We start from the raw sequence: 57671 nt of genomic DNA on the forward strand, positions 1-57671 counted from the left end.
CGCAGTTCCCCGCGCCCCTAAAAGCGCCCCTCCGGGGCGCCCCGGGGATGCCGCGCAGCGGCATTCAAGGGGCGCGGGGAACTGCGCGGCCAGCCCCCACCGGGCCGCAGACGAATACCGGGCCAAGAAGGGGCGCGGGGAACTGCGCGACCAGCCCCCACCGGGCCGCAGGCGAATACCGGGCCGGAAAGGGGCGGGCCGGGTACGGGTCACCCCGGCCCGCCCCGCAGGATCGCTCCGATGTGGGCCGCCGCCGTCGACAAGTGGTGGCGCGTTTCGCGGAGTTGCGGCTCCGTCACCCCGTGGTCGCGCGCCGCGTCGCGGATGTCGTCGCGGAAGCGGTCCAGGAGGCGGTCCAGGTCCCGGGCCGGGTTGCCGGTGGGCGGTTCGTCGGCCCAGGCGGGCTCCTGCGCCGGGGGGCGGGTGAAGCGGCCGAGTTCCTTCGTGATCTCGGCGAGTCCCTCCCGTACGCCCGAAGGCCAGTCACCCCGCGCGAAGCGGTCCTGCACCTGCTCCGCCACCCGCTGCATCTGCTCGCGCGCCTTGTCCTGCGCCTCCTTGGCCTGGCGGCGCGCCTGCTGGGCGTCCTCGCGGGCCCGGCGCGACTCGTCCTTCGCCCGGCGCGCCTGCTCCTTCCACTCCTGCTTGGCCCGCTTGAACTCCTCCTTGGCCTGCTGCCAGGACTCGCCCTCCCCGGCACCCCCGGCCCGCGCCTCCCGCGCCTGGCGGCGTACGTCGTCCCGCAGGTCGCCCGCCGCACCCCGCACGTCCGCGCGGATCTCCGCGGCCAGCTCGGAGACCGACTCGCGGATCTCCAGCTCCAGGTCGGCCAACTCCCCGCTGCGGCCCGCGAGTTCGGCGCGGCCCGCGTCGGTGATCGAGTACACCTTGCGGCCGCCCTCGGTGGTGTGGGTGACCAGTCCCTCCGCCTCCAGCTTGGCGAGCCGCGGGTACACCGTGCCGGCGCTCGGCGCGTACAGCCCCTGGAAGCGCTCCTCCAGGAGGCGGATCACCTCGTACCCGTGGCGCGGGGCCTCGTCGAGCAGCTTGAGGAGGTAGAGGCGCAGGCGCCCGTGGGCGAAGACGGGGGGCATGTCAGAGCACCTTCTTCGTGGCGTTCTCCGTGGCGGCGGCCGCCGGGTCCGGCGTGTCGTGCGGCTCGGGGCGGCGCAGCAGCGCGAGCGAGCCCGAGACCGTGGTCGCCCGCAGCGTGCCCGTGCCCGCCCCCAGCGTCCCGGTGATCCTCTTCGCGCCCCACTGGCCGCTGACCCGCAGGTCGTCGAAGGCGTTGGAGACCGCGCCGCTGGTGGTGTTCGCCTCGACCCTGGCGTCCGCCGCCGGGTGGTCCAGGCGGATCGCGATCTCGCCGGACACCGTCGTCAGCTGTACGTCCGTGGGCTTGCCGGCCGGGTCCAGGTCGAGCACCATGTCGCCGCTGACCGACTCCGCCCGTACGGACGTGGCCGCGCCCTCGATCACCGTCAGATCGCCGGAGACCGACTGGAAGCGGAGGTCGCCGGTGACGGCCTGGGCCTCGACGTTTCCGGAGACGGTCTCCGCGCGGACCGAGCCGGACAGGCCCACGAGCGTGGTGTCGCCGGTGACGCCGCGTACGTCCGTACGCCCCCGGATCCCGGAGACCACGGCGCCCGCGCCGACCACGCCCACCTCGACGCCGCACCCGGACGGGACCGTGAGTGAGACGACCGCGCTGCGCCGCCAGCCCTTGCGGTCGAACCACTTCAGGAAGCCCTTCCAGGGCAGGTCCTCGTAGGCGACGGTGAGCATCGGGCCGTCCTGGGTGACGATCAGCGGCGGTCCGTCGAGGGCGGACACCTCCAGGCGCGCGGAACCTTCCTCGGTCCCCACGACGTTCACCGTTCCGTTGACGATCCGCACGTTGAGCGCGGTCACCGGGGCGTCGAAGGTGAGTGTGCGCGGCTCGGAAACGGTCCACGTCGACTCGGCCATGGCTCTGCCCTCCCTGGGCGGGTCATACGCAACATATCGCGTCTACTGATAGACACGATATATCGCGGATGGGGGAAGTCAAGGAGCCGACGGGGGCGTCACCGCAGCTTCAGCCGTGGCTGGGTGGGGGGGTTTCGGGGTGTCCGCGGGGCGCGGGGCAGCGGGAGTGGGGCTGCCGTGGCGGCGGCCGGGCGCCGGCGTGTCGTGCTGCTCGCGCAGGGGCGCTGGGCCGGCGTACGACCTCCAGTCGTCGGCGTACGACCCGCGGTCGCGCCGAACGCCTGCCCGCAACGAGGGGGCGTCGAGGCCGGGCCCCGGCAGCCCATGCGGCCCAGGCCGGGCCATGCCGCCGGGGCGGGCCGTGCGGCCCATGCCGCCCGGGCAGCCCAAGCGGCCCAGGCGGCTCAGGCGGGTCGAAAGGCCGGGCCGGGAACCGGCCCCGCCTCAGGCCCTACTCGTCCTCGTCCTCGTCGTCCAGGCGCGCCAGCCACGTGGCCAGGCGCTCGACCGGGACCTCGAAGTCGGGGTTCAGGTCGACGAAGGTGCGCAGCTGGTCGGCGAGCCACTCGAAGGTGACCTCCTCCTCGCCGCGCCGCTTCGCCAGCTCCTCGATGCCGCGGTCGGTGAAGTACACAACGTGCTCCTGATGTGCTGCGGGATGTTCCCCTCCAGGGTATCCGGCGGCTTGAGGGGGTCCCGCGCAACCGTCCGGCCCATTACCCTCGTCATCTCAAGTAGGGGGAAGTTGCGACTGGTTGGGGGGCGGCCATGGCGCACGTGAGGGAGATCGAGCTGCCCGGGGGAGCCGTGGTGCTCGCCCGGGTGTCCACCGCCGGGGGGTACGCGGCGGACGACGACGACGTCGGGGTGATCGAGAACGCCGTCGCCAAGGTGGAGCGGCTCGGCGAGCTGATCGCCGGGGTCGGGCGGTCCGTGCTCGACGCGGCCGCCGCCGTGCGGCCCGACGAGGCGAGCGTCAGCTTCGGCGTCGAGCTGTCCGCCAAGGCCGGGGCGGCCGTCGCGATCCTCGCCGACGGGGAGGCCAAGACGTCCATCCAGGTCACGCTGGTCTGGCGGTCGGCGGACCAGCCCGCGCCGCCGGTGCCCCCGCCGTCGGCGAACCCACCGCTCGTGCCCCCGGCCCTCGGCGGCTCGCCCGATGCCTGAGTACGCCCACGACCCCTTCATCGAAGACCTGGCGCGTTCGGCCACCGTCCATCTGCTCCCGGCCGGTGGCGGCCCGATGTGGGGCAGCGGGTTCTTCGTGGCCCCCGGCTGGGTGCTGACCTGCGCGCACGTCCTGCGGCCGCATCTGGGCCGGGACCGGGAGCAGGTCTTCCACGTCGGCAGCGACCGGCTCGGCGGCGACCCGCTGCCCGCCCGGGTCGCGGCGTGGCTGGTCGACGACGAGCTGCGCGGCGACGACGTCCCGGTCGAGCAGGACCTGGCGCTCGTCCGGCTCCTCGACGACGACGTGGAGCACGAGTGCGTCTGGCTCAGCGACTGCGCCGAGCCGCCGGCCGCGAGCGGCGCCGTGGTCTACGGCTTCCGGCCCGAGGGCAGCCCGGTGCGCTGGAGCAGCGCCATCGACATCCGTACGTACGACGGGAGTTACGGGCTCCGGTTCCACACCACCGAGTTCCCCAAGGGCGTCTCCGGCGGGCCGGTGCTCGATCCGCAGACCGGCGCCGTGGTCGCCGTGATGAAGTCGCGCCGGGTCGAGCGCGACGGCGGCCGGGCCATCGCGCTCCCGGCGCTGCGCCGTTTCGGCGAGCTCTACCGGACCGTGCTCGCCGAGCACGACCGGTGGCACGGCGGCGAGCCCCGGCTCAGCGGCTACAACACCTGGGTCGACCGGCAGCAGAAGTTACCCGCCGCCGGGCTGCACCACACGCCCGAGCAGTGGAGCCCGTACGACCGGCGGGCCGCCCTGAACCTGCTCGCCTCGGTGCCCGGGCCCGGCGGGGTGCCGCCGGTCGCCAAGCTGGCGCGCAAGGCGCGCGGCGGGGTCCCGCCGCCGGGCAGCCTGCCCGACCCGCGCACCTGGCGCGACGGCCACGGCCTGCTCTACGAGGCGCACCGGCCGATGCCCGCCATCGCCTTCCTGCACTACCTCAAACTCGTCGTGGAGTACGAGCGCGGGCGCGGCGGCGACCCGGCGCAGCTGGACGCCTGGGTGAGCGAGCGGCTGCGCGGGGTCCCGCCGGTGGTGCACACCGTGGTCACCGAGGCACGGCTGCCCGAGGGGCTGCGGCCGGTGCCCGGGCCGGGCGCGCCCGAGGAGAACCTGCCCGTACTGCCGTATCCCACGGCCGAGCGCGGCGCCGTCGTCACCGTCGAGCTGGAGCCGCTCTCCGACGCGCCCGACCGGTTCCACTGGCGCATCCGGGTGCACGACGGCGACCGGGAGGGCTCCCGACCCGTCGCCGAGGAGTGCCGCGGCGACGGGGTGGCCCCCGGCGAGCTGATCCGGCGGCTGCGCCGGCCGCTGGTCACCGCGTTCCAGAGCGTCGACACCGACGACTGCCCCGCGCCCCTCGAAGTCGCCCTGCCCGCCGACCACTTCGACACCGCCGTACACCGCTGGCAGCTCACCGAGATCGGGCGCCTGTACCGGCCGCCCTACCTCGGGGTGCAGCGGCGGGTGGTGCTGCGCGACCTCGACCGGCGCGGTGAGCCCGACCCCGAGTGGCGGGAGCGCTGGGACGGCCTGATGGCCGCCGAGGAGCTGGCCGCGGTGCCGGCGCCGCTGCCGGGCAAGGCGCCCCGGCTGCGCCACTTCACCGAGCTGGAGCCGGGCGCGGTGCCCGTGCTGTGCCGGCCCGCCGGGCGCGGGGTGGGCGGCGCGGCCATGCGGATGGCCCTGGAGGCCGGTCACCCGGTGGCGCTCTGGCACACCGACGGCCACCCCGAACAGGGCTGCCAGGACCTGTGCGCCGCGCTGCGCGCCGGGGCGGCCGATCTGCTCGGGCAGGCGAAGGACCCCACTGAACTCCCGGACCGGCTGCGCCGTATCAGGGAGGAGATCAGCGATTCCAAGGATGCCCAGCACTGGGCGGAGGGTGTGGCGATGCTCTACGACGACCCGGGACGGCCGCTGCCGGACTTCGACCGGCTGGACGCGCCGTGACCCGGCCTCGCGCGGGCACGCCGTGCGCCGCCGTGCGCCCGGACAAGCGCCGGTGTGACCGCGCGTGCGTCCGGCCGCCCAGGTCGTGTCCGGAAAAGGCATTTCGGATGCCCGTCAGTGGGTACGTTCCGACTGGACCTCGACTCGCAATGAGACTTCGACTCGCAAAGACACGTGGCCCCATGACACGTGGCCAAGAAGTGGTGCCCCGCCGACCGTCGACGAGGAGCGAGCGATGGACGACTGGCTGATCTACCGAGGCTTGGGGGCACCGGATCCCGAGCGGATCCGCGCGCTGCCCCCGCCGCCCCGCTGGCGCACCTTCGGCGGCGAGCCGCGCCCGTACACGGTTCCGGACATCGACATCGCGTCCAAGCGCAGGCTCGGCGACCGGGTCTCCGAGCTCTCCGCGCACGACGCCGAGACCCTTCAGCTGATCAACGCCGCGCTGTATCTGCGCCGCCCGCTGCTGATCACCGGCGAGCCCGGTTCGGGCAAGTCGACGCTGGCGCACTCCATCGCGTACGAACTCGGGCTCGGCCGGGTCCTGCAGTGGCCCATCATCAGCCGCACCGAGCTCAAGGACGGGCTCTACACGTACGACGCCATCGGGCGCCTGCACGACGCGCAGCTCGCGGACGGCCAGGCCGACGACATCGGCCGCTACATCCGGCTCGGCCCCCTCGGCACCGCGCTGCTGCCCGCCGCGCGGCCGCGCGTGCTGCTCATCGACGAGCTCGACAAGAGCGACATCGACCTGCCCAACGACCTGCTGAACGTGCTGGAGGAGGGCGAGTTCCCGCTCCCCGAGCTGGAGCGGATCGCCGACCGGCCGGGCCGTGACGTGGTCGAGGTGCTCACCGACGACGGCCTCCGGGTCGCGGTGCCGAACGGCAAGATCAGCTGCCAGGCCTTCCCGATCACCGTCCTGACCAGCAACGGGGAGCGTGACTTCCCCGCGCCGCTGCTGCGCCGGTGCATCCATCTGCACCTGGAGCCGCCGCGCGAGGAGCGTCTCGCGGCCTTCGTCCAGGCCCACTTCGGACCCGGCGCCGACGAGCGCAACGTCGATCTCCTCAGCCGGTTCACCCGCGACGACGGCGACGGCGAACTGCGCCCCACCGACCAGCTCCTGAACGCCATCTTCCTCACCCAGCAGGTGAGCGAGGAGGGGCCGGAGCGGCGCGAGGAGATAGCCGAGCTGCTGCTGCGGCCGCTGGACACCAGGCAGCGGTGACCCCGATGACCGCTGCCCGGGGCCCGCGCCCCGCCGAGAGCGCCGTGAGCTCCACGCTCACGGCCCTGGTGGCGCGCCTTCGGGAGGCGGAGATCCAGCCGACCGCCCAGGAGCTGGCGGACGCGCTGTGGCTGGCGGGCTTCGCGGGGCCGCTCGCCCGGCCCCGGCCCCAGGTGGCGGACGCGGTGCCGCCGGTCGCCGGCGGCCCCGGCGTCAAGCCGCCCGACCCCGTCGACGGCGCGGGCCCCGCTCCGGCGGAGCGCGTCCCCGCACAGGACGTCCCCGGCGGGTCCGTGGGCCGTCCGAACGGGGGCCAGGCCGAGCTGTTCACCCCGGGGTCCGGCCCCGGCCCGGACGGCGACGCCGCGGGCACCCAAGGCGGGCCGGACGGGGTGCGGGTGGCCGCGCCCGCCGCCGCCACGCTGCCCGAACCCCTCGGCCTGCAACGGGCGTTGCGTCCCCTCCAGCACTACCGCCCGCCCGCCCGCACCACCGCGAGCCGTCTCGACGAGCAGGCCACCGTGGACCGGGCGGCGGACACCGGCCTGATCCTTCCGGTGCTGCGGCCCGACCGCCGCCGCCAGGCCAGGCTCGCCCTGCTGATGGACGTCTCCTCCTCGACCGTGGTGTGGGAGCAGACCCTCGACGAGCTGCGCCAGGTCTGCGAGCGGGCCGGGGCCTTCCGCGAGGTGCAGCTGCACTATCTGCACGAGGGCGCGGACGGCGGGCCGCGCGTCGGCACCGGCGTCGCCCCGGGCGGACACCTCGCCCACCCGTCCCAGTTCTGGGACCCGGCCGGACGGCAGCTCACCCTGCTGCTCAGCGACTGCGCGGGCCCCATGTGGCGCAGCGGGCAGCTGCACCGGCTGCTGTACGGCTGGGCGCGGACCGCCCCGCTCGCCGTGGTCCAGCCGCTGCCGCAGCGGATGTGGCGCTCCACCCATCTGCCCACCCGGCAAGGGGTGCTGCGGCGCCGTGAGGGCCCGGCCGGGCGGCTGGAGTTCCGGCCGCGCAGGCCGGAGCGGGGGCGCGACGCCCGCGGGCTGCCGGTGCCGGTGCTCGCCCTGCGCCAGTCCTCGTTCGGCGCCTGGGCGCGGCTGGTGAGCGGCTCCAGCGAGCGGACCATGGAGGCGGCGGTCGGCCGGGTCCGTGCCGACCATGCCCCGGCCGCCGGAACCACTCGCGCCGAGCGGACGCTCACGCCCGCCGAGCGGGTCGCCGCGTTCCGCGCCACCGCCTCGCCCGACGCGGCCCAGCTCGCCGCCTGTCTGTCGGCGGCGCCGCTGGTGCTGCCGGTGATGCAGCTGGTCCAGCGGGCGATGCTGGTCGACAGCGGGCCCGAGGTGCTGGCCGAGGTGCTGCTCAGCGGGCTGTTACGGGCCGACGAGGAGAGCGGCCCGGGCGGCGGGCTGCCCGGTTACGTCTTCCTGGACGGGGTGCGCGAGGAGCTGCTCGAACACCTCGGCGCCGGGAGCGCGATCCTGGTGCTCAAGCACTGCTCGGAGTACGTGGAGCGGCGCTACGGGCGGAGCGTGCGCAACTTCCCCGCCCTCGCCGCCGCCGTCCTGGCCGGTTCGGTCGACCCCGGCGGCAGCACGCCCGCCGGACCGTCCGACGACTCCCGGCTGCGGGTCTTCGCCCGGGTCTCGGCGCAGGTGCTGCGGCGCTTCGGGCGCCCCGACCAGTTCGTCCGGCCGGGCGGCGCCGACGGCGCGGGTCCGGGCGAGCTCTCCGAGCGCGCCCGCGACTGCCTGGACCGGTTCCGCGCGTACGGCACGGTCCGCGACCTCGACATGGGCGTCCAGCTGCTGAGCGCCGCCGTACGGGGCGAACGTCGTGCCGCCGAACGGGCGTATCTGTACGGCGAGTTGGCGCAGGCGCTGCTGCTGCGCTGGGAGCTGCGGCGCCTGGGCGAGGACCTGGGCGAGGCCCTGTCCGCCGTGGAGAACGCGCTGCCGCACGAGCGCCGGGCCCATCTGACCCTCGCCCGGATCCTGGAGGCGATGGCGGACGAGGCGGAGTCGGGCCGGGCGGGCGCGGACGAGGCGTGGTGGCTGACGGCGGTGGCCCGGGGCCGGACGGAACCGGGCATCGAGGGGGCGGGCACGACGGCGGTCGCCGTCGCGGAGCGCTCGGCCCACGAGGTCGCCCTGGAGTTCCTCAACCGCGCCCACAACAGCCTCGCGCTGATCGGCGGGATCTCCCCGGCCTCCGCCACCCAGCGCGCCGACTGGCGGGCCGCCTCGCTGGCCCGGGTCCGGGTGCTGCGGCGGCTCGCGGAGCTGGAGCCGGCGTGGGCGAGCGGCTGCCTGGACAGCGCGGTCCAGGTGGCCGACGCGCTCCTGGAGGAGGACCGCACCGCCGACGTCCTGCTGCTGCGCGGGGCCCTGCTGCTCGCCCTCGCCCGCCACACCGCCGCGACGCCGGGCGAGGAGGCCCTGCTCACCGCCCGCGCGTACGCCGAGCGCGCCGCCAAGGACCTCTACGCCGGGTTCGAGACGCCCGCGCCGGGCGCGCTGAGCGACGCCGAGGTCAGCCGGGCCTGGCTCGACGTCGCCGACGCCGTGGAGCTCTCCCAGGCCGAGTCCGACGACGCCACCCGGCTGACCGTCCTGCAGGCCCTCGACCAGGCGCGGCGCTACGCGGGCCCCGACCGCGAGGCCCAGGCCGTGTGCCTGCTGCGGATGGCCAAGGTGCTGCGCGAGCGGTACGCGTCGACCCGCAGCCGCACCCACCTCGACTCGGCGGTGGTCGCCTGGTCGGAGGCGCTGGAGCTGATGGGCCCGGACGATCCGCGCCGCGCCGCCGCCTTCACCGAGCTCGGCGAGGCGCTCACCGCGCGGGCCCGGGCCAAGGAGTCCGTCGACGACGCGCGGGGCGCGGTGCGCGCGCTGCGCCGGGCGATGGACGAGACCTCCGAGTCCGACCCCGAACTCGCCCGCCGCCGCTATCTGCTGGGCGCCGCCCACGTCCAGCGCTTCCACGCCGAGGAGGTCCTCTCCGACCTGCACGAGGCCCACTGGATCCTCGGGGCGGCCGCCCGCGCCACCGACCGGAGCGCGGTCCTGGCCCGGATCTGGCTGCTGCGCGCCGAGGTGCTGCGGCTCCTGTCGCAGCGCACCGGCTCGCCGTCCCGGCTGGGCGAGGCCGCCGACCACGCGCTGCGGGCCGCGGAGGAGGGCAGGGCGGCGGGGGATCCGCTGACGGAGGCCGGGGCGCGCCGGCTCAGGGCGTTGCTGCTGGAGCGGACGGCGGGTCCGGCCCGAGCACGGGAGGAGCACGTCGAAGTCCTGCGCATCCTGGCGGTCGCGGCGGCACAGGGGCGGCCCGACCCCGAGGTGGAGGCCCTGAGCCGGGCCGAGATCGACCGGCTCGACGGCGAGCTGGGAGCGTCGTGACGGCGACCGCGACCGACGGGGGAAGGGCGCTGCCGGACCCCGCGGCGCTGCCGGTGCTGCGCCCCCTGGCGGCCCGCTCCCCGCACGAGTGCGCCCACCCCGTGCTGGCCGCGGTCCTCGCCGACCTGCGACAGCGGCCCGGGCCCCACGGGCGGGCCGGGGCGTACTTCAGCGACGCGCCCGCCGCGGCGCCGACGGACGTGACGGGGGCGTACTTCGCGGACACCCCATCGGCCCACCCCGGCGACGCGCGCCCCGGTGATGCCCACGCCGGCGACGCGCGCCCCAGCGAGGGCCGTCCTGGCGACGGCCGTCCTGGGGACGCCCGTCCTGGGGACGCCCGTCCTGGGGACGCCCGCCCTGGCGACGCGCGCCCCGGCGACGCCCGCCCCCGAGACGCCCGCCACGGAGACGCGCCGTGACCACCGCCGAGGAGCCCCGCTGGCCGCACCGCGAACTCGATCCCGACGCCGTGCGGCCCGTACCGCTGCGGCAGTTCGTCCTGAAGGTGCACAGCCGGTGCAACCTCGCGTGCGACTACTGCTACATCTACCGCGGCCAGGACGCGAGCTGGCGCGAGCGCCCGGCCCGCGTCCCCGAGGCGACCGTGCGCCGCACCGCCCGCCGCATCGCCGAGCACGCCGCCGCCCACCGGCTCACCTCGCTCCGCATCGACCTGCACGGCGGCGAGCCGCTGCTGGGCGGGCCCGGTCCCGTCGTGGCGTACGCGGCCGAGGTGCGCCGGGCCGTGCGCGAGGCGGTCCGGAACGTGGTGCCAGGCGGCTGCGAGGTCACCGCGACCGTGCAGACCAACGGCACCCTGCTCACCCCGCGCACCCTCGACCGGCTCGCCGCCGCCCGCGTCCGGGTCGGGCTGAGCCTGGACGGGGGAGCGGCCCGGCTCAACACCCGCCGCACCGACCGCCGGGGCCGCTCCTCGTGGCCCGCCGTCGCCGCGGCCGCGCGCCTGCTCGCCCGGCGCCCCGCGGCGTACGCGGGCATCCTGTGCACGGTCGACCTCGCCGCCGACCCCGAGGACGTCTACCGCTCGCTGCTCGCGCTCGGCCCGCCCGGCATCGACCTCCTCCTGCCCCACGGCAACTGGGCCACCCCGCCCCCGGGGGTCGCCCCGTCCCCGGTGCCGGCCCGGCGCGCGCGCCCCACCCCGTACGGCGACTGGCTGGTACGGGTCTTCGACCTGTGGTGGGACGACGACCGGATGCGGACCGGGGTACGGCTCTTCCAGGAGATCGTGGCGCTGCTCCTGGGCGTGCCGAGCTCGGTGGAGTCCGTGGGGCTCTCCCCGATGGTGGCCGTCGTGGTGGACACGGACGGCGCGATCGAGCAGACGGGCGCGCTGCGCTCGGCGTACGAGGGCGCCTCCGCGACCGGGCTCGACGTCTTCCGCCACTCCTTCGACCGGGCGCTGCGCCATCCCGGCCTCGCCGCCCGCCAGTTGGGCGTGGCCGGCCTGTCGGGGGAATGTCTTCAGTGCCCGGTGCGCGCAGTGTGCGGGGGCGGCAACTACGCCCACCGGTACGCCCCGTACAGCGGATTCCTCCACCCCAGTGTCTACTGTGCCGACCTGGAGCGGCTGATCCGCCACATCGCGGCCCGGCTGGCCGCCGCCGACGGGCTGCCGCGGGGCCGCCCGTGACGCCCAACGTCTGTTCAGTGCCACGTGAGGGCCAACTCATGTGCCCTCACCGCGTTTTGCCCGCAGAGAACCTGCCGGTTGCCCCGGACGGCCTGCTTGTCCGGCTGGGGGTCCGGGGGGTTGTCCCCCGGGTAGAGGCAGCGTGACGCACAATTGAAAGTGCGCGCACATCCAGCAGCTTCCGGCCCGAGCCGAGGGAGTCCGCCGCATGTCCGAACACGAGGGCGCCGTGGAGCCCACGCTGCCCGAGTCCGCCGAGGAGTCACCCCGCGTCACCGTGCTCTTCGCCGGGCAGAGCCAGGCCTGGGCCGACTGGATCGGACAGCAGCTGGAGCGGGCGGGCCACCCCGCCGTCCTCATAAGGTGGGACCCGCTGCACCTCAAGCCCGCCGACTCGGCCCTCGCCGACCTGCTGGAGCCGCCCGGCCACATCCTGGTGGTCCTGGACGACTGGTATCTGCGCTTCGACTCGGAGAAGTACCAGGGCTGGGCCCGGCTGCTGCGCGACACGCTGCCGCAGCACCGCGACCGCGTCGCCGCCGTCAGCGTCACCGCGAAACCGCTGCCGCCCGCCGCGGCCACCCTGCGCCCCATCGGGCTGCGCGGGGTCGGCCCCGAGGAGGCGCGCCGCCGGGTCCTGGAGTGCGCGGGTTCCACCGGGCGCCCCGGCGCGGTCGTCCTGGAGCGGCCCATCCGCTTCCCCGACGACCGGCCCGGGGTGTGGAACGCGCCGCGCCGCAACCGCCAGTTCACCGGCCGCGAGGACGCCTTCGAGCGCGTCCACGACATCCTGGCCGCCTCCGGCGAGGAGGGCGGCAGGGTGGTGGTGCACGGTCTGAGCGGCGTCGGCAAGACGCAGGCCGCGATGGAGTACGTGCACCGGTTCGCGGGTGAGTACGACATCGTCTGGTGGGTCGGCGCCGCCGCCAAGGCCAGCGCCCGCGAGGGGTTCGCGGCGCTCGCCCCGGCCCTGGGCCTGCCCCAGGGCAGCCGGCTCGGCGAGGTCATCACGGCGGTGCGCGGCGCGCTGGAGAGGACCGGGCGGCGCTGGCTGGTCGTCTTCGACGGCGCGGAGAGCCCGGAGGCGGTCGGCGAGCTGATCCCGGAGGGCCCCGGGCACGTCCTGATCACCGCCAACTCGCCCGAGTGGCCCGGCCTCGGCGCCCAGCTGGTGCAGCTGCCACCGTTCGACCGCGAGGAGAGCGTCGCCTTCGCCCGGCGCCGCGCCGAGCGGCTCAGCGAGCCCGAGGCGGACCGGCTCGCCGAGGCCGTCCAGGACCTGCCGCTGCTGCTCGACCAGACCGCCACCTGGATCGCCAACAACCCGGCCGCCTCCGTCGCCGACTATGTGCGCGGCATCAGCCAGGGCGACCCGCACACCGTCTCCACCATGCCGTCCCGCGAGTACCCGGCCAGCTTCCAGGCAGCCTGGTCCAAGACGCTCAACAGCCTGCACGAGACCTCGGCCGAGGCATGGGAGCTGCTGAAGCTCCTCGCCCACTTCTCGCCGGACTCCGTGCCGCTGCGGCTGCTGCAGAACGCCCGGGTCAGCGATCTGCCGCCGCACCTCGCCGCCCTGGTCACCGACGCCAGCAGCTGGAACTCGGCGTTGCGCACGCTCTCCCGGGTGACCTCGACACCGCTGGAGTACGACGACCCCGGCCGGCTCGGCACCCGTACCGTCGGCTCCCTGCGCATCCACCGGCTGCTGCACCGCTTCGTCCGCGGCAGCCTGCCCGAGCAGGAGCACGAGCGGGCCACCGCCACCGCCTGCCGGGTGCTGGTCGCCGCCGACCCGCGCGACCCGGCGGGCCCCCACAACTGGCCCCGTTACGCCGAGCTCATCCCGCACCTGGAGCCGTCGGGCGCGCTCACCTCCACCGACCCGGACGTGCGCCGCCTGGTCCTCAACTGCATCGAGTACCTGCGGGTGCGCGGCGAGTTCCGCGAGGGGCGCCGGCTCAGCGGGCTCGCCGTGGAGTCCTGGCGGCCGCTGTCCGGCCCCACCGACGGCCTCGTCCTGGTCGCCACCCATCAACTGGCGCACATGCTGCGCCAGTTGGGGGAGTACGGCCGCGCCGAGGAGCTGGGCCGCGACACCCTGCGGCGGCTGATGGCCGAGGGCCGCGGCGGCATCGAGGTCGTCCGCGCCAAGAACGGCCTGGGCGGCACCCTGATGGTGCTCGGCAAGTACGCGGAGGCGCGCGCCCTGTTCGAGGAGGCGGCGGGCGAGACCGCGGCCCTGCTGGGTGACTGGAAGGTGCCCCGGCTCCTGGGGATCCGCCACAACCTGGCGGTCACCCTCGCCCTCCAGGGCCACTACGCCAAGTCGCTCTCGCGCCACGAGGAGGTCCTGGAGGAGTGCATCTCGGTCCTCGGCGGCAAGGACCACCTCACCCTCCAGGCCGGGTTCTACAAGGCCCAGCTGCTGCGGCTGATGGGCCGGTACGGGGAGGCGCTGACCATCCAGGAGTACAACCACCGCCTGCACCGCCAGGTCCTGGGCGACGACCACCCCCAGACGCTCGCCGCCCAGCACAACCTCGCCCTGTGCCTGCGCCGCGACGGCGAGCCCGAGCGGGCCAGGGGGCTGCTGTGCGAGGCCCGCGAAGCGATGCTGCGGCGCGCCGACGCGACCGCGTTCACCTGCGACTACGCCATGCTGCTGCGGGAGTTGGGCCGCCGCGAGGAGGCGTACGAACTGGCGTCGGCGGCGGCCGCCCGGTACGAGGAGCTGCTGGGCGCGGAACATCCGTACACGATCGGCGCGCACGACAACGTGGCCCTGGTGCTGCGCGAGACGGGCGAGCACCGCGCCGCCCGCGAGCTCTGTGAGCGCAACCTCAGGGCCTTCACCCGGGTGCTCGGCCACGCCCACCCCTGGACGCTGGGGAGCGCCATGAACGTGGCCTCGGCCCGAGCCGCCGACGGCGATCTGCCGGGCGCGGCGGAGCTGGGCAGATCGGCGCTGGTGCGGGCGGTCACCTCGGTCGGCCAGACGCACGTCCTCTCGGTCAACCTCCAGGCGGGCCTCGCCCAGGACCTGCGGGCGCTGGGCCGCCGGGCCCAGGCCGCCGAGCTGCTCCGGGACGCCGTGACGACCCTGACGGTGGCCCTCGGCGAGAACCACCGCCAGACCGCCTACATGAGGAGCGGGGCGCGGCCGTACTGGGACTTCGAGCCGATGCCGGTGTGAGGCCGCTGTGAGCAAGGCCACGTACGGCCGGGTATGACGCTCCTCTGACCTTCCTCTGACGTGGAGCAGCACATTCCTGTACGTGGCCGTGCCGCTCCTGTAGTTCGTGGCCGAACTCCGCGCTGTCCCGTGATCGCCCCGCCTTGAAGCGGAGCGCGATCGTCAAGATCCTTGAGAGGGCCCGGGGCATCGCTCAAGGGCCGCTCCCTTGCGGTGGGCGACGATCGGACGTGCCGAGAACCTCTCTCCTGTCACGGCGAGAGGCCAACTCCCCATGCCTTCAGGAGGGTTTGCCATGACTCAGGGCGACACGATCGGCGCCGGGCCGCCGGCCGCGGCGGCTGATCCGTCCGGCCGGGCCGGGGCCGCGCGACGGGGGAGGTCCACCGGCTTACGCACGGTCGCCACCAAGGACGGATGGCTGCGCCCCGAGGCCACCCGGCTGCCCTCGCTGACCGGACTGCGCTTCCCCGCGGCCCTCCTGGTCTTCCTCAACCACACCGGCCTGCCGTTCCCGTTCCTGCGCCTGGTCAAGGACGACGACGCGGCGATGGACTGGTTCGACGTCACCCGCAACGCGGGCGCCCTCGGCGTCACGTTCTTCTTCGTCCTCAGCGGATTCGTGCTCACCTGGGCCGTCCGGGAGACGGACACCACGCGCGCCTTCTGGCGCCGCAGGATCGTGAAGATCTACCCGAACTACGCGATCACCTGGGGCCTGGCGATGGTCCTCTTCGCCTCCGCCTACACGCCGACCCGGACCGCGGTACTCAACCTGCTCATGGTGCACGTCTGGGTCCCGAAGTTCGACGTGTTCTCCAGCGTGAACCAGCCCAGCTGGTCGCTGGGCTGCGAATTGCTCTTCTATCTCTCTTTCCCGGTGTTGCACAAGGTGTTCCGCCGCATCAGGGCCGGTCACCTCAAGTACTGGATATCCGGTGTGACGGCGGCCATCATCGCGACGCCGTTCTTCACCTACCTGCTGCTGCCGGACGACCCCAACTTCCCCGGCGGCCTCGCGCTCGGCGCCCGCGCCTCCACGAACCAGTACTGGTTCGCGTACAACTTCCCGCCGGTGCGGCTGCTCGACTTCGCGCTCGGCATGCTGGTCGCACAGGCGGTGCTCAACGGCCGCTGGTGGAACATCGGCATGATCTGGTCGAGCCTGCTGCTGGCCGGCAGCTATGTGTGGTGCTCCCACGTGCCGTTCCTCTATTCGCAGCGGTCCATGACCATCATCCCGATCATCTTCCTGATCGCGGCCGCCGCCACCGCCGACGCGAAGAACCAGTTCACGCTCTTCCGCAATCGCGCGATGATCTGGCTCGGTGAAGTCTCGTTCGCCTTCTATCTCGTCCACTTCGTCGTGCTCGCCTATGGGCGCAAATGGCTCGGCCACACCATGTACTCGGTGCCGCAGACCGTCGGCATCGTCCTTGTGGAATTCACGGTCGCCCTGCTCGTCTCCTGGGCGCTGTACGCACTGATCGAGCGCCCCATCACACATAACTGGTCAAAGCCCCGGCACCCCAAGGCCGCCGCGATCTGACCCGCTCCGAACCACTTGCTTTCAAGTGGACTTCAAGATCCGACTGTGAGGATTCCCCCCATGAAGACCATTGCCCTCATCACAGGTGCCAACAAAGGAATCGGCTTCGAGATCGCGCGCCAGCTCGGCGAGCTGGGCATCACCGCGATCGTGGGCGCACGCGACGAGGAACTCGGCAAGGCCGCCGCCGAGAAGCTCGGCCAGCCCTTCGTGCAGATCGACGTGACCGATTCGGAGAGCATCAAGAAGGCCGCCACCTACATCGACCTCGCCTACGGCAAGCTCGACATCCTGGTGAACAACGCCGGCATCACGGTCTCGCACGAGGAGGGCCGGCCCAGCACCACCTCGGTGGATGCCATGCGCTCGATCTACGAGACCAATGTGTTCGGCGTGGTCGCGGTGACCAACGCGTTCCTGCCGCTGCTGCGCAAGTCGCCGGCGGGCCGGATCGTCAACCAGTCCAGCGAGATGGGCTCGCTCACCAACGTGCTCGACCAGGGCCACCCGATCTGGCACGTGAACAACCTGCCGTACAACTCCTCCAAGACCGCGCTCAACATGATCACCGTGTCCTACGCCAAGGAGCTGTGGGACACCCCGATCAAGGTCAACGCGGTCGACCCGGGCTGGTGCCGCACCGACATCACCGGGGGCGAGGGTTACAAGTCGGCCGAGCAGGGCGCGGCGATCGCCGTGAAGCTCGCCACCCTGGACGCGGACGGCCCCACCGCCACGTTCGTGCAGGACCAGGGCACACTGCCCTGGTAAGCACCACCGTTCTCGCTCAACACCCGTACTGCTGAAGGAAGATGACGATGTCCGCTCCCCGGATGAACAACCCCGCGCAGGTGCTGCCCGAGGCCATGACGGCGATCCTGGGTCTGATCAAGTCGATCCGCAAGGGCGGTGTCGAGGACGCCACCCTCGAACTGGTCCACCTGCGCGCCAGCCAGATCAACGGCTGCGGCCCGTGCCTGGACGCGTCGGCCAAGGCCGCGCAGAAGGCGGGCGTCTCCGAGGAGCGCATCTTCTCGGTGGGCGCCTGGCGCGAGACACCGTTCTACAGCGACGCCGAGCGCGCGGCGCTCGCGCTCGCCGAGCACGTCACCCGGCTCGCGGACCGCGAGGACGCCGTGCCGGACGCCGTGTGGAACGAGGCGGCCAAGCACTACGACGAGCAGCAGCTGGCCGCGCTGGTCCTCCAGATCGGCGTGGTCAACCTGTTCAACCGCCTCAACGCCGCCACGCGCCAGCAGGCGGGCCAGGCCTGGTAGCCGCGCCGCACGCCGCCGGGGGCCGGGTCCGGGTCCGGGTCCCCGGCGGTGTGCGACAGTTGGCCGGCCGGGGGGACCGGCGAACGAGCCCACCGGCGGCGGACGTTGTCACATTTGCCGGGGTCGGTTCGTCATGGGATTGACGGAACGCGAACCAAAAGGATGTGACCGATGGACGAGCGCGAGTGGCTGGCGCAGCGATTCGAGGAGAACCGGAGCCATCTGAGAGCGGTGGCCTACCGGATGCTCGGCTCGCTGAGCGAGGCCGACGACGCCGTTCAGGAGGCCTGGCTCAGGCTCAGCCGGACCGACACGGACGACATCGAGAACCTGGTCGGCTGGCTGACGACGATCGTGGGCCGGGTCTGTCTGGACATGCTGCGCTCCCGCCGGGCCCGCCGCGAGGACCCGCTGGAGGCCCAGGTCACCGAGCCCGCCCTGGACCCGGAGGACGCCGCCGACCCCGAGCACCAGGCGATGCTCGCCGACTCGGTGGGCCTCGCCCTGCTGGTGGTCCTGGAGACGCTCGACCCCGCCGAGCGGCTCGCGTTCGTCCTGCACGACATGTTCGCGGTGCCCTTCGAGGAGATCGCGCCCATCGTGGACCGCAGCCCCGCGGCCGCCCGGCAGCTGGCCAGCCGGGCCCGCCGCCGCGTCCAGGGCGTGAACACCCCGCCCGCCCCCGACCTCACCCGCCAGCGCGAGGTGGTCGAGGCGTTCCTCACCGCGGCCCGCGGCGGCGACTTCGACGCCCTGGTCGCCGTGCTCGACCCCGACGTCGTGGCCCGCTCGTACGCGGCCGACCGCCCCGGGGCCTCCACGGTGCTGCGCGGCGCCACGGCCGTGGCCCGGCAGGCGCTCACCTTCGCCCAGTTCGCCAAGTCCGCCGAGCCCGCCCTGGTGGACGGCTCGCCGGGTGTGATCGCGGACCGCGGCAAGCCGGGCTTCCGCGTGATGAGCTTCGGCTTCTCCGAGGAGGAGTCCTCCGGCGCGGGCTCCGCCGGCGCGGTGATCACCGAGATCGAGGTCATCACCGACCCGGCGCGCCTGGACGCGCTCGATCTGGTGCTGCTCAACGCCTGACCGAGGGCTTCGCGGAGGGCTTCATGGAGGCCTGACAGAGGCCCGTACGAGGGTGCAAACGGCCCGGGACCGCTTCGGCGGACCCGGGCCGTCGGGCTTTCCGGGCGCATCACCGCAGGTCAGATGCGGTTCTAAAACTATTTTTCGTCCAGCGGTCACATTCGTCGCGCGGGATCCGTCATATCAGTGACGGACGAGGCCGGGCCGGTGCGCCGAGGGGGGCGGCACCGGCGGAGCGTCCGTCGCCCTCGTTCGGGGGCGCCCGTTCGACAAGCCCCCGATGGAGAGCAGCCTTTGACACGTTCGTCCCGCGTCCGGAACAGAACTCTCGGGCGGCGTTCCGTACCCGACCGCGGTTGTGTCCGGCAGCCACCCGGCATCGCCGGGGGCGCTCTCACCTACTCGATTTCCCATGATTTAGGAGTCTCGTAATGGCTGCCGCCGACTCACTCCCGAGGTCGGGACCCGCGACGGGCGTGAAGCCCGGCCTGATCCTGGCATTCCTGTGCCTGGGCCAGTTCATGGTCTTCCTCGACGTGTCGATCGTGAACCTCGCCCTCCCGTCCATCCAGGACGGGCTCGACATGTCCGATGTCAGTCTCAACTACATCGTGACCGCCTACTCCACCGTGCTCGGCGGCTTCCTGCTGCTCAGCGGCCGGCTCTCGGACACCTTCGGGCGCAGGCGGCTCCTGATGACCGGCTTCGTGGTGTTCGCCCTGGCCTCGCTCACGTCGGGCCTCGCGCAGAACGCCGCCATGCTGATCACCTCGCGCGGCTTCCAGGGCCTCGGCTCCTCGATGATCGCCCCCGCCGCGCTCTCGATCCTCACCAACACCTTCCCCGAGGGCGCCGAGCGCAACAAGGCGCTGGGCGTGTGGGGTTCGCTGGCCGGTATCGCCTCGATCGTCGGCGTCATGCTCGGTGGTGTGCTGGCGGACGGCCCGGGCTGGGAGTGGATCTTCTGGATCAACGTGCCGATCGGTCTGGGCGTCGTGCTCCTGGCCCCGCGGATCCTCCCCGAGAGCAAGTCGGACGCCCCGCGCCAGCGCTTCGACTTCGCCGGCGCCGCGACCCTCACCGCCGGTCTGCTGCTCCTCATCTTCACCCTCGGTGAGGCCATCAACGTCGGCTGGGGCACCGCCCGTACCGTCGGCAGCCTGATCGGTGTCGCCGTCCTGCTCATCGCCTTCCTCGTCATCGAGACCAAGGTCGAGGCGCCGATGATGCCGCTGCGCATCTTCCGCCTCAAGACCATGCGCGTCGCCAACATCTCCGCCATCCTGGTCTTCGGTACGTTCGGTGCGCTGTTCTTCTTCGCCAGCCTCTTCATGCAGCAGGCGTTCGGGTACTCCCCGATGAGGGCCGGCTTCGCCTATGTGCCGCTCGCCGTCGCGGTGGCGTTCGGCGCCGGTGCCGCCTCCGGCATGATCACCAAGATGGCCGCCCGCCCGGTGCTCGCCGTGGGTCTGACGCTGACCACCTCCGGCCTGCTGATCCTGTGGCGCACCGGCGCCGGCAGCTCGTACGCGACCCACCTGCTGCCCGCGTTCGTCCTGCTCGGCCTCGGCTGCGGCATGGTCTTCGTGACGCTCCAGATCGCCGCGTTCGTCGGTATCCCGGACGAGGAGGCCGGCATCGGCGCCGGTCTCATCAACACCAGCCAGGAGGCCGGTGGCGCCCTCGGTCTCGCCGTGATCGCGACCATCGCGTACAACGGCCTGGAGGACAAGCTCGCCAAGACCGGTGGCAACCCCGCCAAGATCCACGACATCCAGGCGACGGCCAACCACCACGCGTTCCTCTCGGCCGCGATCCTCTGCTTCAGCGCTCTGCTGGTCGCGCTGTTCTTCATGCCGAAGGGCGCGCAGTCGATGAGCTCGGCGCACGCGCACGGCACCCAGGAGCCGGAGGTCGCGGGCACCCCCGAGACCGCCGGCGTCGAGAAGTGACCCCGCTGAACCGCTGCTGAACCCTGCTGAACCGCACATGACCTCTGTGAACCGCCCGCCCGCCGCATAGGGCCGGGCAGGCCGTGGCGCTCCTCCGACCCCTGGCGGAGGAGCGCCACCGGCCGGTTGACGGGGGCCGGGCCGTCCGTGGCCGCGGCCCCCGAGGACGCCTGGAAGGACGTATCCGCAATGTCGCTGCCCCGAGGGCGGACGAGCGCTCCGGAGGTCTCCGCCTCGGTGGAGGCGTTCCTCACCGAGCCGCTCGTCGCCACGCTGACCACCCTGCGGCCGGACGGCTCGCCCCATGTGGCGCCCGTGCGGTTCACCTGGGACGCGGCGTCGGGGCTCGCCCGGGTCATGACGGTCGTCACCTCGCGCAAGGCGCGCAACGTCCTGGCGAGCCCGGGAGGCCGAGCCGTCCTGTGCCAGGTGGAGGGCTTCGCCTGGGTCACCCTGGAGGGCACCGCCACCGTGTCGGACGACCCGGCTCGGGTGGCCGCGGGGGTACAGCGCTATGGCAGGCGCTATGGGATGGCGCCGCCGAATCCGCCGGGCCGGGTGGTCCTTGAGATCGTGGTCGACCGGGTGATGAACCTCAATACGTAATCGCGCACGGCATTCGGGTCCGATTCTCGGGCGCGATGGGGGCGTGGCACCGCGGGAGTTCCGGCTCCGGGGTGCCACGCCCCTTTTTCTTTGCCCCTCGTTCTGCCTCAACTCCCCTTTATGAATGGGGACTTGAGTGGTACTCAGGTGGTGACTGCAACGCTCGGTCATATCGGCTGATCCATGTCATCCATCTGCACGAGGAGTGCGCATATGACCCAGGGCGCAATTGTTGTCGGGGCCGGTCCGGTCGGACTCATGCTCGCCGGTGAACTCCGCCTCGCCGGTGTGGAGGTCGCCCTCTATGACAAACTCCCGGCTCCCAGTGGAGAATCGCGCGGCCTCGGATTCACCGGACGTACGGCTGAAATTCTCGACCAGCGCGGCCTGCTGACGAGGCTCGGCGAGTTCCGCTGGGGCAAGCAGGGCCACTTCGGCGGCGTCCGTATCAACTTCGACGAACTGGACGAGAGCCACTACGGCATCATGGGCCTGGCCCAGTCCCGTACCGAGGAAACCCTCGGAGCCTGGGTCGAGGAGCTCGGCGTCACCGTGCGCCGCGGACACGAGGTCACCGGCTACCGCGAGACCGAGGACGGCGTCGTCGTCGAGTACCAGGGCCCCGACGGCCCCGGTGAGGAGGCGGCCCAGTACCTCGTCGGCACCGACGGCGGCCGCTCCACCATCCGCCGCCTCGCCGGGATCGACTTCCCGGGCGAGCCCGCCACCCGCGGCATGTACCTGGCCGACGTGGTCGGTGCCGGACTGCGGATGCGCCCCATCGGCGAGCGCGTCGAGGGCGGCGGCATGGTCCTCTCGGTCACCCTGGAGCCGGGCATCGACCGCATCGTCATCCACGAGCCGGGCGTGCGCCCGCACCACGGCGAGGGTGAGCTGACGTTCTCCGAGGTCGCGGACGCCTGGGAGCGCATGACCGGCGAGGACATCCACGGGGCGAGCACCCGTTGGATGTGCGCCCTCACCAACGCCACCGGCCAGGCCACCCACTACCGCAAGGGCCGCGTCTTCCTCGCCGGTGACTCGGCGCACGACCACGCCCCGCTCGGCGCGCAGGGCGTCAGCGTCGGACTCCAGGACGCCGTCAACCTCGGCTGGAAGCTGGCCGCGGCCATCAAGGGGCAGGCCCCCGACGGGCTGCTCGACACCTACCACGCCGAACGGCACCCGATCGGCGAGCAGTTGCTGCGCAACACCCTCGCCCAGTCGCTGATCTACCTCAGCGGCGAGGAGATGGAGCCGCTGCGCGCCGTGCTGCGCGAGCTGGTGCAGATCCCGGACGCCGCCCGCCACCTCGCGGGGCTGGTCAGCGGTCTGGACGTACGGTACGACGTCGACACCGACGCGAGCGGCCATCCGCTGCTCGGGCTGCGCCTGGCCCCGGGCCGTGAGCTCAAGCTGGCCGACGGCGGGCGGACGCGGGTCGCCGAGCTGCTGCACTCCGCGCGCGGCGTGCTCATCACCACCGGCGACGCGCGCGAGGCCGCCGAACTCGCCGAGGGCTGGTCGGACCGCGTCGACGTGGTCACCGGCAGCTGGGTCCCCTCGGACACCGCCTCCGGCGAGGAACCCGAGGCCGTCCTCGTACGCCCCGACGGACACGTCGTGTGGGCCGCGCCCGACGGCGGCAAGCTCCGCGACGCGCTTGAGCGGTGGTTCGGCGCGGCTCAAGTCGCCGCCTAGAAGCTGGATCCGCGTACAGCCGCCACCCTGCCCAGGGCCTGTCCGGCGCCCGCCCGCCGGACAGGCCCTGACCGTGCCGTGCTCCGGCCACACCCCGGCCGTACCCCCACACCCCGCCCCATCCGAAAGGGAATCCACCATGACCGTCCTCGTCACCGGCAGCAGCGGCAAAGTCGGCTCGCACCTCGTACGGCTCCTGCACGCCCGGGGCGTCGCCGTGCGCGCCGGCTCGCGCAGCCCCGAGAAGCTGACGCTGCCCGAGGGCGTCGCGTCCGTGAAGCTGGCGCTCGACGAGCCCGCCGACTTCCCGGCCGCGCTCGCCGGGGTGACCTCGGTCTTCCTGTACTGCGAGGCCTCCGCCGCCGGCGAGTTCGTCGAGCGGGCCGAGGAGGCCGGCGTCGAGCACGTCGTCGTCATGTCCGCCGACGCGGTGCTGCGCCCCGACGCCGCCGTCAACCCCATCGCCGCGCCCCACCTCGCCGTCGAGCAGGCGCTCGCCGCCTCCTCGATCACCTCGACCCCGCTGAACTGCGGCGCGCTGGCCAGCAACGCCATGCCGTGGGCCTGGCAGCTCAAGGCGCGCGGCACGGTCGGCCTGCCGTACCCGAACAGCTACGCCGACCCGGTCAATGAGAAGGACGTCGCCGAGGCCGCGCTCGCGGTGCTCACCGACCCGTCCCTGCGCGGCCGTTCGTACCACCTCACCGGCCCCGAGGCGCTCACTTTCGCCCAGCACGTCGCGGCCATCGAGGCGGCCGCGGGCCGGGCCATCCCGGTCACCGAGGTCCCCCCGGCCGTGTGGCGGGCGAACAAGCCCGACTTCATGCCGGGCGACATCGCGGACGCGCTGCTCGACCTCTGGGCCGCCAGCTCCGCCCCGGTCCCGCTCACCGACGACGTGGAGAAGCTGACCGGCCACCCGGCCCGGCCCTTCTCCGTGTGGGCCGAGGAGCACGCGGGCCCGTTCCGCGGCTGACGGCTCGACGGCCCCCAGCACCCGGGTCTGCCACCCCCCACAGGAACAGGCAAGTCCCCCCATGTAGGCACACGTAGGACAGGTAGGACAGAGTATGTCGCTGGACCGCAGAAAGATGATCGGCCTGGGCGCCGGGTCCGCCGCCCTCGCGATGACCGGCGGTGTCGCCCTGCCCACGCCCGCCGCGGCCGCCCCGCCGCGCCGCGTCCCGAGCGACGCCGCCCTGGCCAGGTCCCTCTCCGGCGGTTTCCGCAGTCGCTACGCGCACGCCAACGGCGTACGGCTGCACTACGTCACCGGCGGCACGGGCTCACCGGTGGTGCTGCTCGCGGGCTGGCCGCAGACCTGGTGGGCCTGGCGCCACGTCATGCCGGAGCTGGCCCGCCGCCATCGCGTCATCGCGGTCGACATCCGGGGCATGGGCGGCTCCGACAAGCCGCAGGGCGGCTACGACAAGAAGACCATGGCCCGCGACGTGCACGAGCTGGTCCGCTCGCTCGGCCACAGCCGGGTCGACGTCGTCGGCCACGACATGGGCGCGATGGTGGCGTACAGCTTCGCCGCCAACCACCCGGCGGCCACCCGTAGGCTCGCCCTCGTCGACACCCTGCACGTCGACGAGACCCAGTACGACATTCCGCTGCTGCCCCGCCCCGGCCAGGGCTTCAACCTCTGGTGGTGGGCGTTCAACCAGGTGCAGGGCCTGCCCGCGCAGCTGGCGGCCGGCCGGATGCGGCACATCATCGACTGGCTCTTCGCCAACTCCCTCCCCGACCAGAGCCTCGTCCCCGACTTCGACCGCGAGGTGTACGCCCACGCGTACGACTCGCCCGACGGCGTCCGGGCGGGCACCGCCTGGTACCAGGCCGCCCACCAGGACATCGCGGACCTGAAGACCTACGCCACGGTGACCGCGCCCGTGCTCGGCGTCGGCTCCCGGCTCACATACGACCAGTTCCGGCAGGTGCTGCCGACGCTGGGGACCGACGTCCGCGTGGTGCACGCGGACCGGTCGATCCACTACATCCCCGAGGAGCAGCCCGAACTGCTCACCGGTGAACTGCTGAAGTTCCTCGCCTGACCGGCCCGATCCGGGGCGGGCCCGTCAACGGCACCTATCCCATGGCCTGTTCAACATCTGTACGAGGAGTGTGACATGACTCAGGGCGCAATCATCGTCGGGGCCGGACCGGTCGGGTTGATGCTCGCCGGTGAGCTCAGGCTCGGCGGCGTGGACGTGGCCGTCTACGACCGGCTGCCCGCGCCGAGCGGCGAGTCCCGCGGCGTCGGCTTCACCCGCCGCGCCGCCGAGGTCTTCGACCAGCGCGGACTGCTCGCCCGGTTCGGCGACGTCGAATGGGCCCAGGGCCACTTCGGCGGCGTCCGCATCGACTTCTCCCAGCTGGACGACAACCACTTCAGCGTGCGGGGCGTGCCCCAGTTCCGTACCGAGGAGATCCTGGAGGGCTGGCTCGCCGAGCTCGGCGTGAAGGTCCACCGCAACCACGAGGTGACCGGCTTCCGGGAGATCGGGGACGGCGTCGTCGTCTCCTTCGAGGGCCCCGACGGACCGGGCGAGCAGGAGGCCGGGTACCTCATCGGCTGCGACGGCGCCCGCTCGGTCATCCGCAAGACGGCCGGGATCGACTTCCCCGGCTGGGACGCCACCCGGGGCATGTACATGGCCGACCTGGTCGGCGCCGGGGTGCGCCAACGGCCCATCGGGGAGCAGGTGCCCGGCGGCATGGTGATGGCCTTCAACCTGGAGAACGGCGTCGACCGCATCGTCATCCACGACGAGAAGCTGCGCCCCCACGAGGACAAGAGCCAGCTCACCTTCGAGGTCGTCGCCGACGCCTGGCAGCGGATGACGGGGGAGTCCCTGCACCACGCCGAGGTCCGCTGGATCAGCGCCTTCACCGACACCACCCGCCAGGCCTCCCGGTACCGCAAGGGCCGCGTCTTCCTCGTCGGCGACGCCACCCACATCCATATGCCGGCCGGTGCGCAGGGCATGAGCGTCGGCGTCCAGGACGCGGTGAACCTGGGCTGGAAGCTGGCCGCCGCCATCAACGGCTGGGCGCCGGACGGCCTGCTCGACACCTTCCACTCCGAGCGGCACCCGGTCGGCGAGAAGCTGATGCGCAACACCCGCGCCCAGACCCGCCTCTACCTCACCGGCGACGAGATGGAGCCGCTGCGCGCGGTGATGCGCGAACTCGTCCAGTCCCCGGACGTCGCCCGCCATCTGGCCGGGCAGGTCAGCGGCCTGGACGTGCGGTACGACATGGGCGCCACCGGCCACCCCCTCCTCGGCCTGCGCCTCTCGCCGGACCGCGAGCTGAAGCTCGCCGAGGGCGGGCGTACCAGGGTCGCCGAGCTGCTGCACTCCGCGCGTGGCGTGCTCATCACCACCGGTGACTCGCGCGAGGCGGCCGAGCTCGCCGAGGGCTGGTCGGACCGTGTCGACGTGGTCACCGGCAGCTGGGTCCCGGCCGACAACCCGGCCGACGACGACCCCGAGGCCGTACTGCTGCGCCCCGACGGACACGTGGCCTGGACCTCGCCCGACGGCGGCAAGCTCCGCGACGCGCTGGAGCGGTGGTTCGGCACGGAGGGCTAGACCCGAAGGCCGTACCGGACGGGCCCTGGGCCCGAAGGCCGTACCGGACAGGCCCTGGGCCCGAAGGCCGTACCGGACAGGCCCTGGGCCCGAAGGCCGTACCGGACAGGCCCTGGGCCCGAGGGCCGTACCGGACAGACGAGGGCGCCCCCTGTCAGCCCGGCGGGCGCCTTCCGTCGGGCCGTCCGGTGCGATCAGCGATCAGTCGATCCCCCTGATGATGTTGTGCTCGAAGTCGTCCTCCTCCGCCCCGGCGAGCCGGAGCGGAGGAGCGACGGCCGCGAGGTCACCCGGCCGGAACTCGTGGTCTTCCCGGTCTTCCCTGTTCTCGTACATCTGCTCCCCCTTCGCATGGATACGAGCACGGGCCGTTCGAGCATGGCCGTACGGTCGCGGCAGGGCGAGCCGCCGGGTTGCACACGGCTCGGATCAGGCCGCGTACAGATCGAAGGTGGAGGTGCGGCGGGGGCCCGCGACGACGTCGAGCTGGGGGTCGACGGCGAGGATCGCCTGGTGCAGCCGCTGGAGCTGCGGCGACGGCTCCACCCCGAGGTCCTCGATGAGCCGGCCGCGCAGCTTGCGGTACACATCGAGCGCGGTGGCCTGCCGTCCGGAGCGGTAGAGCGCCACCATGGCCTGCGAGTGCAGCCCCTCGTGCTGGGGATGACGGGCTATCAGATCAGTGAGTTCGGCGGTGAGTTCGGCATGCCTGCCGAGGCGCAGGTCGGCGTCGATCCGGCGTTCCCTGACCACCAGACGGCTCTCCTCCAGCCGCATCACCTCGATGTCGAGGATCGGCCCGACCCGCACGTCGACCAGCGCGGGCCCCTCCCAGAGGTCGAGCGCGCGCCGTAAGCAGTCCGCCGCCCGCTCGTTGTGGCCCTCGTCGAACGCCAACTGGCCCTCCGCCGCCAGCTGTTCGTACGCGTGCACATCGACCGCCTCGGACGGGACCTGGAGCAGATAGCCGCCGTACCGGGTGGCCAGAACATCCTTGGCCGAAACATGTGCGTCGGGACCCATGGCACCGGCCAGCCGCCGCCGCAGCTGGAGGATGTACGTCTGCAGGGTGGTCAGCGCGCTCTGCGGCAGATCCGTCCCCCAGATCTCCTCCATGAGCGTGGGTACGGGGATGACGCGCCCCGGGTACAGGGCGAGCAGCGCGAGGATCTGACGGGGCTTGCCCGCCGTGGGGACGACGGAGACTCTGTTCACTTCGGCACTCAAAGGGCCCAGGACCTGAATTTTCACGGCTTCCTCTCGGGGTAAAAGGCGGGGGTGCGCCGGGACATCGTTGTCCGCCCCCGGGGGCCGGGCCGCCGGGGGAGTGTGCGTACGGGATCAGCTCGCGCGGGCGGCGAACTGCTCGGTGAAGAGCTGCTGCTCGGTGGGGGGCCGCCCGGCGGGCGAGCCCTCCGGCACCGGCGCGCCGGGCCGGGCCGCGAGGATGGCCATCTGGAGCCGACCGAGCGCGGCCGAGGGTTCGAGACCGGCCTTCGCGACGAGGGTCGCGCGCAGCCGCTGGTAGGCGCCGAGCGCCTCGCTGCGCCGCCCGGAGCGGTGCAGCGCCAGCATGAACTGGCCGTGCAGCGCCTCGTGCATGGGGTAGCGGCTGACCAGAACGGTCAGCTCGGAGAGGAGTTCGCGGTGGCGGCCGAGGCGCAGATCGGCCTCGATGCGCCGGTCGAGCGCGGCGAGCCGGGCCTCTTCGAGCCGCTCGGCCTCGGTGCGCAGCCGGCTGCCCTGGTGGACGCCGGTGAGGGCGGGCCCGGTCCACAGCGCGAGCGCCTCGCGGAGCAGCCGGGCGGCCCCGGTGTGGTCGCCGGCGTCCATGGCCCGGTGACCGGCGGTGGCGCGCCGCTCGAACTCGCGGAAGTCGACGGTGCTCTCGGTGGGATCCGTCTCCAGCCGGTAGCCGCCGGGCAGGGTGACGAGGACCTCCTTGGCGGTGCGGCACTCGCCGTCCCGGCGGGCCAGCGCCTCGCCGATGAGCTCGCGGAGCTGCATCACATACGTCTGCACGGTGGTGCGGGCACTGCGCGGCGGGGTGTCGTCCCAGAGTTCTTCTGCCAGCGTCGCCAGCGGCACCACCTGATCGGAGTGCAGCGCGAGGAGGGCCAGCACCTGCCGCGGTTTCGGGGCAGTGGGCGCGATGGATAACCCGTTCTTCCGCACCGACAGTGCACCCAGCACTTCGATGTCCATGTTTCTCCCCAGAGTCGGGAAATACGGGGGGTAAGGGTATTCGGGTCGGAAGTGTCCGCTCGGCTGGCAGGCCCTCGGCGGCAACCCGCTTGGATCATGCGCTCGAACCCACCCGCCGCGGCAAGCCCGTCTGTGGCTGCTCTGACGTACCTGTCAAAGTCCTGACCGCGTTGTCAAAATCCTGTAGCAGTAGCGAATTCCGCTCGGATTGAAGCCGCTCGACTCTGGGTAAAGAACGGCCGGATGTGCCGGATTTACCGGGCCGTGCGCTCCGGCCCCGCCCGGGTCCCGCTTCCGCTTGGACCCCGCTCCCGTGACGCTCCGGGATCCGGATCTTACGCCGCCTTTAGGTAAGCGCCCAGTGCACAGGCACCCCCACGTAGCAGATGTGGCGTGGGTCACACCCGGCTCCCGTCACATTCACGGACCACGTTTCGTCATAGGTGTGACGGAGGAAGCCGACCGGTGTGGATGTTCTGGCAGGGCCGGCCGGCGTCCGCCGTCGCAGTTTCCGCGTTTTTCTGTGCGAAGTGTTCGGCGTTTACGTGAGATCTTTTGAGGAGAGCAAATCATGACTGCTCGGGCGAAGCACCCTGCTTTTGTCGTTCCCGGTGCCATTGACGCCTTGGTGGCCCTCGGAAAGGCCAGCAAGGAAGTTCCCGGCGTCGATGTGAAGCTGCTGGAGCTGCTTCACCTGCGTGCGAGCCAGATCAATGGCGACGGTGCCAACGCGGACCGTCACCCGCGCCTGGCGAAGGCTGCCGGTGAGACCTCGGACGAGCGCCTGTTCGCCGTGGCCGCCTGGCGCAACACGCCGTACTTCACGGACGCCGAGCGCGCCGCCCTGGCGCTCGCCGAGGCCGTGACCCGCCTCGCGGACCGCGAGGACGCGGTCTCGGACGAGGTGTGGAACGACGCGGCCAAGCACTTCAACGAGCAGCAGCTCGCGGCGATCGTCCTCTCGGTCGCCACCGCGAACCTGTGGAACCGTCTGCACGTGGCGATCGGCCAGGTTGCCGACCCCAACAGCTGATCACCCCCGTACAGCTGCTGGTGCCGGCCGGACACCCCCGACGGCCGGCAGGTCGGGCGGACGGCTCGACGGCGGGCGGCCCGGTCACCGCAAGGACGTTGCGGTGACCGGGCCGCTTTTGTGTGGGGGGTGGGCTGCCCGGGGTTGTGTGTGGCGGGCTGCCCGGGGCCGGACCCCGGGCAGCCCACCCCTCTATCTCTATCGGGTCTTCCTCGCGGCCTCGACGAACGCCTCGAAGAGGGGGCGGGTGTCGGTGCCCAGCTCGCCGTGGGCCTGGAGTCCGGCGAGGAACGGGGCCGACGGGTCCTCGGCCTCGGCGCCCTCGATGACCCCGTCGTCCGACCAGGCGGTGGCGACGAGACCGGCGCCGAGCTTGTCGATGCCCTGGTGGTGGTGGCAGTAGACGGTGGCGGTCGGCCCGAGGGCGTTGCCGAGGAGCGAATCCGGCTTCACCTGGATCTCGCGCGGCTCGTACTTCCCGGGCACGACCGGGGAGTGCTCCGGAAGGTGCTGGTCGAGGGTGCCGCCGCGGATGATCGATATCAGCTGGAGGCCGCGGCAGACGCCGAGCACCGGAATCCGGCGCCGCTCGGCGACCGCGAGGGCGGCGAGTTCGGCGGTGTCCCGGGCGTGGTGCGGGGGAAAAGTGAACTTCTCGCGCTCGGCACCGTAGAGAGCGGGGTCGATATCGGCGCCGCCGCTCATCAGCAGCGCGTCGGCCCGCTCCATCACGGCGTCCACGGCCTCGGGAATCGGCGGCACCAGAACCGGCGCTCCACCCGCCTCGTGCACCTTCTCCATGTACTCCCAGGGAAGCAGTGCGACCGAAACGTCTCCCCAAATGTTCCAGTTCACCGTAGTCAGATCGGCGGTCACCGCCACGACGGGGCGAGTCATAGAATGTCGTCCTTCCCAATTCTGGATTCCACCCAATGAAACAGAGTTTCACTAGAGCGCCACTCGCGCATTTCTTGAGTGCGTTCCACTTGTCCGCAGCGGGTACGGAGGCGTAGATCAAGAATTACACAGAGCCGGGCTCTGTGGAAGAAATCAATAAATAGGTATCGTGGAAACACCGCCGCCTTCCGGAAGAAAGCGGCTCGGCAACGCGCGCGTTCAACTGCGAGGCGATCGCAGTCGAACACCCCTATGGGGCGTGCGGAGCCTCTGCGTACCCTCGCGGCAGTGATCGGTCCATTAACTGGGGGAGACAACCATGACGGCCGCGACTGAGAACCCGGGCGCCCGTATGTATCAGGAGTTTCTCGGCGTCCATGCGATCCTGCGCCGCGGAACGGAACTGGTGGCGAACGCATTCGAGCGACTGGGTGAGGGCGACCAGGTCAGCGTCAAGGAACTCATCGACACCACGCGGTGGCTCATCGACTTCACGCACCACCACCACGAGTCGGAGGACGAACTCTTCTGGCCGGTCCTGCACGGGCTCTACCCCGAGTCGGTCGCGTCCTTCGACGCCCTCAACGAGGAGCACGCGGAGCTGGACCGTGAACTGGGCGGCCTGAGCCGGGCGATGGAGCTCCTGACGGCGGCCAACGCGGCGGGCGAGGAGACCGGCACGGCCGCGGTGACGGAGGCGGCGCACGCCGGCACGGCGGCGGCCCGCAAGGTCCGCGACATCCTGGCGAGCCACCTCGACACGGAGGAGCCGGTCGTACGCGAGCTCTTCCCCGGCGTCCCCGGCCCGGAGATCGACCGCCTGCGCAAGGCCATCACGGAGGGCAGCCCCAAGTCCGGCGGCCACCTGGTCTTCGGCCTCCTGGAGGACCCGGACCAGGCCGAGGGCTACGACGAACTCATCGCCAGCTTCCCCCTCGCCTTCCGCTCCCACCGCCCCCAGCTGCTCCAGATGTACGTGGACAGCAAGAAGGCGCTGGGGCTGATGGCGGAGTGACGCCCTGTCACGTATAGGCAGACGCAGGCATACGGGCTTTGGGGCGCCCGGCATCCGGGGGTTGGCGGGATGCCGGGCGGGGTGGTGTCTTCCTGCTCTGCGGCTCGTGCGTCGGGTCAGAGGATCGTGGTGTAGGTGTTCCAGCCGGTGCCGTACGCGAAGCGCGGCTGGAAGGGAGCGGACGGGTTGCCGGTTCCGCGGTAGAGCCAGAGCCCGCCCGCTTGGTCACGGGCGATGAGGTCGGACGTGCCGTTGCCGGTCAGGTCACCGGCGCTGACGATGGCGGTGTAGGTGTTCCAGCCGCCGCCGACCTTCGAACGCGGTGCGAGGGGCGACGAGGCGTCGCCCGTACCGCGGTAGAGCCACAGCACGCCGTCGTGGTCGCGGGCCAGGAGGTCTGGGCGGCCGTCCCCGGTGAGATCGGCTCCGCCGATCAGCGCCGTGTACGTGTTCCAGCCGCCGCCGACCCGGGCGCGGGGGGCGAAGGGGGCCGAGGCGCTTCCCGTACCGCGGTAGAGCCACAGCACGCCGTCGCGGTCACGGGCCAGGAGGTCAGGGCGGCCGTCGCCGGTGAGATCACCGGCGCCCACCAGAGCGGAGTAGACCTGCCAGCCGCCCCCGACCTTGGCGCGGGAGGCGAAGGGCGTGTAGCCGTCTCCGGAGCCCCGGTAGTACCAGAGCACGCCGCCCCGGTCCCTGGCCACGAGGTCACCCGTGCCGTTGGCCTTGAGCGTCGACAGCTTGGTGACGAGGTCGTACGCCTGCCAGCCGCCGCCGACGCGGTGCGGGAACGTGTACCTCTGGTAGTCGATGTTCTCGCCCTGCTGGTACTGCCACAGCACCCCGTTGCCGTCGCGGCCGTAGAAGGCCCCCCGGGCGTAGAACGGCACCCAGGCGGCTTGGAGGTTCAGCCCCTGCTCCGCGCCGGCGTACGGCACGCCGTTCCCGTCCAGGGTCTGGACGGTGCCCTTCAGGGACCCGGCGTGCAGTCCCCATGCCGCAGTGACCTGCAGGGTCTCCGACACCGGCTTGTCGTTGCCGCTCCAGGTACGCGCGGGGAGTTCGGCGAAGAGGGAGCCGTCCTCGCCGGTGGTCCAGCCGACACCGGTGTAGTGGGTGCCGTCCCAGGAGTGCCGGACGGTGACTGAACCGGCGACCTGCCGGGCGCTGTATCCGGCGTCGGCGAGCTGCTTGGCGGTGAAGATCCAGCGTGTCCGGGTGACGGCGGGTGGTGTCCGCAAGGCCGTCATATCCGTCTGGAGCGTGACGACCGTGGGTTGAGCGGCACCGGTGTCGATCGGGATCGAGGGGTTGCGGTCCGCCCCGTACCGGGGCGAGTTCCAGGACATGGAGATCGCCGCCCTCCGCACGTCCACCGCGTCCCATCCCGACCGCTGACCGGGAATCGCCTCCCCGGTCGCGCCGTCGGCCACGACCGCCGACAGGCGCACGAACGGCGAGACGGGGAACCGGGCGGCGAGATGCACATGGAAGGTTCCTGTCTGCAACGGTCCGCCGGGCACGCCGTTGTGATCGGTGTCGGCCGAACCGATGTCGAAGGTGGTGCGCTTGGTCGCCGAATCGAAGGACGAGGGCAGGGCGTTCCCCGCGTCGTCCGTCACCCGCAGCGCCTCCGGGCTCGCGTCGTACGTGGCGAGCTGGAGATAGGCGTCGCCGGTCGGCGGGTTCGCCACCGCGAGCTCGACGTCACCGGCCGCACCGTTGACGTCGACGGCGTCCGGCAGCTGCAAGGTCACCTCCGGGCCGGCGCCGTCGGCCGCAGCGGTCTGCACCGGGGTGACGCCGATGGCGGTACCGAGCGCGGCGATGGCAAGAGCGGCACGGTGGTGACGCCGGATCCTCATGGGATGGCCCTTTCAAGGTGGGGCCGACTGCCGGGACTTCGTCGGGGCGGCCGGGTGAGAAGCAGGGGGCGTGCGGATACGGGGTGCCCGGCGTCCGGGCCGAGCACCCTGTCGGGCTCTAGCTCAGATCCCGGAAGGTGGCGAAACCCCCGTCGTTGGGCTAGAGGTGTTGGGCGGAACCGAGGTTGCCATGGCCGTCGCTTGCCCACCAGTAGCGGTTTGCCCGCACCCGAGACGGCGGTGAGGTCTGTCTTGCTGTCCCCGTTGAAGTCGCCCGAGGCCAGTTCGGGGAAGGTGTCGGAGCCCCCGGGACGCCAGAGCCGGGAGGATTCGCCCAGGGCGCCGGTGCCGGTGCCCGGCTCCAGAAGACGGTTCCGGTTCTGAGGCGCGAGGTAGTTCTTGTGGCGAGAATCGTGCTGAGCCTCGGGATGGGCAGGGGGCATTGGAAAATTCCGTGCAGATTAAACTAAATCTCCATTTGCGATCGCTGGTCGTCAAGCGTACGAAGGAAGAGAGAGTGATTTGCTCCATGCGTCGGGGAGGTCCCCATGCCTGTTGCAGGCCCATGGCAGTGGACTCTTGTCGGCATACTGATCGTCCTCGGAATCATGTTTGCGGCGCTCGCGTGGAGGATGGCCGTCAAAGAACGAGAGAAAGAGCCCAGAATCGAAGTGCTCGCCGCAGTGGGTGGAGGTCTGATCACCGGGCTTGCTGTCGGTTTGGCTGTTCTCTTTCTCCAGAAATCATTTGAAGATTCGCAAAAATATGCAACATGGAGAGCGAGTGTGGAAGTTACTGAAAGCATCCCAGGGTTTGACCCGGGCGGGCGCGACATTAAAGGGATTAATTTCAGCGGGAAGAAACTGTATGACGCAGACTTCACCGACGCTGACCTGCAAGGATCCAAATTTAGAGATGCTGACCTGCAAGGGGCGGTCTTCGACAATGCCAATCTCCAGGATGCGGATCTCATAGGGGCTAACCTCAAGGAAGCGAGCTTCAATGGCGCAAACCTTGAAGGGGCGCTCTTGCAGGACGCAGACTTCAGCTACGCAATTGTCTCGGTCAAGATCGATAACGCGCAGGTAAACGCGCGCACGTGCTGGCCGCGCACGCTAAAGCGCGAGGTTCTCGAAAAGGTCACCGTGAAACCTACTTTTGACGAGAACGGGGCAGAGGTGTATGACGCAAGAGATGGTGTCAGAGGGGGGCAAAAGTTCCCGTGCCCACTGAGAAAGGAAGGCGATTAACTAGAGCCACTCGACGTCATGTCCCCAATTTTCAGCTGAGCATCAGCGGCTACTCAGCTGATGCGGGCGAGGGTTTTCGGATGGTCCAAGTACTCACGAGCCGTCTGCCGCTGGGCTGGTGCTACGGGCGCCGAACTGCCTGCCCCGGCCCGCGGTGATGCGCACGTCGTCGGCATACGTGACGTAGAAGTGGCACTCCGTGCGAGGCCGTCTGGCTGCCTCGCGAATGCCCAGGTGAGTGAGCCCGTACGAGGCGCTGTTCGAAGGTGGCGCAGGCGTTCCTCGGGCTCCTGGCGCTGCTTTGTCGTCGCGCGGTTTTTGTCGCTGCCCTCTCAGATCTGGGTCCAGGTTGATGCCGGGGCCATAGCCTGGAAGACGCCGAGGGGTGGGTGAAGCGCGGCCTCTCGCCCTCCGGATCCGTCCGGGTGGAGGACGTCGCCTCGGCTTCCGTCGTCAAGGAGCAGGCGAACGTCCGCGTGTTCGGGGTGCGGAGCAGGTTGAGATGCGGGGAGTGCGGCTGGGGTTGCGGTCGGGGGAGAGTGTCACGCTGCCGCTTCGGACTGCCGTCGCCAACGTGAGTGCCGAATCCCCGCTCCGGCAGCTCGTCGATGAACTTCGGCGCCAGCACCCCGAGTTGGCTGCCGGGCTCGTCGTGCCGACGATGTAGGTGGCCTGACCGTCGGTGGTCAGGGTCGCCCAGACCGACTTGCCTCGCGTCCCGGCGGGCGGTCCCGCCGTGCCGCACGCCGTCGCCAGTGCTGCGACCAGAGTGAGGCCTCTGCCATATTCCTCCGAATTCCTCCGAGCCGGATGCCGTGCGCAGGTCCGGGAGGGGGCGAGGGCGTCGTCGGTGGCCGTCAGGTGGAGGGTGCGCGTGCGCGGCCGCGATCGGCGTATCGGCCCTCATGGTCCCCCGCGCAGCCTGGGCCGTCTTCGTCGCGCACATCTGCCGTCCATGATCGGGATCTGACAGCCGCCTCACGGCGTTATGTGGATACGGGTCCACACACCGGAGGTGACCGCTCGTGTTCGGTTCGGCCATGAACGAGCTCTTCATGCCTGGGAAGCGGCACGAGGAGGAAGAGCGGCAGCGGCTGGAGATCACGCTCGACGAGGCGGGGGACGCCGATCCCGGGCGGGGGCCCATAGATCTGTCCAGCGGGATCGTCCTCATACGGGTGCCGCCCAAGGACGAGGGCCAGGACGAGGATGACGACGAGGGCCAAGGCGAGGGCGAGTAGGACTAGGGCCAGGTCAGGGCGAGGACGGCTAGGGCGTACGCCGGAGGGCCCGGTATTCCGTCCGAGAACGGGATACCGGGCCCTCCAGCCGTATCACTCCAGCCACAGCGGCCAGCGACTACGCGTCGAAGACCTCCGACACCAGCTGCTCCTGCTCCTGCTCGTGCCGCTTCTTCGAACCCACCGCCGGGGACGAGGAGTGCGGGCGCGAGATGCGGCGCAGGCGCTCGCCGTGCGGGACGTCCGCGCCGACCGCCAGGTCCAGGTGGTCGATCAGGTTGAGCGCGATGAACGGCCAGGCACCCTGGTTCGCCGGCTCCTCCTGGGCCCACAGGTACTTCTCGGCGTTCGGGTACTTGGCGATCTCGGCCTGGAGCTCGGCACCCGGGAGGGGGTACAGGCGCTCCAGACGGATCAGCGCCGTGTCCGTCGCGCCGCGCTTGTCGCGCTCCGCCTTCAGGTCGTAGTAGACCTTGCCGGCGCAGAAGACGACCTTGCGGACCGCGTTCGCGTCGACGAACTCGTCACCGATCACCGGGCGGAAGCCGCCGGTGGTGAACTCCTCCGCCTTCGACGCCGCCGCCTTCAGACGCAGCATCGACTTCGGGGTGAAGACGATGAGCGGCTTGTGGTGCGGGTTGTGGACCTGCCAGCGCAGGAGGTGGAAGTAGTTCGACGGGAGCGTCGGCATGGCGACCGTCATGTTGTTCTGCGCGCACATCTGGAGGAAGCGCTCGGGGCGCGCGGACGAGTGGTCCGGGCCCTGGCCCTCGTAGCCGTGCGGCAGGAGCAGGGTGACGCCGGACGTCTGCGACCACTTCTGCTCGGCCGACGAGATGAACTCGTCCACCACCGTCTGGGCGCCGTTGACGAAGTCGCCGAACTGCGCCTCCCACATCACCAGGGACTCGGGACGGGCCAGCGAGTAGCCGTACTCGAAGCCCATCGCCGCGTACTCGGAGAGCAGCGAGTCGTAGACGTTGTACCGCGCCTGCTCCTCGGTGAGGTACATCAGCGGGGTGTAGTCCTCGCCCGTCTCCTGGTCGACCAGGACCGCGTGGCGCTGGCCGAAGGTGCCGCGGCGGGTGTCCTGGCCGGAGAGGCGCACCGGGGTGCCCTCCATCAGCAGCGAGCCGATGGCCAGGGTCTCGCCCATGCCCCAGTCGATCGTGCCGTCCTCGACCGAGGCGGCGCGGCGCTGCAGCTGCGGCATCAGTCGCGGGTGGACCTTGACCCGCTCGGGGATGTTCACCTGCGACTCGGCGATCCGCTTCACGACCTCCTGGGAGACCGCGGTGGTCACCGCCGCCGGGAACTCGGCCTGCGGCTCCGGGGATTGGATCTCGCCCGCCTGCGAGGTGGCCTCGCGGACCTCCGCGAAGACCTTCTCCAGCTGGCCCTGGAAGTCCTGGAGCGCCTGCTCCGCCTCTTCCAGGGTGATGTCGCCGCGACCGATCAGCGACTCGGTGTACAGCTTGCGCACCGAGCGCTTCTTGTCGATCAGGTTGTACATCTGCGGGTTGGTGAACTGCGGGTTGTCGCCCTCGTTGTGACCGCGGCGGCGGTAGCAGATGAGGTCGATCACGACGTCCTTGTTGAACGTCTGGCGGAACTCGAAGGCCAGGCGGGCCACGCGGACCACGGCCTCCGGGTCGTCGCCGTTCACGTGGATGATCGGCGCCTCGATCATGCGGGCCACGTCGGTCGCGTACATCGAGGAGCGCGACGACTCCGGGGCGGCCGTGAAGCCGACCTGGTTGTTGATGACGATGTGGACCGTGCCGCCGGTGCGGTAGCCGCGCAGCTGCGACATGTTGAGCGTCTCGGCCACCACGCCCTGGCCCGCGAAGGCCGCGTCGCCGTGCAGGGCGACGGGCAGGACCGTGAAGTCCGTGCCGCCCTTGTTGATGACGTCCTGCTTGGCGCGGACGACGCCCTCCAGGACCGGGTCGACCGCCTCCAGGTGCGAGGGGTTGGCGACCAGCGAGACCTTGATCTGCTCGCCGTCCAGACCGGTGAAGGTGCCCTCGGCGCCCAGGTGGTACTTGACGTCGCCGGAGCCGTGCATCGACTTCGGGTCGAGGTTGCCCTCGAACTCGCGGAAGATCTGCGCGTACGACTTGCCGACGATGTTGGCGAGCACGTTCAGCCGGCCGCGGTGGGCCATGCCGATGACGACCTCGTCCAGGCGCGACTCGGCGGCGCTGTCGATGACCGCGTCGAGCAGCGGGATGACGGACTCGCCGCCCTCCAGGCTGAAGCGCTTCTGGCCGACGTACTTCGTCTGCAGGAAGGTCTCGAAGGCCTCCGCCGCGTTCAGACGGCGCAGGATCCGCAGCTGCTCCTCGCGCTCCGGCTTCGAGTGCGGGCGCTCCACGCGGTCCTGGATCCACTTGCGCTGCTTCGGGTCCTGGATGTGCATGAACTCGATGCCGGTGGTGCGGCAGTACGAGTCGCGCAGGACGCCGAGGACGTCGCGCAGCTTCATCAGGGACTTGCCGGCGAAGCCGCCGACCGCGAACTCGCGCTCCAGGTCCCACAGGGTGAGGCCGTGCTCGGTGATGTCCAGGTCGGGGTGCTTGCGCTGGCGGTACTCCAGCGGGTCGGTGTCGGCCATGACGTGGCCGCGGACCCGGTAGGAGTGGATCAGCTCGAAGACGCGCGCGGCCTTGGTGACGTCGTCGTCGTGCGAGGCGTCGATGTCCTTGAGCCAGCGGACCGGCTCGTAGGGGATGCGCAGCGACTCGAAGATGCCGTCGTAGAAGCTGTCGTCGCCGAGCAGCAGGTTGGCGACGATCCGCAGGAACTCGCCGGAGGCGGCGCCCTGGATGACCCGGTGGTCGTAGGTCGAGGTGAGAGTCATCACCTTCGAGATGCCCAGCTTGTTCAGGGTGTCCTGGGAGGTGCCCTGGAACTCGGCCGGGTAGTCCATCGAGCCGACGCCCATGATGACCGACTGTCCGGGCATCAGACGCGGCACGGAGTGGACGGTGCCGAGGCCGCCCGGGTTGGTCAGGGAGACCGTCACGCCCGAGAAGTCGTCCATCGTCAGCTTGCCCTGACGGGCCCGCTTGACGATGTCCTCGTACGCCTGCCAGAACTCGAAGAAGTTGAGCGTCTCGGCCTTCTTGATGCCCGCGACGACCAGCTGGCGGTCGCCGTTGGGCTTCACCAGGTCGATGGCGAGGCCGAAGTTGATGTGCTCCGGCTTGACCAGGGTGGGCTTGCCGTCCTTCTCCGTGAAGGAGTGGTTCATCGACGGCATGGCCTTGATGGCCTGCACCATCGCGTACCCGATGAGGTGGGTGAAGGAGATCTTCCCGCCCCGGGCCCGCTTCAGGTGGTTGTTGATCACGATCCGGTTGTCGAACAGCAGCTTCACCGGGACCGCGCGGACGGACGTGGCCGTCGGGACGTCGATGGAGGCGTGCATGTTCTTCGCCACGGCGGCGGCGGGACCGCGCAGCGTGACGTACTCCGGACCGGCCGGGGCCTCGGCAGCAGGCTGCGCGGCGTTAGCCGCTCCAGTGGAGCCGGTGCTTGCACCGGGGGCCTTGGCCGCGGCGGGCTTCGCGGCGGGCGCCGGAGCGGCCTTCGCGGGAGCCGGGGCCTGTGCCTGGGGCTGCGCCGGGGCGGCGGGGGCCGGCGCGGGCACGGCCGGAGCCGGGGCCTGCGCGGCGGGCGCCGGGGTGGCGGCCGGGGCGGCTACCGCAGCCCCCGCGGCTGCGGCGGGAGCACCCGCGACAGGCTTGTCCGCCGCACCGGTCGAACCCGGCTTGTAGTCGGCGAAGAAGTCCCACCAGGCACGGTCGACCGAATTGGGGTCCTGGAGGTACTGCTGGTAGATCTCGTCGACGAGCCACTCATTGGCACCGAAGCCGGCTGCAGGGTTCTTGCCCTGCCCGTCTTGGTCGGTCGAGACGCTCGAATTACTGGGGGACTGAGACGACACGGCGGCAACCGCCCTCTTCCGCTTCACAAGGTGATGGACAGCGGAAATAAAGGCTACGCCTCCCCGGCGTGGAGGTGCAGGCCGGGCGTGCCACAGTCGCGTAAGTCACACCGGAAAGCGTGTTTCGGGGCAGGTTTTGGCGGGAAACAGATCAGGTTCCGCCGACGAGTGGGTACGCCTCGCAGCGGCCACGGCCCCCTCCGGAGCGCGACCCTCACTACCTACACGCAGAACGTGTGCTTCCGGTTCGAACCCTACGTCAATTGGTTGCTCGGGGTGCGCCCGGAAGGGTGACCTGGATGCGGCATCCGCGCGACGATTCGGCCACGCCGATCTGACCGCCGTGCAGATCCACCGCCCACCGGGCGATCGCCAGCCCAAGACCCGTGCCGCCGTCGCTGCCGGGCCCGTGCGGCGCCGAGGCGTCGCCCCGGTTGAACCGCTCGAAGACCCGGTGCCACTCCGACTTCGGGATGCCCGGGCCCTCGTCCAGGACCTCCAGGTCCAGCGACTCGGGCTGCGGGCCGCGCCGGGCCCGTACGGTGACGCGGCCGTGCGGCGGCGAGTGCTTGACCGCGTTGTCGATGAGGTTGGCGACCACCTGGTGCAGCCGCTCCCGGTCCGCGTGCGCGGTCAGCTCCGGCGGCGAGACGTCCAGGTGCAGATGGACGTCGGTACGGGTGTGGTTGCCGGAGCCGGAGGAGAGCCCGCGCCGGGAGGCCGCCAGGTTGGCCTCCTTGAGCACGCCGGACAGATACGGCCAGACCTCGAAGCGGTGCGCCCGCAGCGGTACGACGCCGTTGTCCAGGCGGGAGAGGTCCAGCAGCGTCTCCACCAGGCGGCCGAGCCGCTCGGTCTGCTTCAGCGCCGTGCGCATCGTCTCGGGGTCGGCGGCCGAGACGCCGTCCACCACGTTCTCCAGGACCGCCCGCAGGGCCGCGATGGGCGTGCGCAGCTCGTGCGAGACATTCGCCACCAGTTCCTTGCGGTGGCGGTCCACCGCCTCCAGGTCGTCCGCCATGCGGTTGATCGTGGAGGCGAGGTCGCCGAGCTCGTCGCGGCGGTCGGCGCCGCGCACCCGGCGGGTGTAGTCGCCGTGCGAGATGGCCCGGGCGACCGTGTTCATCTCGTCCAGCGGCGCGGTCAGGCCGTGCGCCACGAACTGGGTGATCAGCAGGGTGGCTATCACCGAGAAGACGGTGATGAACCGCAGCTCCGTGCGGGTCTGCACGGCGACCATCAGCAGCCCGGTGGTGATGAAGACCGAGACCACGACCAGGCTGCCCAGCTTGGTCTTGATGGAGATCGAGACCTCCCGCAGGCCGCCCCTGAGCCGGTCGCGCACCCGGTCGCGGGCCCGGGCGTGCGGCCCGCCGCGCCGGGCCCGCCCGTTCACCGCCCCGGCCGCCGCCCGGCTCATGGCGCCGGGGTCTCCAGCGCGTAGCCCACGCCGTGGACCGTGCGGATGCGCTCGGCCCCGATCTTCCGGCGCAGCGCCTTGATGTGGCTGTCCACGGTCCGGGTGCCCGAGGCGTCCGCCCAGTCCCAGACCTCGGCGAGCAGCTGCTCGCGCGAGAGCACCGCGCGCGGCGTGTTGGCCAGGCAGCTGAGCAGGTCGAACTCGGTCGGGGTGAGGTGGACGTCCTCGCCGCGCACCCGGACCCGGCGCTGTGCGTGGTCGATCTCCAGCTCGCCCAGGCGCAGGATGCCGGTGCGCGGGGTCGCGGCCGCCAGGGTGGCCCGCTCGACCCGGCGCAGCAGCACGTGCACCCGGGCCGCCAGCTCCCGCATCGAGAACGGCTTGGTCATGTAGTCGTCCGCGCCGACGCCGAGCCCGACCAGCATGTCCGTCTCGTCGTCGCGGGCCGTCAGCATCAGCACCGGGACCGGCCGGCGGGCCTGCACCCGGCGGCAGACCTCCAGGCCGTCGAAGCCCGGCAGCATGATGTCCAGGACCATCAGGTCCGGCTGCCACGCCTCGGCCGTGTCGACGGCCGCCGGGCCGTCGAGGGCGGTCTGGACCTGGAAGCCCTCGGCCCTCAGCCGTGCCGCGATGGCGTCGACGATCGTCGTGTCGTCCTCGACGACCAGCACCCGGCGCTGGGCGCCGGGGGTGGCCGCTACGCCGTTGTGGGTGGTGTGTGCCTGCTCCATCGCCCCGCCCTGATATTGCTTCCGGGGATCCGTGGGGAGATCCCCTGTGTCGGTCAGAGACTAGAGGCACCGGCCGCGTCCAGGCTACGCAGGGCGAACGGCGAGATGGACCACGTCAGGGACGCCCCGGGCAACTGTGATCTCTTCGGTCCTAACCCCGCAGAAACCGGCATTCCGGAGAGCCTGCTCGAAGGCGGCGGAGGGCTGCGCGGACCACACCGCCAGGACTCCGCCGGGGGTGAGCCGGTCCCGGCAGGCGGCGAGACCGGTGGGGGAGTAGAGGCTGTCGTTGCTCTGGGTGACGGTCCAGTCGGGCCCGTTGTCGATGTCCAGGCAGAGCGCGTCGAAGGTGTCCGGGGCACTCGTCACGTATGCGACCAGATCGGTGTGCAGGACCTCGGTGCGGGGGTCGGCCAGGGCGGCCTCCGAGAGCGGTGCCAGGGGGCCCGAGCGGTGCCAGTCGATGACGGCCAACTCGCGTTCCACCACGGCGATCCGGCCCCACCGGGGGTCCGCGGCGGCGTGCGACAGGGAGAAGCCGACGCCCAGCCCGCCGATCAGCACCGACGGCCGCTCGCGGCCGTCCGGCAGCGCCTCGTGCGCGGCGTCCACGAGCAGCCTCTCCGAGCGCCCGTCGGAGGTGTCCATCAGGAACATGCCGTTGGCGATGATCTCGAAGTGCGGGCCGCGCCGCCGGAGCACCACCTCCCCGTACGGCCCCTCGCGCCGGTCCAGGACGACCGGCGCGGCGATCGGGTCGGCGATGGGCATCAGAAGACCTCCTCGAAAGCGGAGCGAACGGCTCGGAGGCCGACGCGCGGCCTGCGTCAAAGGTTGTCCAATGTGGCACAAGTCATAGACGCGGTGGGGAGCGTTCGCAGAGGGTGAGCGTTGTAGAAGCGTAAGCAGCAAGGCCGGAGGATCACCGGCGCGGCTTGTGGTTCCGGGTGCGAGCGTGCGGCGCCCGGTGGAAGGGGCCTCACCGGTGCACCCTGGAAGAACGCGCGACCACGCGGGCCTGCTCGACGGCATCCCGCGCCAGCGGCCGACGGCTCGGGAGACGGCTCGGGAAACGGTGGACGGGACGCCGGAGGGCGGGGACATCGCGAAGACCGCTGTGACGGCCGGTGCCGGGGGCCGGGGGCCCGAGGTGCCCGCCGGGGTGCTGGTGCGCGGCTCCCTGCGCCGCGCCGTCGACCTGCTGCCGACCCCCACGGGCACGCCCTTCACCTTCGCGTACACGCTGCTGCTCTTCGCCACCTCGCTCTATGCGGAGTTCGGCGACCCGGACACGGTCCGCACGCTGCTCGAAGGCTCCAGCACCGATGTGCAGCACCTCACGCGCACCCCGGTGCTCGTGCTGCTCGCCAGCGCGCTGTGGATCGCGGGCGGCATCTCCTCGCCGTGGGCCGTCGGCTTCGTCTTCATCCTCACCGCCCTGGAGCGCCGCGTCGGCGGGCTGCGCACGGCCGGGGTGTTCCTGCTCGGCCATGTGGTGGCGACGCTGGTCACCGAGGTGCCGGTGGGCGTCTCGGTCATGGCGGGGCAGCTGCCGGACTCCTCGCTGCACCGCCTCGACTACGGCATCAGCTTCGGTCTGATGGCGAGCGTCGGCGCGCTCGCGGGGCTGCTGCGCCCGCTGCTGAGGTGGCCGTTGCTCGGCGTGATGGCGGTGCTCCTCGCCCAGGACCTGCTGGACATGGTGGATCCGCTGGCCAGCTGGGGCCATCCGACCGCCCTGCTCGTCGGTGTCCTCTGCTGGCCGGTGCTGCGCCGGGTGGCCGGGCGTGCGACCGCCCGGCCCGGTGACGGGCCGTCAGCGGTAGCCGACGGGCAGGTTGGCTCGTACGTCCCGTAGCGCCGGGCCCTGGTGGACGTCGTCGGTCAGGACGACGTGTCCCTCGTATGTGTACTGGTACATCAGCGCGTCGGCCACCGGGCGTCCGGTCGGGCGCGGCGGCAGATGCGCGAAGTCGGCGTCCTCCAGGGCCGAGCGGAGCTTGGCGAGGGCGTCGGGCGCCAGCTTGCCGGTGGTGGTCTTCCCGTCCCGGCGCGTCGAGGTGTACGAGCCGTCGGCCTTCACGACCAGCTCGTTGTGCAGCCCCGCGAACCCGCCGCTCACCACCAGCCTGAGCAGCTGCCCGTGCTGGGCGGGCGGCGTCGGCGTGGCGCTCTGCGGTGAGCCGGGCGGCGTGCCGGCCGGGGTGGTGGGCGGCGGGGTCTGCCCGCTCAGCGTCGTGCTCGGCGCCGGGGTGGGTGACTTGGAAGCGCCGTCGGCCGTGGAGCTCGATGAGTCGCACGCCGTCGCCGCGAGCAAAGTGACGAGCAGCAGCGCTCCTGCCGTCGTCCTGGTCCTGCCCGTGAGGCTCATGGAGCCGAGGATGCCGGATCAGTGGGAGCGAAGTACAGGCTGGCCATGGCCGAGCGCGTCGTCCAGCCGAGCGAGCCGTACAGCGCCTGCCCCTCCGGGGTGCCGACCAGGACGCCGGTGGTGGCCCCGGTCGCGTACGCGCCGCTCTGGAGTGTGCGCATGACCAGACTGCCCAGGCCCCGGCGCCGGTGCTCGGGCGAGGTCTCGATCTGGTCGGCCACGGCGGTCGCGCCGGTGGGGGCGATCTGGCCGCGCGCGGCGAAGTGGCCCGCCTCGGTGCGGACCAGCACGCGCAGGACGCCGCCGGTGGTCCAGCGGGTGAGGGTGTAACCGGCCGGGACCTCGGCGGGGGCCGGGGCCAGGGGCGCCGTCATCAGGAATCCGGGCTGGTCCAGCCGCCACCCGGGGCCGAGCCACGGCCGGACCGTGTCGTCCTGCGCGAAGAGCTTCAGCCAGGTGCCGGGCGCGGTCGTCGCCTCGACCAGCTTGCGCACCGAGGCCTCGTCGGGCTCCGGCAGCACGTGCCGGGAGACGTGGTTGGCCTGGCCGACGTCGATGGTCCAGCCCCAGGGCTCGGCCACGGGCGCCGCCGCGCCGCGCGACACGACCCACCCCTTGATCCAGGTCTCGACGAGCTCCGGCACGGATTCCATGGCTGCCCCTCCCGTAAGTGCGTTGGGCGTAATAGTCTCTACTCCAATATGACTCTTACAAGAGATGATCGCTCAGAGCGAACACCTGTCGGGGAACATTCCTTGGCTCACATGCATTGAGTCGGCATAGCTCAACTTGACTGCCGAAGGGGAGATCATGGCTCACTCGTCCGCACCGCTCACCCTGCCTGTGCTGCCGCTCGACGACGAGGTCGTGCTGCCCGGGATGGTCGTGCCGCTGGACCTGTCCGACACCGAGGTGCGCGCCGCCGTGGAAGCCGCCCAGGCGGCCGTCCGGGCCGACGGGCCCTCGGCGGGCAAGCCCAGGGTGCTGCTGGTCCCGCGCATCGACGGGGCCTACGCCGCCACCGGCGTGCTCGGCACCGTCGAGCAGGTCGGCCGGCTCTCCGACGGCGACCCGGGCGCGCTCATCCGGGGCGTGACCCGCGTGCGCATCGGCGCCGGGACCACCGGCCCGGGCGGAGCGCTGTGGGTGGAGGGCGCCACGGTCGAGGAGACCGTCCCGGACCCCCTGCCCGGCCAGGTCACCGAACTGGTCAAGGAGTACAAGGCGCTCGCCACCGAGTGGCTGAAGAAGCGCGGCGCCTGGCAGGTCGTGGACCGCGTCCAGCAGATCGAGGGCGTCTCGGCCCTCGCCGACAACTCGGGGTACTCGCCGTTCCTCACCACCGCCCAGAAGGTCGAGCTGCTGGAGACCGCCGACCCGGTCGCCCGGCTCAAGCTCGCCACCGAGCACCTGCGCGAGCACCTCGCCGAGCAGGACGTGGCCGAGTCCATCGCCAAGGACGTGCAGGAGGGCGTGGACAAGCAGCAGCGCGAGTTCCTGCTGCGCCGCCAGCTCGACGCCGTACGCAAGGAGCTGCGCGAGCTCAACGGCGAGTCGGAGGGCGACGAGTCCGACGACTACCGGGCCCGCGTGGAGGCCGCCGACCTGCCCGAGAAGGTCCGCGAGGCCGCCCTCAAGGAGGTCGAGAAGCTGGAGCGCTCCAGCGACCAGTCCCCCGAGGGCTCCTGGATCCGCACCTGGCTGGACACCGTCCTGGAACTGCCGTGGCAAGAGCGGACGGAGGACGTCTACGACATCACGGGCGCCCGCGCGGTCCTGGACGCCGAGCACGCGGGCCTGGAGGACGTGAAGGAGCGCATCACCGAGTACCTGGCGGTGCGCAAGCGGCGCGCCGACCGGGGCCTGGGCGTGGTCGGCGGGCGGCGCGGAGGCGCGGTGCTCGCGCTCGTGGGCCCGCCCGGCGTGGGAAAGACGAGCGTCGCGGAGAGCGTGGCGCACGCCATGGGCCGCAAGTTCGTCCGCGTCGCCCTCGGCGGCGTCCGCGACGAGGCCGAGATCCGCGGCCACCGGCGTACGTACGTGGGCGCGCTGCCCGGCCGGATCGTGCGGGCGGTCAAGGAGGCCGGGTCGATGAACCCGGTGGTGCTGCTCGACGAGATCGACAAGATCGGCTCCGACTTCCGCGGCGACCCCGCCGCGGCCCTGCTCGAAGTCCTCGACCCGGCGCAGAACCACACGTTCCGCGACCACTACCTGGAGGTCGAGCTCGATCTGAGCGACGTCGTCTTCCTGGCCACGGCCAACGTCCTGGAGGCCATCCCGGAGGCGCTGCTCGACCGCATGGAGCTCGTCCGCCTGGACGGCTACACCGAGGACGAGAAGGTCGTCATCGCCCGCGACCACCTGCTGCCGCGCCAGTTGGAGCGGGCCGGACTCGACTCCGGCGAGGTGGTCCTGGAGGAGAGCGCGCTGCGCAGGCTCGCCGGGGAGTACACCCGCGAGGCGGGCGTGCGGAACCTGGAGCGCTCGCTCGCCCGGCTGCTGCGCAAGGTCGCGGCCCAGCACGAGACCGGCGAGCGCGAACTGCCCCTCACGGTCACGCCCGACGACCTGCGCGCGCTCATCGGGCGCCCGCACCACGTCCCCGAGTCCGCCCAGGACCCGGCGGAGCGGCGCACCTCGGTGCCCGGGGTGGCCACCGGCCTCGCCGTCACCGGGGCCGGCGGCGACGTGCTGTTCGTCGAGGCGTCCCTGGCCGACCCGGAGACGGGCGCGGCGGGCCTGACCCTCACCGGCCAGCTGGGCGACGTCATGAAGGAGTCGGCGCAGATCGCGCTGAGCTTCCTGCGCTCGCACGGCGCCGAGCTGGAGCTGCCCGTGGCCGACCTCAAGGACCGGGGCGTGCACGTCCACTTCCCGGCGGGCGCGGTCCCCAAGGACGGCCCGAGCGCGGGCATCACGCTGGTGACCGCCCTGTCCTCGCTGCTCAGCGGGCGGCTGGTGCGCACCGACGTGGCGATGACCGGTGAGGTGTCGCTGACCGGCCGGGTGCTGCCGATCGGCGGGCTGAAGCAGAAGCTGCTCGCCGCGCACCGGGCGGGCATCACCACGGTGGTGATCCCCAAGCGCAACGAGCCGGATCTGGACGACGTCCCCGCCGAGGTGCTGGAGAAGCTGGAGGTCCACCCGGTCAGCGACGTCCGCCAGGTCCTGGAGATCGCGCTGGCCCCGGCGGAGGTGCCGGTGGCGGTGGCGGTGTAACACCCGGACCGTACGAGAAGGCCGCGCGGGAACTACGCCCGCGCGGCCTTCTCGTACAGCCGACGTGCCCGCGCGTCGAAGAGCACCGCCGTGGACGCCACATCCGTGTCGCCGCCGCTCAGTACGCCGATGAGCTTGCCGAGGTGGTCCGGCCCCCGGTAGTCCGCCAGCCACGGGCTGCCGCTGGTGCCGGTCCAGAACCCGGCGCAGTCGATCCGTACGTCGCTCGGCAGATCGGTGTCCGGGCGGGTGTCGGTGGTGCAGGCGATGGGCCGGTTCCCCGGGTTGTGGTCCTCGTCCGGATAGCCGAAGACGGTGACCCGGCGCCTCGGCCCCGAGCTCCAGTCGGGCTGGGCGGCCCCCACCACGCTCTGCGCACTGCGGCCCCTGGCGTCCGGCTCCAGGGTGAGGAAGGCGTAGTCGAAGGAGTCGTCGCCGTCCCCGGACCACCGCTCGTCGGTCTGTACGGCCTTCACTTTCCAGGTGCCGTACGGGTACGAGCCCTTGACCGCGCCGGAGAAGCCCGGCGCGAACGCCATCGAGCCCGCCGACCCGGCGTCCGCGCAGTGCGCGGCGGTGGCGACGACGTTGCCCCTGGGGCTGGCGACGACGCTCGCCGTGCACCAGTGCTTGTCGCCGTCGACCAGGACGCCCACGGACGGCAGTCCGGCGCTGGTGGCGGCGGACGTCTGCGGGGCGGGCGCGGGCGGCACCTCGTCGGGCCGGTCCTGCTGGGGCGCCGAAGCGGCGGACCAGCCGCACCCCGTGACCAGGGCCAGTACCCCTGCGGCACAGACCCGCCCCACCGTTCGCAGCACGCGCATGACGACCATCCTGTCGTATGACGGGCCCCGGCGAGGTGAGACCCCCGGCGCGCGTCGGCACGCCGGGGGCCACACGTACAGACTCACGTACGAGCTCGCGCCCTAGCCGTTGGCCAGAGCCTGGAGCCGGTCGTAGGCCCCGTTGAACTTCGAGTGGTCGCCGACCGTCGGGCCGGACGAGGTGTACTGCCACATCGTGTAGTAGCCCCAGCCGGCCGGGAGCGTGCCCGGGTCGGTGTTGTAGCGGGCGATCCACAGCGGGTTGGTGGAGCCGAAGGCGGCGGAGTTGCCGGTGCACTGGGTCCACCAGCTGGTGGCGGTGTAGATGACCGCGTCACGGCCGGTGCGGGCCCGGTACTGGTTCACGAAGTCGCGGATCCAGTTGACCATCCCGGCCTGGGAGAGCCCGTAACAGGCGGCGCCGTACGGGTTCCACTCGATGTCGAGCGCGCCCGGCAGCGTACGGCCGTCGCGCGACCAGCCGCCGCCGTGGTCCACGAAGTAGTTGGCCTGGGTGGCGCCGCTCGTGGTGTCCGGCGTCGCGAAGTGGTACGCGCCGCGGATCATGCCGACGTTGTACGAGCCGTTGTACTGCTGCGCGAAGTACGGGTTGGTGTAGTACGTGCCCTCGGTGGCCTTGACGTAGGCCCACTTCACCCCGCTGTTCCACAGGGTGGACCAGGCGACGTTGCCGTTGTGGCTGCTGGTGTCGACGCCCTCGGTCTGGACGGCTCTCGTGTCGTGCGGCGCGCCGCCGGTGCCGTCGTGGGCGGCCACTCCCATGCCCATGGTGGCGGAGCCACGGGCGGGGGTCTGGGCCGCGCCTGAGGTGCCGGGGGCGGTCAGCAGGAGGGTGAGGGCGAAGAGGAGGGTTCCGGCCGCGGCGAGGGGACCGCGACGGGCCGTTCCGGGTCTGTGCACGGGCATTGCGTGCCTCCGAAAGGCGTAGGTGGGGGGAGCGTGCCGGGGATGCGACATGTCGTTGTGGACATGTCATACGAGAGAAGCTACGCACGTAGACCGTGACGCGAAAGAGGTTCTGGAACTGTCATTGGCCCAGGCCTCTGACAGGACCGCCCGGGCCGGTGCGAGCTGCGCCGACCGTCAGCGGCTGCAAGTAACTTTCAGCCGTGGGCGGTTGGCGGCCCATCGGCCGCGCCCGCCGTGCTCCCTTGCCTCCCCGTGCGTTCCCTCGGGTCGCATTCGCGCCAAAGTCCTCATGTCAACACAGAGGCCCCATTGAGGAGTTCACTCACCACGGGCTTGCATGGTCATGACCAGTCGGCGCCCACCGGCGCCACCGGCCTCCCGCGCGGCCGACGCCGTCCGCGGGAGGCACCTCGCAACGGCCCGTGGAGGAACGACCTTGCACAAGCCCAGAGCAGGCAGAGCCGGAGCAGACAGCACGCGGGGGAGCAGGACCGGCGCGGGGGCGGGGATGGCCGCGCTCCTCGGAGCCGCCGCCCTCCTCGCCACCGCGGTACCGGCGGCCCACGCCGCGCCCCCGGTGCAGGCGCCGGCCGCCGACGTCGTGCCCGGCACCGGCACCGAGACACCCGCCCTCGTGGACGGCCTCCACGAGAGCGCCGACGCCGAGGCGGCGCCCGCCGACGCGGCCCGAACCCACCTCGCCGCCAAGGAGAGCCGCTACCGGATAGCCGACCCCGGCCGCGACCTGGCCCCCGTCCAGACCCTCAGGCAGGGCGGGGACGAGACGGTACGGCTGCAGCAGAAGCACCACGGCGTCGAGGTGCTCGGCGGCCAGTACGTGGTGCGGATGGAGAAGAAGGACGGCAAGCGCGTCGTCACCGGCACCTCCGGCAAGTACTTCACGGGCCTGACCACCGCCACCACGGCGACGGTCGCCGAGGACGTCGCCGTGCACCGGGCCGTCTCCTCGGTGGCCGCCCGCCTCGGCGGCGCCACCCTCGGCAAGAAGGACGTCCAGCCGTCCCGGGGCGCGAAGACCAGGGCGGCCGCCGCGCTCACCGGACGGGCGGGCGGCCTGGTCGTCGTCCCCAAGGGCGCGGGCATCCTCACCTACCGGGTCACCGTGCGCGGCACCGACCCGGCCACCGGCCGGCCGGTCCTGCAGGACGTGTACGTCGACGCCCACGCGGGTTTCCCGGTACTCCAGTACAGCCTGATCAAGACGATCACCGCGCCGAAGCCCGCGAGCGGCACGGCGCACGCCCCGGGCGCGGCGCACGCCCCGGGGAAGGCGGCCGCGGGGCCCGCCGCCACCACCAACCCCGGCACCAGTGGCACCGGCGTCAAGTACAGCGGCGACCAGGTCCCGCTGGACATCTACTTCGACGCCACGGCCAAGCAGTACAGCCTCGTCGACTACTCACGCATGGCGGGCACCAGCAAGAACACCCTGCACACCTGGGACGCGCGCGCGGTCGAGGTCGACGACGCCTCGGGCCGCTGGCCGGACGGGCTCAAGGAGTTCACCAACGCGGCCCCCGACTACAGCGGCGACGCCACGGCGGCGGGCGCGGTCGACGCCCACTGGGCGGCCGGGCAGGTCTACGACTACTACAAGAAGGTGCACGGCCGCGACAGCCTGGACGGGCGCGGCATGACCATCAACTCGCTGGTCGGCGTGACGTACGCGGGCGGCCCCTTCGTCAACGCCTTCTGGGACGGCCAGAAGATGGTGTACGGCGCCGGGGACGAGCAGTACAAGACGCTCTCCGCCGACCTCGACGTCGTCGGCCACGAGATGACCCACGGCGTCGTCGAGAACACCGCGAACCTCGTCTACGCGGGCCAGTCCGGCGCCCTCAACGAGGCGCTCGCGGACTACTTCGGCAACGCGATCGACGTCACCGCGACCGGGACCAAGATGGACGACCCGGACGCCGGGCTCCTCGGCGAGGACCTGTGCCGCACCAGCAAGCCGCGTGAGTGCGCCTTCCGCGACCTCAACGACGGCCGCACCACGTCCAAGGACTACCTCGGCGTCACCTTCTCCACCGACAACGGCGGCGTCCACCTCAACTCGACGATCTTCTCCGGCGCCCTGTGGGACATCCGCCAGGACCTCGACCCGAAGGACCCCTTCCTCGCGGACCGGCTGGTCTACAAGGCGCTCTCCACGTACATGACCCCGCTGGACGGCTACACCGAGGCCCGCGACGCGATCGTCGCGGCCGCCAAGGACCTGGGGCTCTCCGCGAAGCAGCAGAACGTCGTCAAGCGGTCCTTCAACGCCCACGGCATCGTGCCCGGCTGGGAGAACGCCCTCGGCGTCGACTCCGACCGCCTCTTCGGCAAGCTCAACATCTCCGGTACGGGCACGGCCGCGGGCGGCGGCTGGTGGGCCACGTCCAAGTCCAACGACGACGGCACCGAGGCCTACTCGGTCTACGCCGGACGCGTCGACGGCAGGGGCGCGCCCAAGCTGATCAGCCCCAACGACGGGCGCTACCACGTGTATCCGGCCACCGACGGCAAGACGGTGGTGTGGGCCGCGTTCGGGACGACCAGCGTCGACATCCTCTCCCGCCCCATCGCCGGCGGCCCGACGAAGACGCTGTACACCTCGTCCACCAATGTCCAGAACCTGCACGTCGAGAACGGCGCCGTGGTCTTCGAGTCCTTCGACCCGTTCGGCGGGCGGCACGTCGGCTTCCTCAAGCCCGGCGACCACGAGCCCACCTGGGTGGACGGCGGCAAGTACGAGCTCGGCACCGCGCTGCCCTCGCTGAAGAACGGGAAGATCGCGTACGCCAAGCTCTACCCGGGCGAGAGCGACTACCGGATCGGCGTCGAGACGTACGACATCGCCACCGGTGCCACGCACCTCGCCCAGCAGCTCGGTGAGCCGCAGGGGATCGGCCAGACCGGCATCACCGGCAAGAACGTGTTCTGGCTGGCCGACGAGAACCTGGCCGACCAGGGCCAGCTGGCGGTGCGCCGGTCCAACCTCGACGGCACCGGCACCGTCGACATCAGCGCCGAGTCCGGCCCCGGCGCGCTGATCCCGTTCGACCTGACGGCGGCTGACGACGCGGTCACGGTGAACACCCTGCTGCCGGACACCCAGTACCGCAATGAGACCCTGCCCAAGCTGTGGCAGCTCAGCGCCGACGGCACGCGCAAGGAGCGCCTCTCCTGCAACCGCGGCGAACAGCTGTACCCGTCCGCCGCGGGCGGCCGGCAGGTCGTCTGGCTGGACGGCACCTCGGGCTGGACGGACCTGGTCACCCGGGAGCGGCCGGCCGGCACCTGCTGAACGCGCTCACCGCGTGACGCGTCATGCCGCGTGATTGAGCCAAAGGGCCCCCGGTGCGCTGCGCCGGGGGCCCCTGGCCACAGGGGACTGGGAAATACTGTCCCGTCGGGACAGCGTGGGATGGGAGCTGATGTGCACGGTCCGGACCAGGAGTTTCTCGCACTCGAACGCGAGCTGGCGGTGTTCCTGAGGCGTGCCCGGGCGTCCTCCGGCGAGATGGCCCGCGCGGTCCATCCCGAGCTGGAGGCGGCCGCGTACGGGCTCTTCGTGCGCCTGGAGGAGGTCGGCTCGCAGCGGGCCACCGAGCTCGCCGCGTACTTCGGCGTGGGCAAGGCGACCATGAGCCGCCAGCTGCGCGCCCTGGAGGACCTGGGCCTGGTGACGCGCGAGCCGGACCCGGCCGACGGCCGCGCCTCGCTGGTCCGCCTCACCGACGAGGGCCTGGCCCGCTTCCGCAGGGTCCGCGACGCCCGCCGCGCCCAGTACGTCACGAAGCTGGCGGACTGGGACCGCAAGGAGATCGCGGAACTGGCGAGACTGCTGCACCAGCTGAACGCGCGAGCGGACATGAAGGAACCGGGCCAGGCGTAGGGACGCACCCGGCTCCGCCGCGCCTCTGAGGGGCGCAGCCCCTTCAGGGGCGCGGGGCTGTCACCTATGCGGATCCGCCGCGATGGGGGTCCCCCCTGTTCGAGCGAAGCCGAGAACTTGGGGGAGCGACCAGCCTCCACCGGCCCGCAGACGGGACTCAAAGCTCCACGTACACCGCAGTCGCGTCATCGTGCGTCTTGCTGCGCCCCAGATACGTACGCCCGGCAGCGGCGTCGGCCAGCTCCAGCTCCCGGACCCGGTCGATCAGCCCCTGCGGCCCCGTCTTGGCCACCACGGCCAGACACCCCGCCCAGTCACCCTCGCGAAACGTCTCCACCCACCGCGACGCGCCGTCGGAGAGCGCGGCGAGCGCCCGCACGTCCCGGACGGGGGTGCGCCCGGTCACCGCACGAGAGGCCACGGCCGGATCCGCCGCGGCCGTGAAGAAGCCTCCCTCCCGGTTGCGGGCCACCGCGTCCGCCACCTCGTCCGACACCAGCACGGACCGCGGCACCCGGTCCAGCCGGTCGTCCAGGACCGCCCGGACCACGCCCTCGGGCGACTCCAGGAGCAGCGCGGAGTCGGAGAGCACGAGATGCTCCACGGCCTCCTCGTCCCAACGCGCCACGACCACGGTCGCCTGAGGCGTACGCGGGTGAGAAAGGTCACAGGTGTCGCGGTGGGCGTCGGCGGTGCGCCTGATGGACTCGGCGAGGATCCCGGTCAGCGGTATGTCACGCCGCGAAGCGGACAGTTCGGTCAGAGCGCCGCCCAGCCGCGCCGTGAACCAGGGCACGTCGTGCACACAGTCGCCGTTGCCCGGCGGTGGGGTCACCCCGTCGAGCACCACCAGCACCCCGCCCCGTCCGGCGGCGGGCAACGCGGTGGCGGCCCAGTCCTCGTTGGGGCGTGCGGGGTTTCCGGGAGCCGTGGCGAGTTCGATGCGCATACGACCAGTCTGCACTCCGCCTCCACCAGGCCTTCATCGTGGTCAATTGGCCTGGACCATGGGGCCGGAGAGCGGCTCCGGCCGGGCGGAACGGCCCGTCGGGAAGCTGTGGGCGGGCATCCTGCCAAAGGCCGCGCGGAAGTTCCAACCCGCCTTCCACACGAGCGGGGGCGGCCATTCCGCAGGAGTTGATGGCCAACTCCCGAGTGTTGTTCACTCGTTCGGGTGGCGGAGTGGATGTTGCATGCCTCCTTCCCAAAACCACTGGAATGGTCGGAAGCCGCGCAGGGGTGGGAACGCGTCGCACACGACGCATGAGACGCACGGCCGGTCGTCGCATGAGGCGCATGAGACTCATGAGGCGCATGACCGGCCGTCACCTCGGCTTCATGGGTGGACGAGTCAAGATTGAGAGCACCGGTGCAGAACAAGCGGCCTCGGGGCAAGGACGGCGAGACCGTCAAGGGCGCCGCGGACACCGCGGGCGCCGCACGCACCGTGCGCACCGTGCGCGTACGGACCCGGCTGGTCACCTCGGTCGCCCTGGTCTCCCTCACCGTCCTGGGCGCCGGCACCCCCGCGCTGCTCACCGCCTCCTCGGACCTCAACGACTCCCAGAGCCTGGTCACCCTGGCCGAGCTCAACCAGCAGGCCGTGACCCTGGCCCACGCCCTCGCCGACGAACGCGACGACGTCAGCGCGTACATCGCGGGCGGCCGCGATCCGCGCAAGGACGCCGCGCTCAAGGACCGCGCCACCCGCGTCGACCGGCGCATCGACGAGATCCGCGCCACCGCGCCCGCGGCCCTCGGCCGCGACCTGGCCACCGTCCCGTCGCTGCGCCGCACCGCCCTCACCGGCAAGGGCACCGCCCTGGAGGCGCACCGCGCGTACTCCGACGTCATCACCAAGCTGCTGGGCATCGCCGACGAGCTGGCCGACAGGACGCCCCCGCGCGCCGCCGAGGCCACCCGCGCCCCGGCCGACCTCGGCCGCGCCGTCGAACAGGCCTCCGCCACCCGTGGCCTGCTGGTCGCCGCGCTCTCGGTCCCGCAGAAGCCCGGCACCACGGTCTACGACCCGATCACCGGCCGGTATGTACAGAAGGACGCGGGCGACAGCGAAGACGGGCGCACCCGGGACGCGTTGAGCGCCGCCGGGCAGCAGGCGCGGGTGCGCGAGCAGTCCGCGCTCGCCGACTTCGACCAGGCCGCCTCCGCCACCGCGCGCGAGAAGCTCTCCACCACGGTGACCGGCCCGGACGTGGACGCGGCCGAGCGCTATCTCGCCCGGCTCACCGACCAGCCCCAGCTCAGCTCCTCCGACCGAAAACTGGGCGCCGACAAGGTCGCCGCCGCGCTGACCGCGCGGATCGACCGGATGCGCGGAACCGAGTCGGCGCTCGCCACGGCCGAGGTGAAGCGCTTCGAGTCGCTGCGCGACGACGACGTCACCGGCCTCGAACTGCGCGTCGCGCTCGTCGGCGCGCTGCTGCTGCTCGCCGTCGGCGTCTCCTCCGCCGGCGCCCGCAGCCTCACCCGGCCGCTCGCCGTGCTGCGGCGCGGCGCGGCCCGGCTCGCGACGGCCCCCGAGACGGAGGAGCCGGTCCGCTTCACCGGCCGCAACGACGAGTTCGCCCAGGTCGTCCGGTCTCTCAACACGCTCCACGGCCGCCTGCGCGACCACGCGGCCCGCGCCGACGCGCTCGGCGCGGAGCTGGACGACGCCCGCGAGGCCCAGACCGGCCTCGCCGTGGAGCGGGCCGAACTGGCCGATTCCGTACGGGAGTTGACCGCCCAGCTGGAGCGGGTGCGCGGGACCGTGCAGCACACCTTCGTCAACCTGGGGCTGCGCAGCCTCGGCCTGGTCGAGCGTCAGCTCGGCATCATCGAGGGTCTGGAGGAGAGCGAGCAGGACCCGGACCAGCTCGCCACGCTCTTCAAGCTCGACCACATGGCCACGGTCATCCGCCGCCACGGCGAGAACCTGCTGGTCCTCGCGGGCGCCGAGCACCACCACAACCACCCCGGCCCGGTCCCGCTCGTCGATGTGCTGCGGGCCGCCGTCAGCGAGATCGAGCGGTACGAGCGGGTCGTCATCCAGGCCCTGCCGTCGCACGCCCAGGTGGCCGGGTTCGCCGCCGACGACCTCAGCCACCTCGTCGCCGAGCTGCTGGAGAACGCCACCTCGTTCTCCCCGCCGGACGCCCAGGTCCAGCTCTCCGGCTGGCAGCTGGAGAGCGGCGAGGTCATGCTCTCGGTCCAGGACGAGGGCATCGGGGTCAGCCCGGCGCGCCGCACCGAGCTCAACATGCGGCTCGCGGACCCGTCCACGTACGAGCCGGGGGAGCCCGGCACCGAGGCCGGGGGGCTGGGGCTGCACGTCGCCGCACTGCTCGCCCGCCGCCACGGGGTGCGGATCGAGCTGCGCGAGCAGAAGCAGGGCGGGCTCGCGGCGGTGGTCGTACTGCCCGAGCCGATCCTGCCGAAGACGCCCCCGGCCGCGCCGCCGCACGTGGTGCCGGCGCAGGGGGACGCGCCGCGCTTCACGCTGCCGGGCGCGCTGGCGGAGGCGAACTCCAACGTGCTGCCCGAGCGGGCGGAGCGCACGGCGGAGTTTCCGCTGCCCGCGCGTCAGCCGGAGCGGGCGGAGCAGCCGGACACACAGCCGCACACGCACGAGCAGCCGCACACGCACGAGCAGCCGCACACGCACGAGCAGGCGGACACGCAGTCGGACACGCAGCCGGACGAGCACGAGCAGCCGGACACGCACGAGCAGCCGGACACGCACGAGCGCGTCGACGAGCCGACGTTCGAGATGCGGCTCCCAGCCGCGGCCCCGGAGCCCGAGCCCGAGCGTGAGCCCGCCCCCACCGTCCGCGCGCAGCGCGTCACCGACAAGGGGCTGCCCAAGCGCACCCCGAAGGTGGTGAAGGACGCGGGCTCCACCGTCCCCGCCGCGCGCAAGAGCGGCGCCGAGGTGGCCGACGCCCTGCGGCGGCGGCTCGGCGGGTTCCAGCAGGGAGCCCTGGAGGGCCGCCGGCACGCCGAGACCGAGATCCAGGAAACCCGGAGCGGAACCCAGAGCGGAACCCAGAGCGAAGTACAGAGCCAAGAGAAGAAGGCACAGAGGCCACAGACGGGGGAGACAGTCGAGGAGGCACGCAGTTGACTGCGACCGGCACCGGCACGTTCGGACTGAGCAGCGAAGCCCGCAATCTGCAGTGGCTGTTGCGGAACCTGGTCGAGGAGGTGCCGGGACTGCTGTCCGTCGCGGTCGTCTCCTCGGACGGTCTGCTGCTGCTCTCGTCCGACCCGGACCAGCGGCACACCCGCACGGAGCCCCGCCCCGAGGGGCCGCGCGGCTCCAGCGCCGACCTCGCCACCATCGTCTCCGGCATCGGCAGCCTCACCCACGGCGCCGCCCGGCTCATGGACGGCGGCGGCGTCAAGCAGACCGTGGTCGCGATGGAGGAGGGCAGCGTCTTCGTCATGGCGATC

At 72.0% G+C, this 57671-nt stretch carries 44 protein-coding genes (1 of these 44 running past the window's edge); 27 read left to right on the plus strand and 17 right to left on the minus strand.

All coding sequences use genetic code 11. The annotated features are described in order from the left end of the window. Positions 1 to 209: 209 nt before the first annotated feature. The 3 genes from AB0G17_RS32555 to AB0G17_RS32565 all read right to left on the minus strand — a co-directional run bounded on the left by AB0G17_RS32555 (position 210) and on the right by AB0G17_RS32565 (position 2605). Positions 210 to 1094, minus strand: a complete 885-nt coding sequence (locus AB0G17_RS32555; RefSeq protein WP_361390453.1) for a helix-turn-helix transcriptional regulator — start codon at positions 1092 to 1094, stop codon at positions 210 to 212. Between the two features lies 1 nt (position 1095). Then, the gene (locus AB0G17_RS32560) at positions 1096 to 1971 is read right to left on the minus strand and encodes a hypothetical protein (RefSeq protein ID WP_361390455.1); all 876 of its coding nucleotides are present in this window, start codon (positions 1969 to 1971) and stop codon (positions 1096 to 1098) included. A gap of 451 nt (positions 1972 to 2422) precedes the next feature. Continuing rightward, the gene (locus tag AB0G17_RS32565) at positions 2423 to 2605 is read right to left on the minus strand and encodes a DUF6104 family protein (RefSeq protein ID WP_101390066.1); all 183 of its coding nucleotides are present in this window, start codon (positions 2603 to 2605) and stop codon (positions 2423 to 2425) included. Positions 2606 to 2739: 134 nt separating this feature from the next. Between AB0G17_RS32565 and AB0G17_RS32570 the strand changes: the two genes are divergently transcribed. The 17 genes from AB0G17_RS32570 (at position 2740) to AB0G17_RS32650 (ending at position 26356) form a co-directional block, all read left to right on the plus strand. Then, entirely contained in the window at positions 2740 to 3138 is a 399-nt protein-coding gene (locus tag AB0G17_RS32570) for a CU044_2847 family protein (RefSeq protein ID WP_361390457.1), read from the plus strand. Then, the gene (locus AB0G17_RS32575; RefSeq protein WP_361390459.1) at positions 3131 to 5101 is read left to right on the plus strand and encodes a trypsin-like peptidase domain-containing protein; all 1971 of its coding nucleotides are present in this window, start codon (positions 3131 to 3133) and stop codon (positions 5099 to 5101) included. Before AB0G17_RS32570 ends, AB0G17_RS32575 begins: the two co-directional genes overlap by 8 nt. 235 nt (positions 5102 to 5336) lie before the next feature. Continuing rightward, on the plus strand, positions 5337 to 6338 hold the full coding sequence (locus AB0G17_RS32580) for a MoxR family ATPase (RefSeq protein ID WP_361390461.1): 1002 nt from the start codon (positions 5337 to 5339) through the stop codon (positions 6336 to 6338). A 5-nt stretch (positions 6339 to 6343) separates the two neighbouring features. Beyond that, positions 6344 to 9736, plus strand: a complete 3393-nt coding sequence (locus tag AB0G17_RS32585; RefSeq protein ID WP_361390463.1) for an SAV_2336 N-terminal domain-related protein — start codon at positions 6344 to 6346, stop codon at positions 9734 to 9736. Next, positions 9733 to 10158, plus strand: a complete 426-nt coding sequence (locus AB0G17_RS32590) for a hypothetical protein (protein ID WP_361390465.1) — start codon at positions 9733 to 9735, stop codon at positions 10156 to 10158. The genes AB0G17_RS32585 and AB0G17_RS32590 overlap by 4 nt, the downstream gene beginning before the upstream one ends. Beyond that, the gene (locus tag AB0G17_RS32595) at positions 10155 to 11393 is read left to right on the plus strand and encodes an FxsB family cyclophane-forming radical SAM/SPASM peptide maturase (RefSeq protein ID WP_361390467.1); all 1239 of its coding nucleotides are present in this window, start codon (positions 10155 to 10157) and stop codon (positions 11391 to 11393) included. The genes AB0G17_RS32590 and AB0G17_RS32595 overlap by 4 nt, the downstream gene beginning before the upstream one ends. A gap of 208 nt (positions 11394 to 11601) precedes the next feature. Beyond that, positions 11602 to 14589, plus strand: a complete 2988-nt coding sequence (fxsT, locus tag AB0G17_RS32600; RefSeq protein ID WP_361390469.1) for an FxSxx-COOH system tetratricopeptide repeat protein — start codon at positions 11602 to 11604, stop codon at positions 14587 to 14589. A gap of 295 nt (positions 14590 to 14884) precedes the next feature. Continuing rightward, complete coding sequence (locus AB0G17_RS32605) at positions 14885 to 16138, plus strand: acyltransferase (RefSeq protein WP_361390471.1); 1254 nt, start codon at positions 14885 to 14887, stop codon at positions 16136 to 16138. 60 nt (positions 16139 to 16198) lie between these two features. Continuing rightward, entirely contained in the window at positions 16199 to 16909 is a 711-nt protein-coding gene (locus tag AB0G17_RS32610; RefSeq protein ID WP_361390473.1) for an SDR family oxidoreductase, read from the plus strand. Between the two features lie 47 nt (positions 16910 to 16956). Beyond that, complete coding sequence (locus AB0G17_RS32615) at positions 16957 to 17415, plus strand: carboxymuconolactone decarboxylase family protein (RefSeq protein ID WP_361390475.1); 459 nt, start codon at positions 16957 to 16959, stop codon at positions 17413 to 17415. A 171-nt stretch (positions 17416 to 17586) separates the two neighbouring features. After that, positions 17587 to 18498, plus strand: coding sequence for a sigma-70 family RNA polymerase sigma factor (locus tag AB0G17_RS32620; RefSeq protein WP_361390477.1), 912 nt, complete (start codon positions 17587 to 17589; stop codon positions 18496 to 18498). A 431-nt stretch (positions 18499 to 18929) separates the two neighbouring features. Then, entirely contained in the window at positions 18930 to 20450 is a 1521-nt protein-coding gene (locus AB0G17_RS32625) for an MFS transporter (RefSeq protein WP_361390479.1), read from the plus strand. Positions 20451 to 20639: 189 nt separating this feature from the next. Then, complete coding sequence (locus AB0G17_RS32630) at positions 20640 to 21056, plus strand: TIGR03618 family F420-dependent PPOX class oxidoreductase (protein WP_361390481.1); 417 nt, start codon at positions 20640 to 20642, stop codon at positions 21054 to 21056. A gap of 213 nt (positions 21057 to 21269) precedes the next feature. Further along, the gene (locus AB0G17_RS32635; protein ID WP_361390483.1) at positions 21270 to 22757 is read left to right on the plus strand and encodes an FAD-dependent monooxygenase; all 1488 of its coding nucleotides are present in this window, start codon (positions 21270 to 21272) and stop codon (positions 22755 to 22757) included. 139 nt (positions 22758 to 22896) lie between these two features. Next, positions 22897 to 23733 (plus strand): NAD(P)H-binding protein, encoded by an 837-nt coding sequence (locus tag AB0G17_RS32640; protein ID WP_361390485.1) that lies wholly within the window; start codon positions 22897 to 22899, stop codon positions 23731 to 23733. A gap of 94 nt (positions 23734 to 23827) precedes the next feature. After that, entirely contained in the window at positions 23828 to 24814 is a 987-nt protein-coding gene (locus AB0G17_RS32645) for an alpha/beta hydrolase (RefSeq protein WP_361390487.1), read from the plus strand. 75 nt (positions 24815 to 24889) lie between these two features. Next, complete coding sequence (locus AB0G17_RS32650; protein WP_361390489.1) at positions 24890 to 26356, plus strand: FAD-dependent monooxygenase; 1467 nt, start codon at positions 24890 to 24892, stop codon at positions 26354 to 26356. Between the two features lie 201 nt (positions 26357 to 26557). Here AB0G17_RS32650 and AB0G17_RS32655 read toward each other — a convergent pair whose 3' ends face one another. The 3 genes from AB0G17_RS32655 to AB0G17_RS32665 form a co-directional block, all read right to left on the minus strand. Then, a complete protein-coding gene (locus AB0G17_RS32655) occupies positions 26558 to 26692 on the minus strand; it encodes a hypothetical protein (RefSeq protein ID WP_361390491.1) in 135 nt (44 codons plus the stop codon). Positions 26693 to 26785: 93 nt separating this feature from the next. Continuing rightward, positions 26786 to 27607 carry an AfsR/SARP family transcriptional regulator gene (locus AB0G17_RS32660; protein WP_361390493.1) on the minus strand — a complete coding sequence of 274 codons (822 nt, stop codon included), beginning with the start codon at positions 27605 to 27607 and terminating at the stop codon, positions 26786 to 26788. A 90-nt stretch (positions 27608 to 27697) separates the two neighbouring features. Next, on the minus strand, positions 27698 to 28561 hold the full coding sequence (locus AB0G17_RS32665; protein ID WP_361390495.1) for an AfsR/SARP family transcriptional regulator: 864 nt from the start codon (positions 28559 to 28561) through the stop codon (positions 27698 to 27700). 571 nt (positions 28562 to 29132) lie between these two features. Here AB0G17_RS32665 and AB0G17_RS32670 point away from each other — a divergent pair. Further along, positions 29133 to 29594, plus strand: a complete 462-nt coding sequence (locus AB0G17_RS32670; protein ID WP_283141628.1) for a carboxymuconolactone decarboxylase family protein — start codon at positions 29133 to 29135, stop codon at positions 29592 to 29594. A 198-nt stretch (positions 29595 to 29792) separates the two neighbouring features. On the opposite strand, the gene AB0G17_RS32675 is transcribed toward AB0G17_RS32670, so the two are convergent. Continuing rightward, positions 29793 to 30491 (minus strand): gamma-glutamyl-gamma-aminobutyrate hydrolase family protein, encoded by a 699-nt coding sequence (locus tag AB0G17_RS32675; RefSeq protein WP_361390497.1) that lies wholly within the window; start codon positions 30489 to 30491, stop codon positions 29793 to 29795. A gap of 319 nt (positions 30492 to 30810) precedes the next feature. Between AB0G17_RS32675 and AB0G17_RS32680 the strand changes: the two genes are divergently transcribed. After that, positions 30811 to 31506 (plus strand): hemerythrin domain-containing protein, encoded by a 696-nt coding sequence (locus tag AB0G17_RS32680; RefSeq protein ID WP_361390499.1) that lies wholly within the window; start codon positions 30811 to 30813, stop codon positions 31504 to 31506. A gap of 116 nt (positions 31507 to 31622) precedes the next feature. Here AB0G17_RS32680 and AB0G17_RS32685 read toward each other — a convergent pair whose 3' ends face one another. Next, positions 31623 to 33371: a VCBS repeat-containing protein gene (locus AB0G17_RS32685; protein ID WP_361390501.1), complete on the minus strand. Its 1749-nt coding sequence runs from the start codon at positions 33369 to 33371 to the stop codon at positions 31623 to 31625. Positions 33372 to 33919: 548 nt separating this feature from the next. Here AB0G17_RS32685 and AB0G17_RS32690 point away from each other — a divergent pair. Both AB0G17_RS32690 and AB0G17_RS32695 read left to right on the plus strand, forming a co-directional pair. Further along, on the plus strand, positions 33920 to 34621 hold the full coding sequence (locus AB0G17_RS32690; RefSeq protein ID WP_361390503.1) for a pentapeptide repeat-containing protein: 702 nt from the start codon (positions 33920 to 33922) through the stop codon (positions 34619 to 34621). A 1040-nt stretch (positions 34622 to 35661) separates the two neighbouring features. Then, entirely contained in the window at positions 35662 to 35862 is a 201-nt protein-coding gene (locus AB0G17_RS32695) for a DUF6191 domain-containing protein (RefSeq protein ID WP_361390505.1), read from the plus strand. A gap of 118 nt (positions 35863 to 35980) precedes the next feature. On the opposite strand, the gene AB0G17_RS32700 is transcribed toward AB0G17_RS32695, so the two are convergent. The 4 genes from AB0G17_RS32700 to AB0G17_RS32715 all read right to left on the minus strand — a co-directional run bounded on the left by AB0G17_RS32700 (position 35981) and on the right by AB0G17_RS32715 (position 42739). Further along, the gene (locus AB0G17_RS32700) at positions 35981 to 39814 is read right to left on the minus strand and encodes a multifunctional oxoglutarate decarboxylase/oxoglutarate dehydrogenase thiamine pyrophosphate-binding subunit/dihydrolipoyllysine-residue succinyltransferase subunit (RefSeq protein WP_361390507.1); all 3834 of its coding nucleotides are present in this window, start codon (positions 39812 to 39814) and stop codon (positions 35981 to 35983) included. A 259-nt stretch (positions 39815 to 40073) separates the two neighbouring features. Then, complete coding sequence (locus AB0G17_RS32705; protein ID WP_361390509.1) at positions 40074 to 41234, minus strand: HAMP domain-containing sensor histidine kinase; 1161 nt, start codon at positions 41232 to 41234, stop codon at positions 40074 to 40076. Continuing rightward, entirely contained in the window at positions 41231 to 41968 is a 738-nt protein-coding gene (locus AB0G17_RS32710; RefSeq protein ID WP_067163879.1) for a response regulator transcription factor, read from the minus strand. Before AB0G17_RS32710 ends, AB0G17_RS32705 begins: the two co-directional genes overlap by 4 nt. Positions 41969 to 42052: 84 nt before the next feature. Next, the gene (locus AB0G17_RS32715) at positions 42053 to 42739 is read right to left on the minus strand and encodes a spermidine synthase (protein WP_361390511.1); all 687 of its coding nucleotides are present in this window, start codon (positions 42737 to 42739) and stop codon (positions 42053 to 42055) included. Between the two features lie 379 nt (positions 42740 to 43118). Here AB0G17_RS32715 and AB0G17_RS32720 point away from each other — a divergent pair, with 379 nt between their 5' ends. Then, on the plus strand, positions 43119 to 43826 hold the full coding sequence (locus AB0G17_RS32720; RefSeq protein ID WP_361390541.1) for a rhomboid-like protein: 708 nt from the start codon (positions 43119 to 43121) through the stop codon (positions 43824 to 43826). Here the strand turns inward: AB0G17_RS32720 and AB0G17_RS32725 are convergent. Next, positions 43785 to 44339, minus strand: a complete 555-nt coding sequence (locus tag AB0G17_RS32725) for a hypothetical protein (protein WP_361390513.1) — start codon at positions 44337 to 44339, stop codon at positions 43785 to 43787. The two genes, AB0G17_RS32720 and AB0G17_RS32725, sit on opposite strands and share 42 nt — an antisense overlap. Then, a complete protein-coding gene (locus tag AB0G17_RS32730; protein ID WP_361390515.1) occupies positions 44336 to 44992 on the minus strand; it encodes a GNAT family N-acetyltransferase in 657 nt (218 codons plus the stop codon). Before AB0G17_RS32730 ends, AB0G17_RS32725 begins: the two co-directional genes overlap by 4 nt. 157 nt (positions 44993 to 45149) lie before the next feature. Between AB0G17_RS32730 and lon the strand changes: the two genes are divergently transcribed. Next, positions 45150 to 47561: an endopeptidase La gene (lon, locus tag AB0G17_RS32735; RefSeq protein WP_361390517.1), complete on the plus strand. Its 2412-nt coding sequence runs from the start codon at positions 45150 to 45152 to the stop codon at positions 47559 to 47561. Between the two features lie 32 nt (positions 47562 to 47593). Here lon and AB0G17_RS32740 read toward each other — a convergent pair whose 3' ends face one another. Both AB0G17_RS32740 and AB0G17_RS32745 read right to left on the minus strand, forming a co-directional pair. Further along, on the minus strand, positions 47594 to 48385 hold the full coding sequence (locus AB0G17_RS32740; protein ID WP_361390519.1) for a trypsin-like serine protease: 792 nt from the start codon (positions 48383 to 48385) through the stop codon (positions 47594 to 47596). Between the two features lie 102 nt (positions 48386 to 48487). Beyond that, positions 48488 to 49312 carry a lysozyme gene (locus AB0G17_RS32745; protein WP_361390521.1) on the minus strand — a complete coding sequence of 275 codons (825 nt, stop codon included), beginning with the start codon at positions 49310 to 49312 and terminating at the stop codon, positions 48488 to 48490. A gap of 511 nt (positions 49313 to 49823) precedes the next feature. Between AB0G17_RS32745 and AB0G17_RS32750 the strand changes: the two genes are divergently transcribed. Together AB0G17_RS32750 and AB0G17_RS32755 are read left to right on the plus strand one after the other, a co-directional pair. Then, positions 49824 to 52628, plus strand: a complete 2805-nt coding sequence (locus AB0G17_RS32750; RefSeq protein WP_361390523.1) for a M4 family metallopeptidase — start codon at positions 49824 to 49826, stop codon at positions 52626 to 52628. Between the two features lie 120 nt (positions 52629 to 52748). After that, positions 52749 to 53219, plus strand: coding sequence for a MarR family transcriptional regulator (locus AB0G17_RS32755; protein WP_361390525.1), 471 nt, complete (start codon positions 52749 to 52751; stop codon positions 53217 to 53219). A 157-nt stretch (positions 53220 to 53376) separates the two neighbouring features. Here AB0G17_RS32755 and AB0G17_RS32760 read toward each other — a convergent pair whose 3' ends face one another. Continuing rightward, complete coding sequence (locus AB0G17_RS32760; protein ID WP_361390527.1) at positions 53377 to 54168, minus strand: hypothetical protein; 792 nt, start codon at positions 54166 to 54168, stop codon at positions 53377 to 53379. 420 nt (positions 54169 to 54588) lie between these two features. Between AB0G17_RS32760 and AB0G17_RS32765 the strand changes: the two genes are divergently transcribed. Then, positions 54589 to 57342: a nitrate- and nitrite sensing domain-containing protein gene (locus AB0G17_RS32765; RefSeq protein ID WP_361390529.1), complete on the plus strand. Its 2754-nt coding sequence runs from the start codon at positions 54589 to 54591 to the stop codon at positions 57340 to 57342. After that, a protein-coding gene (locus AB0G17_RS32770; protein ID WP_361390531.1) for a roadblock/LC7 domain-containing protein crosses the window boundary here: on the plus strand, positions 57339 to 57671 show its 5' portion. It continues 153 nt past the right edge of the window; 333 of the gene's 486 nt are visible here — the first part of the coding sequence; its start codon is at positions 57339 to 57341; the stop codon falls past the right edge of the window. Before AB0G17_RS32765 ends, AB0G17_RS32770 begins: the two co-directional genes overlap by 4 nt.

The sequence above is a fragment of the Streptomyces sp. NPDC023838 genome (assembly GCF_040639555.1).
Classification (GTDB): domain Bacteria; phylum Actinomycetota; class Actinomycetes; order Streptomycetales; family Streptomycetaceae; genus Streptomyces.

What these genes read in the sequence shown, in the direction of transcription:
- AB0G17_RS32640 (WP_361390485.1), top strand. Translation starts at nt 22,897, where the DNA reads ATGACCGTCCTCGTCACCGGCAGCAGCGGCAAAGTCGGCTCGCACCTC.
- AB0G17_RS32755 (WP_361390525.1), top strand. Translation starts at nt 52,749, where the DNA reads ATGGGAGCTGATGTGCACGGTCCGGACCAGGAGTTTCTCGCACTCGAA.
- AB0G17_RS32610 (WP_361390473.1), top strand. Translation starts at nt 16,199, where the DNA reads ATGAAGACCATTGCCCTCATCACAGGTGCCAACAAAGGAATCGGCTTC.
- AB0G17_RS32710 (WP_067163879.1), bottom strand. Translation starts at nt 41,968, where the DNA reads ATGGAGCAGGCACACACCACCCACAACGGCGTAGCGGCCACCCCCGGC.
- lon (WP_361390517.1), top strand. Translation starts at nt 45,150, where the DNA reads ATGGCTCACTCGTCCGCACCGCTCACCCTGCCTGTGCTGCCGCTCGAC.
- fxsT (WP_361390469.1), top strand. Translation starts at nt 11,602, where the DNA reads ATGTCCGAACACGAGGGCGCCGTGGAGCCCACGCTGCCCGAGTCCGCC.
- AB0G17_RS32635 (WP_361390483.1), top strand. Translation starts at nt 21,270, where the DNA reads ATGACCCAGGGCGCAATTGTTGTCGGGGCCGGTCCGGTCGGACTCATG.
- AB0G17_RS32630 (WP_361390481.1), top strand. Translation starts at nt 20,640, where the DNA reads ATGTCGCTGCCCCGAGGGCGGACGAGCGCTCCGGAGGTCTCCGCCTCG.
- AB0G17_RS32625 (WP_361390479.1), top strand. Translation starts at nt 18,930, where the DNA reads ATGGCTGCCGCCGACTCACTCCCGAGGTCGGGACCCGCGACGGGCGTG.
- AB0G17_RS32760 (WP_361390527.1), bottom strand. Translation starts at nt 54,168, where the DNA reads ATGCGCATCGAACTCGCCACGGCTCCCGGAAACCCCGCACGCCCCAAC.
- AB0G17_RS32740 (WP_361390519.1), bottom strand. Translation starts at nt 48,385, where the DNA reads ATGCGCGTGCTGCGAACGGTGGGGCGGGTCTGTGCCGCAGGGGTACTG.
- AB0G17_RS32615 (WP_361390475.1), top strand. Translation starts at nt 16,957, where the DNA reads ATGTCCGCTCCCCGGATGAACAACCCCGCGCAGGTGCTGCCCGAGGCC.
- AB0G17_RS32620 (WP_361390477.1), top strand. Translation starts at nt 17,587, where the DNA reads ATGGACGAGCGCGAGTGGCTGGCGCAGCGATTCGAGGAGAACCGGAGC.
- AB0G17_RS32655 (WP_361390491.1), bottom strand. Translation starts at nt 26,692, where the DNA reads ATGTACGAGAACAGGGAAGACCGGGAAGACCACGAGTTCCGGCCGGGT.
- AB0G17_RS32580 (WP_361390461.1), top strand. Translation starts at nt 5,337, where the DNA reads ATGGACGACTGGCTGATCTACCGAGGCTTGGGGGCACCGGATCCCGAG.
- AB0G17_RS32730 (WP_361390515.1), bottom strand. Translation starts at nt 44,992, where the DNA reads ATGGAATCCGTGCCGGAGCTCGTCGAGACCTGGATCAAGGGGTGGGTC.
- AB0G17_RS32650 (WP_361390489.1), top strand. Translation starts at nt 24,890, where the DNA reads ATGACTCAGGGCGCAATCATCGTCGGGGCCGGACCGGTCGGGTTGATG.
- AB0G17_RS32725 (WP_361390513.1), bottom strand. Translation starts at nt 44,339, where the DNA reads ATGAGCCTCACGGGCAGGACCAGGACGACGGCAGGAGCGCTGCTGCTC.
- AB0G17_RS32645 (WP_361390487.1), top strand. Translation starts at nt 23,828, where the DNA reads ATGTCGCTGGACCGCAGAAAGATGATCGGCCTGGGCGCCGGGTCCGCC.
- AB0G17_RS32745 (WP_361390521.1), bottom strand. Translation starts at nt 49,312, where the DNA reads ATGCCCGTGCACAGACCCGGAACGGCCCGTCGCGGTCCCCTCGCCGCG.
- AB0G17_RS32555 (WP_361390453.1), bottom strand. Translation starts at nt 1,094, where the DNA reads ATGCCCCCCGTCTTCGCCCACGGGCGCCTGCGCCTCTACCTCCTCAAG.
- AB0G17_RS32675 (WP_361390497.1), bottom strand. Translation starts at nt 30,491, where the DNA reads ATGACTCGCCCCGTCGTGGCGGTGACCGCCGATCTGACTACGGTGAAC.
- AB0G17_RS32685 (WP_361390501.1), bottom strand. Translation starts at nt 33,371, where the DNA reads ATGAGGATCCGGCGTCACCACCGTGCCGCTCTTGCCATCGCCGCGCTC.
- AB0G17_RS32695 (WP_361390505.1), top strand. Translation starts at nt 35,662, where the DNA reads ATGAACGAGCTCTTCATGCCTGGGAAGCGGCACGAGGAGGAAGAGCGG.
- AB0G17_RS32585 (WP_361390463.1), top strand. Translation starts at nt 6,344, where the DNA reads ATGACCGCTGCCCGGGGCCCGCGCCCCGCCGAGAGCGCCGTGAGCTCC.
- AB0G17_RS32560 (WP_361390455.1), bottom strand. Translation starts at nt 1,971, where the DNA reads ATGGCCGAGTCGACGTGGACCGTTTCCGAGCCGCGCACACTCACCTTC.
- AB0G17_RS32680 (WP_361390499.1), top strand. Translation starts at nt 30,811, where the DNA reads ATGACGGCCGCGACTGAGAACCCGGGCGCCCGTATGTATCAGGAGTTT.
- AB0G17_RS32715 (WP_361390511.1), bottom strand. Translation starts at nt 42,739, where the DNA reads ATGCCCATCGCCGACCCGATCGCCGCGCCGGTCGTCCTGGACCGGCGC.
- AB0G17_RS32705 (WP_361390509.1), bottom strand. Translation starts at nt 41,234, where the DNA reads ATGAGCCGGGCGGCGGCCGGGGCGGTGAACGGGCGGGCCCGGCGCGGC.
- AB0G17_RS32670 (WP_283141628.1), top strand. Translation starts at nt 29,133, where the DNA reads ATGACTGCTCGGGCGAAGCACCCTGCTTTTGTCGTTCCCGGTGCCATT.
- AB0G17_RS32750 (WP_361390523.1), top strand. Translation starts at nt 49,824, where the DNA reads ATGGCCGCGCTCCTCGGAGCCGCCGCCCTCCTCGCCACCGCGGTACCG.
- AB0G17_RS32665 (WP_361390495.1), bottom strand. Translation starts at nt 28,561, where the DNA reads ATGGACATCGAAGTGCTGGGTGCACTGTCGGTGCGGAAGAACGGGTTA.
- AB0G17_RS32605 (WP_361390471.1), top strand. Translation starts at nt 14,885, where the DNA reads ATGACTCAGGGCGACACGATCGGCGCCGGGCCGCCGGCCGCGGCGGCT.
- AB0G17_RS32690 (WP_361390503.1), top strand. Translation starts at nt 33,920, where the DNA reads ATGCCTGTTGCAGGCCCATGGCAGTGGACTCTTGTCGGCATACTGATC.
- AB0G17_RS32575 (WP_361390459.1), top strand. Translation starts at nt 3,131, where the DNA reads ATGCCTGAGTACGCCCACGACCCCTTCATCGAAGACCTGGCGCGTTCG.
- AB0G17_RS32570 (WP_361390457.1), top strand. Translation starts at nt 2,740, where the DNA reads ATGGCGCACGTGAGGGAGATCGAGCTGCCCGGGGGAGCCGTGGTGCTC.